The 57,671-nt window shown below is 44.1% G+C and carries 53 protein-coding genes (2 of these 53 cut by a window edge); 27 read left to right on the forward strand and 26 right to left on the reverse strand.

What is annotated here, in order from left to right; all coding sequences use genetic code 11:
- The 3 genes in view from mobC to GN157_RS12965 are tightly spaced (at most 32 nt apart) and all read left to right on the forward strand, a layout consistent with a single transcriptional unit that may run on beyond the window.
- A protein-coding gene (gene mobC / locus GN157_RS12955) for a conjugal transfer protein MobC (RefSeq protein ID WP_157483909.1) crosses the window boundary here: on the forward strand, positions 1-760 show its end. The gene continues 1,223 nt to the left of window position 1, outside the view; only the last 760 of its 1,983 coding nucleotides appear in the window; the start codon falls outside the window, past its left edge; it ends in the stop codon at positions 758-760.
- A 32-nt stretch (positions 761-792) separates the two neighbouring features.
- Positions 793-1,377: a helix-turn-helix transcriptional regulator gene (locus tag GN157_RS12960; protein WP_231749134.1), complete on the forward strand. Its 585-nt coding sequence runs from the start codon at positions 793-795 to the stop codon at positions 1,375-1,377.
- Positions 1,359-2,021, forward strand: a complete 663-nt coding sequence (locus tag GN157_RS12965) for a nucleotidyl transferase AbiEii/AbiGii toxin family protein (RefSeq protein WP_231749135.1) — start codon at positions 1,359-1,361, stop codon at positions 2,019-2,021. Before GN157_RS12960 ends, GN157_RS12965 begins: the two co-directional genes overlap by 19 nt.
- Before the next feature lie 15 nt (positions 2,022-2,036).
- Here the strand turns inward: GN157_RS12965 and GN157_RS12970 are convergent, their stop codons facing one another.
- Positions 2,037-2,282: a hypothetical protein gene (locus GN157_RS12970; protein WP_157483910.1), complete on the reverse strand. Its 246-nt coding sequence runs from the start codon at positions 2,280-2,282 to the stop codon at positions 2,037-2,039.
- A 104-nt stretch (positions 2,283-2,386) separates the two neighbouring features.
- Positions 2,387-3,154 carry an XRE family transcriptional regulator gene (locus GN157_RS12975; RefSeq protein WP_157483912.1) on the reverse strand — a complete coding sequence of 256 codons (768 nt, stop codon included), beginning with the start codon at positions 3,152-3,154 and terminating at the stop codon, positions 2,387-2,389.
- A gap of 87 nt (positions 3,155-3,241) precedes the next feature.
- Here GN157_RS12975 and dinB point away from each other — a divergent pair, with 87 nt between their 5' ends.
- Genes dinB through GN157_RS12995 form a run of 4 tightly spaced genes read left to right on the forward strand, consistent with a single transcriptional unit; the run spans position 3,242 to position 9,565 of the window.
- The gene (gene dinB, locus GN157_RS12980) at positions 3,242-4,399 is read left to right on the forward strand and encodes a DNA polymerase IV (protein ID WP_157483914.1); all 1,158 of its coding nucleotides are present in this window, start codon (positions 3,242-3,244) and stop codon (positions 4,397-4,399) included.
- 19 nt (positions 4,400-4,418) lie between these two features.
- The gene (locus GN157_RS12985) at positions 4,419-7,499 is read left to right on the forward strand and encodes a DNA polymerase III subunit alpha (RefSeq protein ID WP_157483916.1); all 3,081 of its coding nucleotides are present in this window, start codon (positions 4,419-4,421) and stop codon (positions 7,497-7,499) included.
- A gap of 5 nt (positions 7,500-7,504) precedes the next feature.
- Positions 7,505-8,887, forward strand: coding sequence for an exonuclease domain-containing protein (locus GN157_RS12990; protein ID WP_157483918.1), 1,383 nt, complete (start codon positions 7,505-7,507; stop codon positions 8,885-8,887).
- Between the two features lie 51 nt (positions 8,888-8,938).
- The gene (locus GN157_RS12995; RefSeq protein WP_157483919.1) at positions 8,939-9,565 is read left to right on the forward strand and encodes an alpha-ketoglutarate-dependent dioxygenase AlkB family protein; all 627 of its coding nucleotides are present in this window, start codon (positions 8,939-8,941) and stop codon (positions 9,563-9,565) included.
- 96 nt (positions 9,566-9,661) lie between these two features.
- Here the strand turns inward: GN157_RS12995 and GN157_RS13000 are convergent, their stop codons facing one another.
- The gene (locus GN157_RS13000; protein WP_157483921.1) at positions 9,662-12,961 is read right to left on the reverse strand and encodes an esterase/lipase family protein; all 3,300 of its coding nucleotides are present in this window, start codon (positions 12,959-12,961) and stop codon (positions 9,662-9,664) included.
- A gap of 21 nt (positions 12,962-12,982) precedes the next feature.
- Complete coding sequence (locus tag GN157_RS13005) at positions 12,983-13,618, reverse strand: DUF6252 family protein (protein ID WP_157483922.1); 636 nt, start codon at positions 13,616-13,618, stop codon at positions 12,983-12,985.
- A 410-nt stretch (positions 13,619-14,028) separates the two neighbouring features.
- On the opposite strand from GN157_RS13005, the gene GN157_RS13010 reads away from it, so the two are divergent.
- From GN157_RS13010 to GN157_RS13045, 8 genes are all read left to right on the forward strand, one after another.
- Entirely contained in the window at positions 14,029-14,448 is a 420-nt protein-coding gene (locus GN157_RS13010) for a single-stranded DNA-binding protein (RefSeq protein ID WP_157483924.1), read from the forward strand.
- A 28-nt stretch (positions 14,449-14,476) separates the two neighbouring features.
- Positions 14,477-15,520: a DUF932 domain-containing protein gene (locus GN157_RS13015; RefSeq protein WP_157483926.1), complete on the forward strand. Its 1,044-nt coding sequence runs from the start codon at positions 14,477-14,479 to the stop codon at positions 15,518-15,520.
- Between the two features lie 47 nt (positions 15,521-15,567).
- The gene (locus tag GN157_RS13020) at positions 15,568-15,756 is read left to right on the forward strand and encodes a hypothetical protein (RefSeq protein WP_157483928.1); all 189 of its coding nucleotides are present in this window, start codon (positions 15,568-15,570) and stop codon (positions 15,754-15,756) included.
- A 5-nt stretch (positions 15,757-15,761) separates the two neighbouring features.
- Entirely contained in the window at positions 15,762-16,409 is a 648-nt protein-coding gene (locus GN157_RS13025; protein WP_231749136.1) for a prtrc system protein e, read from the forward strand.
- Positions 16,354-16,572, forward strand: coding sequence for a PRTRC system protein C (locus GN157_RS13030; protein WP_157483929.1), 219 nt, complete (start codon positions 16,354-16,356; stop codon positions 16,570-16,572). The genes GN157_RS13025 and GN157_RS13030 overlap by 56 nt, the downstream gene beginning before the upstream one ends.
- A 209-nt stretch (positions 16,573-16,781) precedes the next feature.
- A complete protein-coding gene (locus tag GN157_RS13035) occupies positions 16,782-17,777 on the forward strand; it encodes a hypothetical protein (RefSeq protein ID WP_157483932.1) in 996 nt (331 codons plus the stop codon).
- Positions 17,778-17,787: 10 nt separating this feature from the next.
- A complete protein-coding gene (locus tag GN157_RS13040) occupies positions 17,788-18,447 on the forward strand; it encodes a PRTRC system protein B (protein ID WP_317163543.1) in 660 nt (219 codons plus the stop codon).
- Positions 18,447-19,226 (forward strand): PRTRC system ThiF family protein, encoded by a 780-nt coding sequence (locus GN157_RS13045; RefSeq protein WP_157483936.1) that lies wholly within the window; start codon positions 18,447-18,449, stop codon positions 19,224-19,226. Before GN157_RS13040 ends, GN157_RS13045 begins: the two co-directional genes overlap by 1 nt.
- A 248-nt stretch (positions 19,227-19,474) precedes the next feature.
- On the opposite strand, the gene GN157_RS13050 is transcribed toward GN157_RS13045, so the two are convergent.
- The 10 genes from GN157_RS13050 to GN157_RS13095 form a co-directional block, all read right to left on the reverse strand.
- On the reverse strand, positions 19,475-19,969 hold the full coding sequence (locus tag GN157_RS13050; protein ID WP_157483937.1) for a hypothetical protein: 495 nt from the start codon (positions 19,967-19,969) through the stop codon (positions 19,475-19,477).
- A 296-nt stretch (positions 19,970-20,265) separates the two neighbouring features.
- Positions 20,266-21,078, reverse strand: a complete 813-nt coding sequence (locus tag GN157_RS13055; protein WP_197429454.1) for a helix-turn-helix domain-containing protein — start codon at positions 21,076-21,078, stop codon at positions 20,266-20,268.
- Entirely contained in the window at positions 21,047-21,772 is a 726-nt protein-coding gene (locus GN157_RS13060) for an SDR family oxidoreductase (protein WP_157483941.1), read from the reverse strand. Before GN157_RS13060 ends, GN157_RS13055 begins: the two co-directional genes overlap by 32 nt.
- A gap of 291 nt (positions 21,773-22,063) precedes the next feature.
- Entirely contained in the window at positions 22,064-22,882 is an 819-nt protein-coding gene (locus GN157_RS13065; RefSeq protein ID WP_157483942.1) for an SDR family NAD(P)-dependent oxidoreductase, read from the reverse strand.
- Between the two features lie 165 nt (positions 22,883-23,047).
- Complete coding sequence (locus tag GN157_RS13070) at positions 23,048-23,941, reverse strand: helix-turn-helix domain-containing protein (RefSeq protein ID WP_157483943.1); 894 nt, start codon at positions 23,939-23,941, stop codon at positions 23,048-23,050.
- A gap of 27 nt (positions 23,942-23,968) precedes the next feature.
- Positions 23,969-24,967: a bestrophin family protein gene (locus GN157_RS13075; protein WP_157483945.1), complete on the reverse strand. Its 999-nt coding sequence runs from the start codon at positions 24,965-24,967 to the stop codon at positions 23,969-23,971.
- 34 nt (positions 24,968-25,001) lie between these two features.
- Positions 25,002-25,841 (reverse strand): alpha/beta fold hydrolase, encoded by an 840-nt coding sequence (locus tag GN157_RS13080; protein WP_157483947.1) that lies wholly within the window; start codon positions 25,839-25,841, stop codon positions 25,002-25,004.
- Between the two features lie 36 nt (positions 25,842-25,877).
- Positions 25,878-26,609, reverse strand: coding sequence for a hypothetical protein (locus tag GN157_RS13085; RefSeq protein WP_157483949.1), 732 nt, complete (start codon positions 26,607-26,609; stop codon positions 25,878-25,880).
- Between the two features lie 47 nt (positions 26,610-26,656).
- Positions 26,657-27,481: an oxidoreductase gene (locus GN157_RS13090; protein ID WP_157483951.1), complete on the reverse strand. Its 825-nt coding sequence runs from the start codon at positions 27,479-27,481 to the stop codon at positions 26,657-26,659.
- Positions 27,482-27,585: 104 nt separating this feature from the next.
- Positions 27,586-28,782: an MFS transporter gene (locus GN157_RS13095; RefSeq protein WP_157483953.1), complete on the reverse strand. Its 1,197-nt coding sequence runs from the start codon at positions 28,780-28,782 to the stop codon at positions 27,586-27,588.
- A gap of 328 nt (positions 28,783-29,110) precedes the next feature.
- Here GN157_RS13095 and GN157_RS13100 point away from each other — a divergent pair, with 328 nt between their 5' ends.
- Positions 29,111-29,941 (forward strand): helix-turn-helix domain-containing protein, encoded by an 831-nt coding sequence (locus tag GN157_RS13100; RefSeq protein WP_231749137.1) that lies wholly within the window; start codon positions 29,111-29,113, stop codon positions 29,939-29,941.
- A gap of 97 nt (positions 29,942-30,038) precedes the next feature.
- On the opposite strand, the gene GN157_RS13105 is transcribed toward GN157_RS13100, so the two are convergent.
- The 3 genes from GN157_RS13105 to GN157_RS13115 all read right to left on the reverse strand — a co-directional run bounded on the left by GN157_RS13105 (position 30,039) and on the right by GN157_RS13115 (position 32,222).
- Positions 30,039-30,578: a carboxymuconolactone decarboxylase family protein gene (locus GN157_RS13105; RefSeq protein ID WP_157483957.1), complete on the reverse strand. Its 540-nt coding sequence runs from the start codon at positions 30,576-30,578 to the stop codon at positions 30,039-30,041.
- A gap of 148 nt (positions 30,579-30,726) precedes the next feature.
- Positions 30,727-31,293 carry a DUF417 family protein gene (locus GN157_RS13110; protein ID WP_157483958.1) on the reverse strand — a complete coding sequence of 189 codons (567 nt, stop codon included), beginning with the start codon at positions 31,291-31,293 and terminating at the stop codon, positions 30,727-30,729.
- 71 nt (positions 31,294-31,364) lie between these two features.
- A complete protein-coding gene (locus GN157_RS13115) occupies positions 31,365-32,222 on the reverse strand; it encodes a helix-turn-helix domain-containing protein (RefSeq protein ID WP_157483960.1) in 858 nt (285 codons plus the stop codon).
- Between the two features lie 188 nt (positions 32,223-32,410).
- On the opposite strand from GN157_RS13115, the gene GN157_RS13120 reads away from it, so the two are divergent.
- The 9 genes from GN157_RS13120 (at position 32,411) to GN157_RS13160 (ending at position 42,108) form a co-directional block, all read left to right on the forward strand.
- Positions 32,411-33,220, forward strand: coding sequence for a helix-turn-helix domain-containing protein (locus GN157_RS13120; RefSeq protein ID WP_157483962.1), 810 nt, complete (start codon positions 32,411-32,413; stop codon positions 33,218-33,220).
- Between the two features lie 98 nt (positions 33,221-33,318).
- Complete coding sequence (locus GN157_RS13125; RefSeq protein WP_157483964.1) at positions 33,319-34,173, forward strand: MBL fold metallo-hydrolase; 855 nt, start codon at positions 33,319-33,321, stop codon at positions 34,171-34,173.
- A gap of 210 nt (positions 34,174-34,383) precedes the next feature.
- Complete coding sequence (locus GN157_RS13130) at positions 34,384-34,953, forward strand: YbhB/YbcL family Raf kinase inhibitor-like protein (protein WP_231749138.1); 570 nt, start codon at positions 34,384-34,386, stop codon at positions 34,951-34,953.
- Positions 34,954-35,095: 142 nt separating this feature from the next.
- Complete coding sequence (locus GN157_RS13135) at positions 35,096-36,238, forward strand: L-dopachrome tautomerase-related protein (protein WP_197429456.1); 1,143 nt, start codon at positions 35,096-35,098, stop codon at positions 36,236-36,238.
- 4 nt (positions 36,239-36,242) lie between these two features.
- Positions 36,243-37,745 carry an L-dopachrome tautomerase-related protein gene (locus GN157_RS13140; protein WP_157483966.1) on the forward strand — a complete coding sequence of 501 codons (1,503 nt, stop codon included), beginning with the start codon at positions 36,243-36,245 and terminating at the stop codon, positions 37,743-37,745.
- Between the two features lie 35 nt (positions 37,746-37,780).
- Entirely contained in the window at positions 37,781-38,719 is a 939-nt protein-coding gene (locus GN157_RS13145; RefSeq protein WP_157483968.1) for an NADP-dependent oxidoreductase, read from the forward strand.
- Positions 38,720-38,803: 84 nt separating this feature from the next.
- Entirely contained in the window at positions 38,804-39,724 is a 921-nt protein-coding gene (locus GN157_RS13150; RefSeq protein ID WP_197429457.1) for an AraC family transcriptional regulator, read from the forward strand.
- Between the two features lie 116 nt (positions 39,725-39,840).
- Complete coding sequence (locus GN157_RS13155; RefSeq protein ID WP_157483970.1) at positions 39,841-41,256, forward strand: aldehyde dehydrogenase family protein; 1,416 nt, start codon at positions 39,841-39,843, stop codon at positions 41,254-41,256.
- Positions 41,257-41,313: 57 nt separating this feature from the next.
- Positions 41,314-42,108 (forward strand): helix-turn-helix domain-containing protein, encoded by a 795-nt coding sequence (locus GN157_RS13160; RefSeq protein WP_157483971.1) that lies wholly within the window; start codon positions 41,314-41,316, stop codon positions 42,106-42,108.
- A 98-nt stretch (positions 42,109-42,206) separates the two neighbouring features.
- On the opposite strand, the gene GN157_RS13165 is transcribed toward GN157_RS13160, so the two are convergent.
- Complete coding sequence (locus GN157_RS13165; protein ID WP_157483973.1) at positions 42,207-43,157, reverse strand: polysaccharide deacetylase family protein; 951 nt, start codon at positions 43,155-43,157, stop codon at positions 42,207-42,209.
- Between the two features lie 3 nt (positions 43,158-43,160).
- On the reverse strand, positions 43,161-43,559 hold the full coding sequence (locus GN157_RS13170; protein WP_157483974.1) for a DoxX family protein: 399 nt from the start codon (positions 43,557-43,559) through the stop codon (positions 43,161-43,163).
- Between the two features lie 101 nt (positions 43,560-43,660).
- Between GN157_RS13170 and GN157_RS13175 the strand changes: the two genes are divergently transcribed.
- Entirely contained in the window at positions 43,661-44,488 is an 828-nt protein-coding gene (locus tag GN157_RS13175; RefSeq protein ID WP_157483976.1) for a helix-turn-helix domain-containing protein, read from the forward strand.
- Between the two features lie 146 nt (positions 44,489-44,634).
- On the opposite strand, the gene GN157_RS13180 is transcribed toward GN157_RS13175, so the two are convergent.
- From GN157_RS13180 to GN157_RS13195, 4 genes are all read right to left on the reverse strand, one after another.
- Positions 44,635-45,693: an alpha/beta hydrolase gene (locus GN157_RS13180; RefSeq protein WP_157483978.1), complete on the reverse strand. Its 1,059-nt coding sequence runs from the start codon at positions 45,691-45,693 to the stop codon at positions 44,635-44,637.
- A gap of 25 nt (positions 45,694-45,718) precedes the next feature.
- The gene (locus tag GN157_RS13185; protein WP_157483980.1) at positions 45,719-46,132 is read right to left on the reverse strand and encodes an OsmC family peroxiredoxin; all 414 of its coding nucleotides are present in this window, start codon (positions 46,130-46,132) and stop codon (positions 45,719-45,721) included.
- Positions 46,133-46,215: 83 nt separating this feature from the next.
- A complete protein-coding gene (locus tag GN157_RS13190; RefSeq protein WP_157483982.1) occupies positions 46,216-47,085 on the reverse strand; it encodes a helix-turn-helix domain-containing protein in 870 nt (289 codons plus the stop codon).
- Positions 47,086-47,333: 248 nt separating this feature from the next.
- Positions 47,334-47,996: a hypothetical protein gene (locus tag GN157_RS13195; RefSeq protein ID WP_157483984.1), complete on the reverse strand. Its 663-nt coding sequence runs from the start codon at positions 47,994-47,996 to the stop codon at positions 47,334-47,336.
- A gap of 181 nt (positions 47,997-48,177) precedes the next feature.
- Between GN157_RS13195 and GN157_RS13200 the strand changes: the two genes are divergently transcribed.
- Complete coding sequence (locus tag GN157_RS13200) at positions 48,178-49,194, forward strand: IS3 family transposase (protein WP_157483986.1); 1,017 nt, start codon at positions 48,178-48,180, stop codon at positions 49,192-49,194.
- A gap of 168 nt (positions 49,195-49,362) precedes the next feature.
- On the opposite strand, the gene GN157_RS13205 is transcribed toward GN157_RS13200, so the two are convergent.
- The 3 genes in view from GN157_RS13205 to GN157_RS13215 are tightly spaced (at most 10 nt apart) and all read right to left on the reverse strand, a layout consistent with a single transcriptional unit that may run on beyond the window.
- The gene (locus GN157_RS13205) at positions 49,363-50,223 is read right to left on the reverse strand and encodes an outer membrane beta-barrel protein (protein ID WP_157483988.1); all 861 of its coding nucleotides are present in this window, start codon (positions 50,221-50,223) and stop codon (positions 49,363-49,365) included.
- Between the two features lie 9 nt (positions 50,224-50,232).
- Positions 50,233-56,391 (reverse strand): T9SS type A sorting domain-containing protein, encoded by a 6,159-nt coding sequence (locus GN157_RS13210; protein ID WP_157483990.1) that lies wholly within the window; start codon positions 56,389-56,391, stop codon positions 50,233-50,235.
- A gap of 10 nt (positions 56,392-56,401) precedes the next feature.
- Positions 56,402-57,671 carry the 3' portion of a phosphatidylinositol-specific phospholipase C domain-containing protein gene (locus tag GN157_RS13215; RefSeq protein ID WP_157483992.1) on the reverse strand. The gene runs 95 nt beyond the window's last position, so the window shows 1,270 of its 1,365 coding nt (coding positions 96-1,365); its start codon lies off the right edge, out of view; it ends in the stop codon at positions 56,402-56,404.

Raw genomic sequence — 57,671 nt, forward strand, 5'->3', positions numbered from 1 at the left:
TAATGATTTTTCACTGGATATCAATAATCCGGACGAGCCGAAGATTGTCTGTATGGGCAATAACCCGCAGAAGATACAAACCTATGGAGCTGTACTTTCCCTATATGTCTCACGACTGGTAAAACAGGTCAATCAGAAGGGAAGGCAGAAAAGCAGCCTGATTTTCGATGAGTTTCCTACCCTCTATCTTAACAATATGGACAGTCTTATCGCTACGGCACGCAGCAACAGGGTCGCCACCTGTCTGGGGATACAGGATTACAGTCAGTTGCGTAAGGATTACGGGCGGGAACAGGCCGAGGTGATTATGAATATTACCGGGAATATTATCTCCGGGCAGGTTACCGGGGATACTGCCAAACAACTCTCCGAACGTTTTGGGAAGATCCTGCAGGACAGGCAAAGCCTGTCTGTTAACCGTAATGATACCTCCGTCAGTCGTTCTCGCCAGCTGGAGCAGGCCATACCCGCCTCAAAGATTGCGGCACTCAGCTCCGGGGAATTTGTAGGAATGGTAGCCGATGATCCCGAATGCAGGATCGGATTAAAAGCGTTTCATGGGGAAATCATCAACGATCATAAGGCCCTACGCCGGGAAGAGGAAACGTACAGGGAAATTGCTCCGGTACGCCGGATTGACAGCAGTACGGTACAACGGAACTACGATCAGGTCAGGCAGGACATACAGCAGATTATTTCCTCAGAAATGCAACGCCTCTCGGAAGATCCTGCCCTTAGGCATCTCATTATCCGTAAATAAGAGTGAACAGATGTTAAACTTATTTTATAATCATGACAACCAATACTTTAACAATTAACACTACTGCAAGTATAAGCATTTTTGCTTATATTTGTAATATGGAAAAGCGCTTTGAGAAATATCGGGGTATCCATCCGGGTATCATTCTGGCCAGGGAACTTAAAAAAAGGGATCTGGCACAGCGCCCTATTGCCCTATCGGCCGACCTTGCCCCACAATCCTTTAATCAGATCATTAAGGGAAAAAGAAGCCTGCCCTTGCCGGCCGCACTCAAAATTGACCGGGAACTCGGACTTGAGGAAGGGACACTGGCCCTGTTGCAGACCTATTATGATATCGAAAAGGAGAAAAGGAAAACTGCTACCGGTAACCATCCTGATATGCAGTTGCTGCGTAAGAGTCTTTTCTGGGATACCAACATTGATAATATTGACTGGCCTGCGCAATACAGGGCGGTTATCCTTCGCGTATTTGAAAGGGGAAACCTCTCCGAGAAAAAGGAAATACTGCGTTTTTACGGCAGTGCCAAAGCCAGGGAAGTACTAAGGGATAAGTCAGCAGTTACGGCTGTAAATGGAACAGCTACTCACCCTATCAAATGGAACAGGACAGGATGATGTATTGGAATACGGTAAATGAGATACTTCGTGAGTCCTTACAGGTACTTATGGAAGCGGATGTGTTAAAAGAATTTCGTCTGGTGGGTGGTACTGCCCTGAGCCTGCAACTGGGACACCGCGTATCGGTGGATATTGACCTGTTTACCGATGCGGAGTACGGTACGGTTGATTTTGAGACTATTGAGACTTTTCTGGAATCGGCCTTTCCCTATCTGGATAAAGGTTTTGGTACGGGACTTCCCGTGGGTATGGGAAAATCCTATCTTATCGGAACAGACCGGGATAATACCGTGAAACTGGATCTCTATTATACCGACCCTTTTATAACACCGGCTCTGGAAGAGCAGGGTGTACGTATGGCCGGCCCGCAGGAGATCATAGCCATGAAAATGGATATCATTCAGCGTGGCGGGCGTAAGAAGGATTTTTGGGACCTGCACGAGCTGATGGAGCATTTCAGTATCAAAGAGATGATTTCCCTGCATAAGCAGCGCTATCCCTACAGCCATGACGAAGCATTACTCCGGAACAATTTTACTGAATTTTCACTGGCCGATATGGATTTTGAACCCATATCATTACGGGGCTACTATTGGGAACTCATCAAAGAGGATATTACAGAAGCGATGCGCAACCTATAATACTATTGTCCTGAATTACAACAGGTATACCACTTCTTCCAGACTGTTGCTTAGACTGTAGCTGGTTATATATTCACAGGCACGATCCCTGTCGTTTGGGGTTGTGGTAAAATAATGCACGTAATAATCGGGTTCTTCCGTATCAAAATAAATGATATCGGTAAAGGCTTGAGCAATAAGGCCTCCCTTAAGCTTACGTATACTTCTTTCTGTAGTGGGGTCAAGTTCCTTTCTGACCCTGAAACGGATTATGGGTTCCATGGGGTTGGGGTTAACAGTAGCTAAATTAATGTTATTTATTAATAGTAAATCGTTGCTGTTCCTGTAATAGTATATTTTTTTATACTATAGTGTTGCTTCTTTGTTTAGTGCTTTACTCCCTTAAGGGCTTTTACTTCTTCACGGATACCGTAGAGCAGCTCACGGATACTCTGCGGGTCGAGATTCTCGGGTTCCGCCTCTTTGGTGGCAATGCTACAGGCATATTCCCAGATCTCCAGTATATCGGAAGCTTTTATAGTATAAGGCTGGTAAAAGCTGTTGTCCGATACCAGCATCAGGCTGTTCCTGCCATTTTTGTTCAGGCGTTTGTAGACGATACCGTCCTCTTTGGTCAGCAGGATATAGGTCTTACCGTCCCGTACTTCACCCAGGTTCTCGATGTACCTTCCTACAATAAAGGACCCGTCCCTGTGGGGCGGCATGGAATCCCCCGATACGGGAAAGGCCCTGAACTTGCCATTGGTCAGGAACGGCAGGGAGACCTGCTGCAGGCCTTCAATGAATTCCGGGTCGCTGTAACCGTTCAGGTAACCGGCCCTGGCCTTATGGGGAATGATCTCTATGGTATTCTCCCCTTCCCTGTCTACCGTTATTGGTAAAAGGATACGATTATCCTCGAGCTGCATCAGCCCGTCAATATCTATTTTTCGAATATCTGCAGTTAACAAAAGATCGATACTCACATGATAATAATGTGAAATTCCAATCAGGACTTCAAAGGGTGGCTGGGATTTACCCCCCTCATATTTGGCCATACGATCCCGTGTGATAGCAAGGCTTTCAGCTACAATTTCCTGAGAAACTCCTTTTCGGGTTCGCAGGTACCGGATATTATCTGAAAATAGTGACATCGTCTTTTGTGATTATTTATCCCGACAAATATAAATATTTTTGGGAATATAAATCCTAATTTTGTTCAGTACAAATATGAATAATTTATGGAGCGATCGATTGTACATATGGATCTGGATACTTTTTTTGTGTCCTGCGTGAGGCTGCAGAACAGTGATTTGGAGGGTATTCCACTAATTGTGGGTGGTGGTGACCGCGGTGTGGTAGCTTCCTGCTCCTATGAGGCCCGCCGCTTCGGCGTGCACTCGGCCATGCCCATTAAAATGGCGCTCCGTCTCTGCCCCGAGGCGCGTATTGTCAAGGGGGATATGGAACTCTTCTCGCGGTATTCCCATACCGTTTCCCAGATCATCGAAGAGAAAGCCCCTGTGATGGAAAAAGCCTCCATCGATGAATTCTATCTGGACATTACCGGTATGGACCGTTTCCACGGTTCCTACAAATGGACCCATGAACTCTCCTCACTGGTGACCCGTGAGACCGGGCTGCCCATCAGTTTTGCCCTGTCGGTCAACAAGACGGTCTCCAAAATCGGTACCGGGGAAGGCAAGCCCAAGGGCAACCTGGAAATACCACAGGCCATGGTACAGCCGTTCCTGAACCCCTTATCCATCCGAAAGATTCCCATGGTGGGCAATGCCACCTTTACCCTGCTCTCCCGTATCGGTATCCGAAGCATTGGTACCCTGGCCGAAATGCCGGCAAAGGTGCTGCAGGAGATGATCGGACTTAACGGGCTGGAGCTTTGGAAAAAGGCCAATGGTATCGACCATACCCCGGTGGAACCCTACCGGGAGCGCAAGTCCCTTTCCACCGAGGATACCTTTCATCAGGATACCACCGATATGGTGTTCCTGCGCGCAGTACTCTCGGGTATGGTGGAAAAACTGGCCTACCAGCTGCGCAGTGAAGGCTGGCTGACCTCCAATGTAACGGTAAAGATCCGCTATTCCAATTTCGATACCGAAACCCGTCAGGTGACCCTCGCCTATACCTCAGCCGACCATACCCTGACCCGTGCCGTACTGGAGGCTTTCGAAAAGCTCTACCAACGCCGCATGAGCCTGCGCCTTGTGGGGGTGCGTTTCGGCAGGCTGGTACGGGGTTCCTACCAGATCAACCTCTTTGAGGATACCCAGGAAATGATGTCCCTGTATCAGGCCATGGATAAGATCAAGAACCGCTTCGGGGCCAACGCCGTGATGCGCTGCAGCGGGGCGTTTGTTAAACCTAAGATGAATTAATTTATTTGTTAGCAATAGTATGTACCTGAACTGTCATTCCTTTCACTCGTTGCGTTACGGTACCGTCCCGGTAACCGAACTGGTCGCCCTGGGTAAAAGCCTTGGGGTAACGGCTATGACTTTGACCGATATAAACACGGTAACGGGTATCTATGAGTTTTACAGGCTTTGCAGGGAAGTGGATATCAAGCCTCTGGTCGGGATGGAATTCCGTGAAGGGAATCAGTTATTGTATATCGCACTGGCTAAAAACCGTGCGGGTATAGCGGAGATCAACCGCCACCGTACCTATCATAATCTTGAGCAGATTCCTGTACCTGCTCAGGCACCGGATTTTAAGGAGGTAGTGGTCATCTATCCGATGGATAAGGCGCCGGATACCCTGCGGGCATTTGAATACATCGGGGTGCGCAGCGGTGAGTTATCGTTACTGATACAATCGCGTTGGAGGGACAGGACGGACAGGATGGTCGTGTTGCAGCCCGTTACTTTCCGCGACAAGACCGAGTACAACCTCCACCGTATCCTGCGGGCCATTGACCTGAATACCCTGGGCAGCAAGCTCACCCCTTCGGATTATTGCAGAGCGGATGAGCATATGCTGCCACCGGAAGAGATCATGGTACGCTTTAGCTCCTACCCCAAATTGCTGGAGAATACCTTTGCCCTAATCGCGCAATGTGATTTCCAGTATGAGTTTGGCATGCCCCGCAACAAAAAACACTATACCGGAACTCGGGAAGCCGACCGGAAACTACTCACCAGTTTGGCACAGCAGGGATTGGTACGAAGATATGGGAGTAATAATGAGGCTGCCCGCCTGCGCGTGGAAAAGGAACTGAAGGTGATTGATGAGCTGGGGTTCAGCGGATATTTCCTGATTACCTGGGATATTGTCCGCTACAGCAATTCGATGGGCTTTCTGCATATCGGGCGCGGCAGCGGTGCCAACAGCATCATTGCCTACTGCCTGGGTATTACCGATATCTGCCCGCTCGAACTGGATTTGTATTTTGAGCGGTTTTTGAACCTCAACCGTAAAAGCCCGCCGGATTTTGACATCGACTGGTCCTGGAAGGAGCGCGATGTGATACTGGAATATATCTTCCGTCGTTATGGCGCGGATCATGTGGCCTTCTGCGGTACCAATGTGGAATTCAAATACAGATCCATATTCCGGGAGGTGGGTAAGGTATTCGGCCTTCCGAAAGAGGAACTGGATGCCCTCTCGGGTACTTCGATGGACCGGCACGATACCAATGAGGTAATACGATTGGTACACCGTTACGGGATGCTGCTGGAGAAATACCCCAACCAGCGCTCGATGCATTCCTGCGGGATACTGATATCGGAAGACCCCATTACCGATTTTACGGCACTGGAGCTACCGCCCAAGGGCTTTCCTATTGTGCAGTTTGATATGCATGTGGCCGAGGAGATCGGTTTTGACAAGTTCGATATCCTCTCCCAACGGGGCATCGGGCACATTGACGAATCGGTACGGCTCATTAAAAAGAACCGCGGGATTACCGTGGACATACGCGATACCTCACTTTCCAAGGATGAAACGATCTGTAATACGTATTTGGGACAGGGAAAGACCATCGGCTGCTTTTATATCGAAAGCCCTGCCATGCGGGGCCTTTTGCGTAGGCTGAAGTGTGATAACTATAAAACGCTGGTCGCAGCCTCTTCCATCATACGACCGGGGGTGGCCCAAAGCGGTATGATGAAGGAATACATTTTCCGCCACAACCATCCCGATAGGTTCGAGTACTTCCATCCGGTATTTGAAGAGCAGCTGGGAGAAACCTATGGCATTATGGTCTACCAGGAGGATGTGATCAAGATTGCCCTGCATTACGGGGGGCTGGCCGCTGCCGACGGGGACATACTGCGCCGTGCCATGAGCGGCAAGGGACGTTCCAAAGCGGCTCTGCAACGTGTAAAGGATAATTTTTTTGCTTCTTGTGCCGCCAAAGGGCATCCTGAGGAATTGAGCGCAGAGATTTACCGTCAGATCGAGTCCTTTGCCGGATATTCTTTCTGCAAGGCGCATTCGGCCTCCTATGCCGTGGAAAGCTACCAGAGCCTGTACCTGAAGGTGCACTACCCCATAGAGTTTATGGTAGCGGTCATCAACAACCAGGGTGGGTTCTACCGTACCGAGGTGTATGTGCATGAAGCGAGGATGTCCGGGGCGGTTATCCATACCCCCTGTATCAACAAAAGCGAAGTGGAGACGACCCTGTACGGAAAAGACGTTTATCTGGGTTTTATGCACCTGCAGGGGCTGCAGGGAGAAATTGCCCGTTGTATTGTATCCGAACGTAGTGACAATGGAGAGTATAGTTCGCTGGAGGATTTCATCAACAGGGTGCCTATAGGGATTGAAGGGCTGCAGCTTTTGATCTATATCGGGGCGTTTCGCTGCACTGGGAAGAACAAGAACGAACTCTTGGTTACTGCCCGACGTATCATGATGCATTTTAAGCCGGTGCAACGCCAGCCGCAACTACTTCCTGAACCGGTGCAACAGTACAGGCTCCCCGAACTGAAACGCTCCCCTTTCGAGGATGCCTTTGACGAGATTGAGCTGCTGGGTTTTCCGGTATCGGTTACCCCGTTCAACCTTTTGAAAACCGGCTACCGTGGGGATGTCATGGCACGGGATTTGGTGCAGTACCATAAAAAGCAGGTGAAGATGCTGGCCTATCTGGTCTCGCGCAAGCATGTACCCACCAAGATGGGGGCCATGTATTTCGGGACGTGGATTGATGCCAACGGGGAATTCTTTGATACCGCCCATTTTACCGGCAGCCTGAAACAATACCCTTTTAAGGGCGGTGGCTGTTACCTGCTCTTGGGTACGGTGGAGGTGGACTACCACTTCCCTACCATTACCATATCCAAAATGGAGAAGCTGCCTTTTATTGCCGATCCGCGCTACAGGGAAACCGAAGAGGAAAGTACCTGTACGGCGCAGCGATTACGGGAGGATGTTTCAATGACCCATCGTGCCCCTTACCCGCAGGAGCAGGAAATCGGCCTGCCAAGGCATAAGATGAATACAGCAACTAATCAGAAAAAGACAGGATAAGCAGGATGAGAAAGAACGAGTATGCCATAGTAGATATCGAGACCACGGGCGGTAATGCCTCGGGAAGCCGCATTACGGAAATATGTATCATTATCCATGACGGGATACAAGTACTGGACCGCTGGGAAACCCTGGTGAATCCGCAAAAGGAAATACCGCTGCCCATTTTTGCCCTCACCGGGATCAATAATGAGATGGTGGCCGGAGCGCCCATCTTTGATGACATAGCGGAAAAGGTATTGGAGCTGCTGGAAGGCCGGATATTTGTGGCGCATAACGTGAATTTCGATCATTCCTTTGTAAAGCATGAACTGGAGCATGCCGGGCTGAAATGGACCACCCGCAAGCTCTGCACAGTGCGGGCTGCCCGTAAGGTACGGCCGGGATTGCCCTCCTACAGCCTGGGCAACCTGTGCCGCACACTGGATATACCCCTTACACGTGCCCACCGTGCCGGTGGTGATGCGGATGCCACGGCCATCCTGCTCTCCCGATTACTGTTATGGGATGAGGCCGGGGAGATTCCCAAGATGATCAAACGCAACTCGCACGACCAGAACCTCCCTCCCCACCTGCCCCAGTCCGAATTCGAGCAGTTGCCCGAAAAGCCAGGGGTGTACTATTTCTATAATCAGGTGGGGAAAGTGGTCTATGTCGGGAAAGCCAAAAACATCAAGAAACGGGTAGCACAGCATTTCTCAGGGCATAAGATCACACCCCAGCGTCAGAACTTTATGCGTGATATTCACTCCATCTCCCACGAGGTCTGCGGGACTGAGTTTATGGCACTGCTATTGGAATGCTGTGAGATCAGAAAGCTATGGCCCCTGCACAACAAAGCACTGAAAAAGTTCGAGCCGAAGTTCGGGCTGTATTATTACGAGGCGCGTAGCGGATATAAGTACCTTGGCATCGGGAAACTGTCCAAAGGACAGGTTTGTGTGGAACACTTCTTTTCCCTGCACCAGGGGGTGAACCTTCTGCTTTCCGTGGCCGGGGAATTCAGTATTGACCATCGGTTCTGCCACTACGGGGTTCAGGGCGAAGGCGATTTTATCGTAAAAAAAGACAATGAGGGATTTCCCGATATAAAGCTGCACAACAGCAAAGTTGAACAGGCTCTGGAGCATCTTGCTGATAGCAGGCTGAGTTTCGGAATTGTGGACAAGGGGCGCTCCGGTGAGGAACGCAGCTGCATCTGGGTGGAAAACGGGCATTTCTACGGTATGGGTTATATGCCGTCAGATGTTGGGATTACAGAAGCTATCGAACTAAAGGATTATGTAACACCTTACCACAGCAACCGCTATATTATGCAGCTCATTACGGGTTACGCGGAGAAATACCCCGGAAAGGTCCTGCGGGCTGAAATGCCTGTCGAAGAATAAAAATGTGGAAAGAAAAGCAAGAATAATTGCGAAAGCAGAAAGGATGAAATTATGACAACACTATTTGATGATACGGAATTGTTTACCACAGGGAATTCACCAAAACGCTATTATGACCTACCGGATATGGAACTGATGCAGTATGATGGTTTTGTTCCGAAAGCGGAAGCGGATGTTTTTTATGAAAAATTACTCCATGAAACACCATGGCGGGAATACCAAATGCCGATGTACGATAAGATTGTTACAGCACCGAGGATGATTGCCTGGTATGGCCAGCCCGAAGAGGCCGGTGAGGGTGCCTTGCCCTGGACCCCGGAGCTGCTTACCCTGCGTGAGAAAGTGGAAAGAGAAACCGGACTTCCCTTTAATGCGGTACTGCTGAACCTGTATCGTAACGGCAGTGACAGTGTAGCCTGGCATTCGGATAAGGAGCACCGCATCGGCAGCAATCCCAATATTGCCTCGGTCACTTTTGGACAGACAAGGCCATTTAGGTTCAGGCATAAAATCGACAAATCGGTACCACAGGTTGAGATACCTCTGCATCACGGTACGCTGCTTGTAATGTCAGGGACTACCAATACCTATTGGGAGCATCATATACCTAAGTCAGTAAAAGATATGTTGCCGAGGATTAACTTGACCTTCAGACAGGTATTTTTCTTTAACCGGTAAGATCATCATCTGTAAATGTTTAAAAAAACCAGTCAGTATTCCTGACTGGTTAGTAATTTTTAGGGAATCTTATATTTCCCATACGGTAGCTTTTTTTTAATTGATTACAATCGTATGAGATTCTATCTGCCCCTGATATTCTATTACCATAACGTAACTCCCTTGCGGCAGAGAAGCTACATTAACCTGGGCAGGTATACCTATGGTGGTAGTTTGAAGTACAAGTACAGCAGCATTATTATAAAAAGAAACATTCAGGTTAAGTGCAGGATGAGTATAAGGCCCTGTTGATACCGAACCTCCATTTTCTGGGTCAGTATACGGGTTTCCGCCTACGGGGATTAGGGTTGTTGAAGGAGGAAAACTCCACGTGTGATTGTTTCTTATACCTATATTGAGTTCGGTTACAGCTGGTACAGGTGAGATATAAAAATTATCTGTCGCTATACCGTTTGAGGAGCCACAGTTATCTGTACAAGCGGTAATATCATGAGTAAACTCCTGCCAATGAGACCATCCGCCACAATCACTTTTTGTTCTTATCCTAAAAGTAAATAATTTGTTACATGTAGGATAAAGGTATACATAGCGTCCACTGTGATCGACAATATCTCTGGACCAACTTATATCAGAGGTAACCTTTTCCCATTCAATATCCGTGATCTCATTAATACCGGGAGTGTAGTTCATCTCTAAATAGACCTCACACCCGTCATTAACAAGAGTTGGGTTCATCGGAAGTACAGGCCCATTATCCGGTAATTCGGAATCACCATCGCCAGAACCCGGTCCGCCTGCGTTACCACCTCCACTGGAAGTATTTATATAGGTTATAGACTGTACAGTCGGTGCACCGACATATACGCTTTTGGTAATTATCCAATCATCAATATCGCAATCCTCACTATTAATCCTGACACCTATCTGTACCCAACCGCTTTTTGATCCATTACGTTCAACTGTGAGCACGCTTTCGTTGAGTGGGCTGGTTACCGTGACTATATCACCACCAATTACATTCCAAAGATAACTATCCGCTCCCTCAGATACGGAAAATGTACCTCCTAAATCGCAGATTCTCTCCGGTCCAGCAATTTCGTTTACACAACGAATCCTACAGTCATTGACCTCATCATTCCCGGGGATGGCATCAATTTCATTTGCAATCCAATTACCGGTCCTGGACTGAAAACTGATATGTTCTCCATTATAGGGGGCATTAACACGGTCTTCTACCAAAAAGTTATCAAATGGACTACTCAGGCTTGTCTCAGGCATCGTATTAAAACCATATACCTTTAAATAATCAACCGGAGCCGGAGCCGCATCGTTACGCTTTACGTCAAGAGCACTGACTGTAGGTATGAACCCATAGGTAGCGTAATTAAAATTAAAATCAGGAAAGATATTGGGTATATCCTCTCCATAGGCACTAATATCAAAATTTCCTCCCGGATAGGAATCAAAGGGTAAGGTATAGTTAGGGGCAGCTTTACTGCGCTCAGTAAGTGTATGCCATATACCAATGATCCAAAGAAATTTTTTCTTATATCTGATTTTACCATTATAAATATTTCTTTGAGATGCCCCTATATCAGGAAGTGCCTTAAGTTCAAAATCAAAATAAAATCGGCTGGAACCGGGTAAGATTCCTAACAGGGTCAATTCGATATCATTGGTAAGTATGCCTATAAGGGGTACCGCTAATCCCCATAAGACTCTTCTGAAAAAAGCCTTATTCCCCTCTTTATGCATATCGGCAAGTACAGCACCAGGAATAAATCCCTGATCTCCACCGCATTCATTTCCATTACTCACAGCAATATTATAGCTCTGCTGCGGATATCCCATGTTTTCCAGTTCAGCCTGCCATTGTTCATGTAGACTTGTATCAACTTCCTCAGATGGGGTGAACCAGTAATAGTTCATTTGTACTGCGGCAGGAGTATCCTGCAGGGTTAAAAGATCTTCAGGGCTTACATACTGCTGCACCGAAAGGTTACTTCCAGTATAATTATTCAGCAGACTGGCCATTGAATCAAGTAATGTGTAGATAACTGGTAAAACATCCTCTCCTAGTTGGTATAACGGTGTGTCCAGGTATTCGTTGTACATGTGTCTTACAAACATCTGACCGCTTAAAAGCGTATTACTCCCCTGGTGGGGAGCGTCATGACTAATGAAGGTTCTTACGCCATGATTCCGAGGATCATTGTCATTCTCCATTCGTGCCAATGTATAACGTGAAATTACACCTCCCATACTTTGGCCTAAAATAACAATTTCCTCATTACCAATCTTATTCTCATTTACCCAGTTAATAATGTTCTCAAGCACCACGCTATTATCTCTTAGGTCTGCAGTCCCTCTTTCCCAGTCCACATAAATCACATCGTATTCTTGTGTCCCATTACTATAGAGCAGGCTACGCAGTTTATTGGAATAAAAGATATCACTATAAAAATCAGAAAGAGACCTGTCCCCTCCTTCAGTTTCCGGTTGACTGATATGTCCGGTATCAAAACCTTCTACTACTATAAAAGGCCTACGCAGCTGCCCGTTATTTCCCGGTACGTAATCTATATTAAGTGTTGCCCCTTCAATATCAGTTACTGTTGCGTCAGAAGATAAAGCTCCTTTGACAGAGAAGAAATTATAACTATATAAAACACTACGGTCAGAAAGTGTAATCCTGTACATCCATTTATAAACGCCATCATCCATATACTGAAGAGTAACCGGTTGATCATACCTAAGTTCGTGGTAACCGGTGCCATCCTGACCGTCAAACTCAATTTTATCTATTTCCGACAGACTGTTACTTAACATCAGGGTTTGGGGCAGAACTACATCAAAAGTCCGTTTATTAAAGCTACTTATAGGAGGACTGAAAGCTATTGCATTTAATGTTTCGAAAGGATCCTGCCATACTCCGTTTACATACTTATATTCGTAATAACTTTCATTGACAACACTAATCTTATTTTCCTGTAGTGCCAACGGACTAATACGAGAATATTTGTAATACAATCCGGAAAGTGTTACAGTATTATGTTGTGCTGCAGTTTTAAGACGCTCGTTGACCCAGTTCGCTGCGATCTGATCAAGTTTAGGGAAACTGGGATTATTTTGAACTGTATTTCCCATATACAACGTACTGTAAATATCACTAAATACATCGACATTAATGGCGGTACTGTCTGTTAGTGTCCCGTTATATGCCGTAACGTCGGTAAATTCAAAGGCATAATCTAACAGAACATTATTAGGAACACGGCCGAGCTCAATATGGGAAAATACAGAATTGACCTCATTCCTCCATTGTGTGTTAACATGACGCTGACCTAAGGCAAAAGCACTCCAGGCCAGACTTAAAAGTAAGGCGATTTTTTTCATAAATATAATTGGTTAATTGGTTTACTCGAGATACATAGTATCAAAACGCCCGTCAGTGATATGAACAGTCTCGCTCGTTAAAGGGTGAACTACATCAAACCAAAAGGTACCTGACAGGATATGCGGGTCATTACCGGTTCCCAGCCGCGTTATGGTGAGCTCACCGGTATATTCCAAATCGGTTTGCTGCAGATAATTTTCATTAGGAGAATAGGAAAAAAATGCCATGCCCACTACATTTCCACTATTTTCAGTTAATAGCTGATATGTCTGCCCTTGCTCTAATTCCACGTTTTCAGATAATAGGTACAAAGACCAGGGTCTATTACTATCCTTATAATCTTCATCCTCTCCGCCAATCCCAAAATGATAAATCCCGTCTATATATTGGTAGAAACAGTTAAAGGTACTACCGGGATCTATAAAGCTCTTACCATCTACACGACAGGCAAAAGTTCCAGCTCCTGTAGTAGTAGCTTCAGGCAAACTATCGTCATTGTTGTCATCTGTATCGCACGCAAACAGTAAGAATAATAAAGAAAAAAGACAGATTAATTTTGTCACAAAATATTGAGTAAGACTTTGTCCTAAAATACGGAAGTTTTGATTAGAAGGTAAGGAGATGGTACTGAATGGTAGGTGTAAAACCTGTTTCATAAAATTGAAATTTATAGTAAATTTAGTAGCTACCTGACCAAAAATAACAAAACTATAAAACAAGCACAATCAAAGGTAAGGCACTGATTAACAACACATTCAAATATATCAAAATATAAAGACCTGTAATATTTGTTAACATATCTTTAACAAAATGTTACAGGTTTTTATATACTTAAATCCAATGCGAAAACGGCCAAAAAGGGCAGCTAAGCTAGCAGGCGGCGGTTGCTCTGTGCGCATAATGGCTCCGGCTGCCGCGCGGGCCACCCTCCGGGACTTATAGCACGCCGCGCCCTTACCGCCCGCTTTGGGCTGGCTTTCTTTTTTTCCGTTTTTTCTTTTGGAAAATGTATGCGGGATTGGGGAAAGCAGATTAAACATTTTGTCAAACTTAACATCTTTTAATTATGGAAATTACAGGACGACTGACAGCGGATGCGCAGGTGCGTACGCTGTCCGACAACAGGCAGGTGGTGAACTTCTCAGTGGCGGTCAGTGACAGCTATAAGGCAAAAAGCGGGGAACGTATCACACAGACTGAATTCTTTGACTGTTCCTACTGGATAGCCACAGGCATAGCACAGTACCTCACCAAAGGAACTATTGTAGAACTCGCAGGGCGTGTGAGTGCCCGCGCGTGGGTGGATGCTGAGGGGCAGCCCAAAGCGGGGCTGAACTTCCACACCTCCAAAATTACCCTGCACGGTGGTGGGGCAGCCACAGATAAAGCGCAGCCTGTAAACCAGACCGCAGCAGGCGCAGCACCCGTGCACGAAGCCGAAGTAGTACCCAATGGTACAGCCCCTGACGATGACCTACCGTTTTAAAACTGTTTAACCTTTAAATTGTAACATCATGGCACATAATATAAATTTCAATGAAGCAACACGGCAGCACGCCTTTATGAGCGTAAAGCAGCCAGCATGGCATGGGCTTGGGCAGATAGTAGAAAACTACCCGACAAGCCGTGAAGCGATAGCTTTTGCAGGCTTGGACTATGAAGTAACCAAAGCACCGATTTTCGCAAGGGGTACAGGATTATTTGATACCTATCCCATACCCGACCAATACGCCACCATGCGCACCGACACCAAAGCCGTGTTTGGCGTGGTGGGTAAAGACTACCAAATTGTACAAAACAGTGATGCGTTTGCTTTTTTTGATGCCATTGTAGGCGGTAGCGAGGGCATACTTTACGAAACCGCAGGCGCACTCGGCAACGGGGAACGCATCTTTATTACTGCCAAGCTGCCCGGCTATATCCGTGTGGGCAATGGGGATGACGTGACCGAAAAGTACATTTTCCTAACCACCTCCCACGATGGTAGCGGGTCAATAACCGCAGCCTTTACGCCCGTGCGCATCGTCTGCCAAAACACCCTTAATGCAGCCCTGAAAACCGCAAATAACGTGGTGCGTATACGCCATACCGCAGGGGCTAAAGAACGTTTGGAGCAGGCGCACAAAGTGGTGGGCGTTGCCGATAACCTGTCGTTGCAGTTAGAGGGCATTTTTAACGAGTGGGCTAACGTGCGCATTGCCGATAAACAGGTAAAACAGTTGATACAGTTGGCACTTTGCCCCAACAAAGAAACCTACAACCTTTTAAAGAAAGGGGCTCATGAGGAACTTTCAACCATGTACAAAAACGCCTGTGATGCAGCATTTGAATACGCTATGGCAGACGATACGCAAAGCCTTGTTACCACCAAAGGCACTTTGTTTGGTGCCTACAATGCCGTTACGGGCTACTACCAAAATGTACGCAGCTTTAAAACGGATGAGGATAAACTAAAATCCATTTGTTTGGGCGGGACGGCACAGGCACGGGGGCAAAAAGCCTTTGACCTGTGCGGAGGCTTTGCCAAAGATGGGGCGGTTGCCCTGCAATGCAACTGATAGTTAACCGCAGCCCTGCTTTGCGGGGCTGCTTAAAATTTAATGTTATGAGCATATTAGCACAAACCACAGAACGCAAGGCAGTAACCACACTAAAAAAAGTACTGCCCTATTTTGAAAGGCTTGACCACGTGGCAATGACCGCAGCCGATGCCTTAGATACCACAACCGCCCTGAACCTGATAAGGCTTGTAATAGAAAGCAACCCCGAACCGAAACGTAAACCCAAAAAATAAATGCCATGCCCGTTACAAATTTTTTCGCCCATATCGCAGCGATTCCCTTTGAGGGCTGCCTGAACATTACCGTCAGAAAGGACGGGGAACAACTGACCACCTCTGTACTGCTGCAAAATGACGGCTGCGGGGATGCAGCAAAGAACCATATACCGCCACTTATTTTAAAAGGCAGCGCAAAGGAATTGTGTGAGGGCTTTTTTGATGCCATTGCCACACCCGTAGCCGAAACCTCCAAACTGCTTGTGAATATGGAACAGTTTCTTAAAGGACAGGAAGCTGCCAAGAAAAACGCAGCTATGGAAAAGAAGAAAACCGAAAAGGCAGACAAAGCCGATAAATCGGACAAGCCTACCACGCCCGAGGAAATCAAAGCAATGAAATACAAGGGCATTATGGCGGAAGTCGATAAACTCGAAGCAGCAGGTAAATACAGGGAAGCTTGGATAAAAGTTCCCAAAACTTCCGAGTTCCCCGATAAAGCCGAGGAAATCCAAAAACGCAGGTCGAGCCTGTCGGCTCAATTCAGCCCCGACCTTTTTGGGGCAGGGCAGCCTGCCTCAGCTATTACGAATGTTGAACCTAAAACCAAAAAAGATGCTACAGACCACACTACTGCCGAGGGTATTCCTCATGAAGGACAAGGGCAATGAGTTTGCCCTTGCCGACCCCGACCCGAAATGGAGCGTAGAAGCCGTGATGCATTTCTATGCGAATACCTACCCGACACTAACGACTGCCAAGGCAGTCGGACCTGAAATTATCAACGATACCGTACAGTACCGTTTTGAAACCACTATGGGGACAAAAGGATAATTGTAAAACCTAATGTTATGGACTATGCAAAAGATACTAACGGGGCAGTTACGGCTACCCCAAAACAAAAGGCAAAAACTGCTCCACAAAAACGCAACCGAGTTCCTCATGGGCTTGCAGCGCAGGAAAGACACCGCCGAGGTACTTTCCGACCGCCCGAGGTCAGCCCCTGTGGGGCTGCTGCCTATGGTTTTCTGAAAACCCGTTTTTTGCCACATTATGCAGGGCAGGCAATCGCAGGCAGCAGCGAAAAAGAGGACTTTTACCGGAGTTTTAAACTGCTGTGTGAACATTATAATGTGAACCCTGTGGACACTACAGGTTTTGCCTATCCTTATGGCAGGGAGGTTGCACTTTACGAAACGGGCAGGCTGCTCAACCAAACCTACCCGCAGCATATTGGTTTGGAACTCGTAGAGCATAATGGCAGTTTTGTAGTGGAAGCAACAGAAACCTGTTACACAGGCAACACCCTTTTTTACATCCCTGTGCTGCCCTTGCATTATATGATGCAGTACAAAAAGCACTGTAAAGGCGCACAACTCTTGCTCTGTGTGTTCAGCTACCTGTTCCATACCGTACATATTCCGTATTACACCGAGGACAGCTTTTTGTACTGGCAGTACGAGATGGTATCGGAATGGGTAACCAATGACCCCGATGATTGGGAGCAAAAAGACTATTACGACTATGTAAGCCAGTTACGGGCTGCACAGCATTACGGGGAAACCATGCTGCGCAGGATATGGAACACGGTACATTTCGACCATTTCGGGGAATGGCTCGACAGGTTTACGCCCTGTGATGATTTGGACAGACAATGCCAAAGTATCGCCCAAAAGTTTTACAGCCTGTGGCAGGACTACCCTGAAACCTCCATCTACAAACACGCCGATACAAGCTGCCTGCCTGATTTTGAAAACGATGATTATGATGATTACGAATGCATCACGATGGAAAAATACATCGGCTTTGTCGCCTGTAATGACGGGTGGCTGTATGAAAACGTACAACAGTCGGTTAACGCCAACTTTAACGAAAGTGTGTCAAAACAAGAGCCTGTCCTGAAACGTTTCTTTGACGGGCAACCGCAGGACAACGATACCCTCGATTTTGAATGCCGACTGTTCCCACTTTTAAATGAATTGTGTTACCTCTTAAACAACTACGATTATGACACCAAACGTACAACTCTACCAGCCTAAAGCAGCCCTCGTGGTCTTTACCACAAGTGGTTTTGCTGCCCCGTACATCGAATATTACGATATGGACGAAACGGGCAGCCCAGTAAATCCGCACCCGCTTACGGTCAGGGAAGCCCAAAGCCTTGCCAAAGCCCTCGATACCCGTGAGCAGGCAGGTAAGGCGTTCCTGCGCCCCGAGGGCATACTACCTGCGAGTGTGCTGCACCTTGACCCGTCCGACAATGGCAGCGTGGTATGGTACACCAAACCCCAACGCCAAAAGCTGTACTTTGCCGAAAGCCTGGGATTAAATAATGGTAGGGTTGCCCTGCCTGCACTCGTTTGGAAAGCCACTAAAAAGGAACTGCAACTTTTTGCGCTCAAAAGCAAGACCAAGCCCAAAGTGGAAACACCGCTATACCATGCCCCATTCTTTAACCTCTACCAAAAAGGCAATGTGTGTATGGGTAATGTAAACGTTGCCATTAAATCCGCTGCCACCTTAGAGGAATTCATTACGGCATGGCAGGGGTATTTTTTTGAAAGCTATTTTTCCCACCACATCAATGACCACAACCCCGTAGGTGTTAACCTGTTTAACCTCTACAAAGAACTGATGGCAGACCCTGAAAAGCCATTCCCGACCGACACCCTAAGACCTACACCGTTAAACCTTAAAAACCTATTGTAATGGAAACGAAAAAAGCCCACTTTATAGCCCCCGAACTATTGAACCCGACCAACCCGATAAGCGTTTGCCTTATTGGCGCAGGCGGTACAGGCTCGCAGGTGCTGACAGGCTTGGCACGGATGTCACACAGCCTGCAACAGTTGGGACACGCAGGCTTTCAGGTCAGCCTGTGGGATGATGATGTAATTACTGATGCCAATCGTGGCAGGCAATTATTTGCAGAGTGTGAAGTCGGCTTATCCAAAGCAACCGCCCTCATTACCCGTACCAACCGTTTTTTTGGAACGGCATGGAAAGCCATTGAAAAACCGTTTACCACTGATACTGCTACAGGCAGGAATGCGATTTATATTTCCTGCGTGGACAGTACAGCAGCACGATTCGGGATTTCCCAAGTGTTGGACGATTTGGATTTGAGTACGCACCGTACCGATACGCCCCGCTATTGGATGGACTTCGGCAACAGTAAGGACATAGGGCAGGTTATCCTTTCCTCTATAGGAAAAATCAAGCAACCGAAATCGGAGAAGTTTGATACTGTGGAAAGCATGCCGTTTGTAACCGAGGAATTTGCGGAGTTGCTTCACAGGTCGGACAATGATGATACGCCAAGCTGCTCCCTTGCAGAGGCACTTGAAAAACAGGATTTGTTTGTGAATTCTGTACTGGCGCAGATGGGCTGCTCTCTGTTGTGGCAGTTGTTCCGAAAGGGGTATACCGAGCAGCGGGGTGTGTTTGTCAATTTAGGGAATTTCAGGACCGTTCCTTTAATCTTGTAGTTTATACATTGCATAAGTATGGCTGCAGGAATGCGGCTTTTTTTTATGTATGTCGCGGATGAGTCCTTAATGAGCAAAGGAGAATTGACCTTTGAAAACCAAGACCAACGCTTCACAGGGCAACTCCATTCCTAAAGTACGTAAAACAAAAAATACCCAATGAGTGACAGCAACTCCGTCGAAGCATTCAATGCCCGTCTAACGAGGTATGTAACATCTTTGTTATAAATCACAAACCAAAAAAGCTGTCAGTTGCTGAGACGGATCACCAAGGTACCTTCAGCACTAAGCCCCCCTTCCACTCCGTAATAAATAATTTGACTCGTTGCAGATACAGTAAGAGTTTGTAGATGGTTCCCCATAAGATGTTCCATACCTGTAAATGTAAAGTACTGCCTTAGGGCAATAGCCCCAGCGATATGGTATCCTATGATCGTACGGAGTAAAGAATCCAGTTGGCGAAAAAACTCGAGCTGATACACGGAAAGTTCTACCCGCAGCGTTAGCCAGGACAGAAAATCATCAGCTACCCGTTTGGATTCTTTATGCAATGATTTTGCGTCCAGTTTATGGATACCTGCCTGTAAGCTTTTTATACCCTCTGCTGTAAATTCATATTTTTTCATCGTTCCTTTTGGTAAAGGTAGCAAGCTAATGAAAGAACGTATTGTAAAAATAGTTCCTAAAATTGCAAAAAAGAGGCTATTTGCAAGGGTGCTCGAATGGATAACAAAGTATTTCAATTCTTTTTACATTTATACAACTTGTTTCATTGTGACAGGCTTACAACAGATTCTCTGTTTCAAGGATTGATGAGTAAATTAATTGCTTTGTCCCTATCCACCAGCTTTATTGACGCTATTAATTACTTGTATACCAACAGAAATAGTGGTCAATTTAAAATTGGCGTAAGGGCGCAATCAAGTTCGGCTTATCCCTATGAAGACGATTTATTAATAATAATCTTTCTTAAAACTGCGATATAGAGATTTTGAACTATACAGAAAAGCGTTGTCAGGATATAATGACGGTCCCTACCCTACTGCACCGAGCGATAGTCCTTAGGGGACAGCCCGGTCCGGTTCTTAAAGAACTTGCTGAAATGGGAAAGGTGTTCAAATCCCAGCAGAAACGCGATCTCGCCCACCGTACGGTCACTTCCGGCAAGTAACACCTTTGCTTTCTCGGTAAGTTGCAGATGAATGTGCTCCTGCGTGGTCTTACCGGTGAACCTGCTGAGTAAATCGGAAAGGTAATTGGGTGAAAGATGAAGCTGGGAGGCAAAGTATTTTACATCGGGAATGCCCGATTCGCGTAACGCTTCTCCCGAAAGATAGGAAAGCAGCAGTCCCTCAAAGCTTTTGACCACATCATTACTTGTCTTTTCTCTGGTATAAAACTGCCTTTTGTAATAACGCATGCAATAATTGAGCAAAAGTTGCAGGTTGTCGGCAATTAATGTGGCAGTGAGGTGGTCAATGTTCTGACTGCATTCCCTCTGTATCTTGGCCAGACAATCCAGCAGGATGGCATTCTCTTCCTCAGAAACATGTAGCGCCTCATTGCTGTCGTACTGAAAAAATGTATAATCATGGATACTGCTGCCAAGCGGTGTCCCGGCCAAAAGATCCGGATGAAAAAAAAGCCCCCACCCTTCGGTTACCTTCAGCTCGGGATCGGAAAGAACCACCTGACCCGGCGCAGTAAACATCAGTGACCCTTCTTCAAAATCATAATAGGAACGACCGTATTTAAGGGTTCCCTCAAACTGCTTGCACATGATTACATACAGATCCGAACGGTAAAATACCGCATGGGCATCACGGTTGGGCGTAACCGATGCCAGATCCACAACGGTTATCAGCGGATGTCTGCGCAACATCCGATGCAGTAGCATTGGTAAGCTCCTTAGTCGGTTCGGGATAGCGCTTAAAAAACGAGGCCATAACAGGGTCATATGAGGTAACAGGATTCGTGATAATTTCCAGTCCGTTGCGGAAATTGGTATGTACACCGCCCGGCTCAATAATTTTGACCCCTATATTGAAAGGCAGTAATTCATGGGAAAGCGCTTCTGAAAATCCTTCCACAGCGAATTTGGAACTGTTGTACAAACTGCCGAATGGCAACCCCACAATACCTCCAAAAGATGATACATTGACTATTGTCCCCTTTCCGCGCTCCCTGAAGTGAGGGAGAATTTCCTGCACAACACGCATCATACCAAATACATTGACCTCAAACTGGTGCTGAATCTGCTCGGCTGTTGCCGATTCAAAAACACCCATCAGGCCGTAACCTGCATTGTTTACCACGGCATCAATACTGCCGAATGCTTCGATACCGGCAGCTATAGCAGTATGTATTGATTCCCTGTCAAGGACATCTAGACGGGTCAGCAATATGTTATCCATTGCGTTAAGTTCCTGCTCCTTTTCCGGGGTACGCATGGTTGCCACAACGTTCCACCCCTTTGACTGAAACAATAGTGTAGCTGCCTTACCAAAACCCGATGAAGCACCGGTTATTAAAACTGTTCTTTCCATTTTATAAGACTTTTAATTAGACAGGACAAAGTTCCTCCAAATAAAGAGTGGGTATTTATACATTTCACGGCAATACTTATACATATCCCGAATCAGAAAAAACTAGCATCGCACTGCCGTAAAGTGCAGCAGAAGCCCCCTTAAACGAAAAAAAGGATGTACCCGGCGGGTACATCCTTACTTGCTATCTCTTGATAAAGCGTAAAGCCTGTACTTCTACTCAATCCTGAATATATAATTATATAATGATCAGAAACCACAGGCAATCCTACCTGCAAACTGATGTTTATTTTATCCGTGTGCTGCCACTGAAACTTCGTCCCATGCTCTCCAGGTCTGCAGTTTCTCAGCATAAATGCGTTCTGTTTTCTTCAGTCCGACCTTACCCAGAAACAAACGTAACGGCGGGTTTTTACTGTCAATCAGTTTTAGTATTGCCGCAACCGTAGCTTCAGGTTTTCCGTAGTCTTCAGGCAGCAGCCCCTCGGTTTGTCCCAGTCCGGCCTTTACCGTATCGTAGGCAGCAATGGCATCACTCTGTACGGCAGAACTTCCCCCAAAATCAGTAGCGTAACCGTTAGGCTCGACTAATGTGACATAGATGCCCAGGTCTGCCACTTCCGCATGCAGGGATTCCATAATTCCTTCCATGGCAAATTTGGTCGCATTGTAGATGCCTAATATTGGTAAGGCCCATACGCCCAAGACACTGGACAACTGTATAATATGTCCGGATCCCTGCTCACGAAGAATAGGCAACGCGGCCTGTGTTACCCATAATGAGCCGAAAACATTCGCCTCAAAAACATCTTTAGCAGCCTTCTCACTTACTTCCTCTATGGCACCAAATACACCATAGCCCGCGTTATTGATGACCACATCAAGGTTGCCAAAATGATTTTTAGCCTTATTTACAGCGGCTATTACAGCGGACCTGTCCGTAATGTCGAGTTCTATAGCCAGAAACTGACTCTTGTACTTATCTGTCAGGTCTTTTAAAGAATCAGCGGTTCTTGATGTAGCAGCTACGTTGTCGCCGCGTTGCAATAAGGCTTCAACCCAAAGTTTTCCAAATCCTCGTGAAGCTCCTGTAATAAAAATTGTTTTCATTATAATAGTATTGATTATTAGTTATTAATCTAAAAGTTATAGTAGCAAATTTATGTGGTTCCCATCCGGAAGAATGGTACATATGTAGGAATAAATAGTACGTTTTGACGAATTAGCGCAACCGGTCCTTGCTCAGGAAAACTAGGGCGGGCCGGCTACACGACTTTAAGCACGCCTCCCTTTTGGTGTCCTGAACATTTCAGGCGGATATCCTTCCATTTTGGTGAACAAAAGGGCAAACTTTTTGGTTTCCTTAAAACCCAAAGTATATGCAATTTCTTCGATGGATATAGGACTATCGCTCAAAAGTTCCTTGGCTTTTGCAATAAGGGCGATCAGTACAAGGTCCTCAACAGTATTGCCGGTCTTAAACTGCAACACATCGTTGAGATAATATGGCGAAAGCTGCTGCTGCTTTGCGAAATGGGCAGCGGCCGGAATGCCTTCGCGCTTCAGTAACCCTGATTTTATATAGGTCTCCAGATGGCTCTTAAAGCGTTCTGATACACTGTCGGTAATGGCCATCTGGTCCCTGAACTGTCTTTTATAAAACCGCTTTACATACATTAGCATCGCTTCATAATGGCTTAGAATGATGTCCCTGCTGTATTCGTCGGTATTGTTATAGTATTCCCGCTCCATTTTCGTCTTGAGGCTGGTGATCAACTGTGCCTCGCAGGGAGCAAAAAAAAGGGATTCACTGGGGAAGTACTGAAAGAAATGGTAGGTGTTAATGCTCTGCGCCAGTCTTTGTCCCCGGAAGAAATCCTTATGTGCCACAATGACGAACCCGTTACTGCCGACCGTGATTTCCCGTGCTGAGATGTCAGTGCCCGGATGTATAAAACGCATGGCACCGTTATCATGAGTGCCCTCCGGCAGAACAGCAGATGGCATCCCCTCGTTCCTGAGATCAAACCGAATTAGGTAGCAGTCGGTGCTGAAGCGTTCCTTGGGAAGCTGATCTGAAAATTGACTGACAATACTGAACATCGGATTTTCAGGAGGCGCCCAGCCCAGATGCCGGTGCAACTCGCTTACCGTTTTCAAATGTTTCATGCTTATAAAGATGAATTAGCTGTATACTTACATCAGGAAGCCGTTTACCGGCTGTGGTGGTTCCGGGACCCCTGAGTCATCAATCAGCTCCCGCAGGTCAATTTCAATACCTTTTGAAATTGAGGTGATAGGCACATCATTATAGGTGCCCTCAAAAGGATTTTCTGAGTAGTCCCCAATCATTTCCATAAGAAGGAACACCCATGAGATAAGGGCCGAAAAGGGAATGGTCAGCCAAACCGCCCCAAAGGATTCCTGACTGAAAATACTCAGCAGCCCAAAGGGAATTAATGCTGTGAAAAGCAGTGTGATCCAAATTGCAACCGAGGCATACTGACGGGGAAAAGGGAAGTTTTTGATACGTTCACTTCTGCCCTGCTCATCCATCAGAGCCAGTAGCAGGCGATGAAGCTCCATATGCCTGAAGTCCTCAAAATAGCCTTCATCCCTGAGTTCCTGCAATCGTTGGGCCTGTTTCCTGAGGATCTGTACCGCTGCGTTGGATGTTTTTTGAAAAGCTATCCATTCGTTATCCCCTAAAAACGGCAGAATATCCTGCTCAAGTCCCGATAGGGCGTGTTCCGCTATTCGGGGCATATCATGGTCTTTCATCCGGTTCTCGGTATGTTCCCATTCGCGGTCGGTCCTGAGTTGGTAACGCAGGGCGGTTAACCAGGCTATATACCTGTAAACCAACTCCTTTTTTATCGCCCCACTGTGTTCTCCCTGCACAAAACTGACCACTGAGGTTCCGAATCCACGGGAATTGTTGACTATACCACCCCATATCTTTCTCGCTTCCCAGGCTCTGTCATAACTGGCACTGTTTTTAAACCCGAGATAAAAAGCAACAGCTATACCCAAAACGGTAATGGGCTGCCAATTCAGCGAAATGTCAAAATCGAAAGCCCGAAATAGACTACGATAGACCAGTGTTATCAGTGTGGCATAAAGAATACTGTATAAAAAGGGTTTCTTACTCCATCGGAAAAGTTTCCAGAAACCATAGTGTCTGCGGGTATACATGATTTTTAAGTTTACGGCTTCTTACGTGCAGCGGTTAAAAATTGTTTAGAAAATCGTTGGCCTGATTTACGAACCGTTGCGGATACTGATAAAAAGATCCGTGCGCTGCATCAGGATAATAGGTCAGTACGGCATTGGATAACTGCTTAAAGAGTGCGTACGAATTATCCGAATCCATCATCTTGTCATCACTGCCCTGTACAATAAATACCGGATGGGGTATCATTTTAAGGTCCATCGTAACGGGGTCAGCCCCCCAGCGGGTAATGGCAGCCATTTGCGCCAAAACACTTTCCTGTGCTGTTTCCTTATCGCGGTCTTCGGTTCTCGTAAATAACCTTTTCAGGGTTTCCTTTCCCTTATTTCGGCTCGTAGTGGTGGCGGTAAAAAAAATATATAAAAAGCGTTCCTCCGGATCTTTTTGCATGGCATTGTAAATTAGTTCAGGAAAATGCTCCAAAACCTTTGCTCCCTGTGGCGCTGCGCCCACAATAACAAGCTTCCTTACCAGTTCCGGATACTTGACGGCCAAATATTGTGCAATGAAACCGCCAAGCGAAAAACCTAACACGTCAAATTTATATACCCCCAGTGCATTTAGAAAATCTACCGCATCATGAGCCATATCGGCAACGTTATCAGGCGTCTCACCTGTACTGTTTCCAACACCGGCATTGTCAAAAATTAGTACCTCCCGTTCCTGTGCCAGCCCCTCAAGAATTAAAGGATCCCAATTATCAAGGGTACCGGTAAAGTGCTGGAAACCTACAAGAGGAAATTCAGAGGGTTTACCAAATCTTCGGTAGGCGTAGTTAATGCCGTTAACATTTATATATTGTGTGGGTGCCGTAAGGGCAGTTCTTAAAGTGCTCATCTGTTTGTTGTTTTAGAATGTTACTAATGGTTTGAATTATTCGAAGCGTACATCAAGAATGTCTATGGATACCAGTACCGGGTTCGTCTGATAGCTGTTATCCGCATCGTTTAGGATGTAGATATTTCTCTTAGTGCCGGTTTTTACACCCTGAAATTCCTTGTAACCTTCAATTATCTGGGTTGCAGAGGAGCCTCCCAGTACTACCGGCCAATAGTCATGTCGTTTTAATAATCCGGCTTCATTAAAGTAAAATACCTGTCGTTTGCTGTGTGTGGTAAAACCCTCAGGATAAATCACCTCAAGCCTGCTAAGGGTTTCCCCCTTTTCATTCCAGGGTTCCAGCTCGTTGATTTCTACACCGGGAACAAGGAAATTAAAAGGCGCGGTAGCATAATTCCATGTAGCATAGCTCGAAAAGTACACCAGTTGCGCCCTTGTCCACGGAGTTTCTACAGTATGTCCTTCAAATGAATGAAGTGGGTTTGTAAGGGCTTCCAGTAATTTACCGTTTTCATCAAACAGCTCTACTTTACCGGGTTCGAATGTTGAGGTATACCCCGGCTGGAAAAGGTTTTTCCAGCTGCTTTTCTGCTCGGTTAGCGAACCGGTAAATGCTACATCGGCAAGGGCGCCGTCATGCCCTTTTATAGGCCACACCACACCACCTATATTGGTGTGTATTTTTACTGTTGTAAAAGGGGCTGCGTTGGCGCCTCCGTGGGCGGCAATAACTTTGTCTACTAATTGTTGGGTTGAAGTTGTCATGATTGAATATTTATTATTGTTGGATATGATTGTAAAATGGTAATCGATTAATGTCCGTGAGCGGCAATACTTACTTCTTTCCAGGCCTCAATACTGTTAAGCCTTTCAGTATATACCTGTTTTACCACGTTATAGGCTATGCGACCAAACAGAAGCCTTTGCGGTGGGTTAGCATGGTCTACAAGGTCAAGCACAATGCTTACCGTAGCTTCGGGCTTGCCCCAGGTGTCCGGATTTTCGCTGGTGGTGGCAAACGCTTCACGAACCGGATTATAATCTGAAATATCGTTAGTGGTTTGGTTTGCCGATGCCCCGGCCCAGTCCGTAGCATAGCCGTTAGGTTCTATAAGTGTAACATTGATACCCATGTGTGCTACTTCCCTGGCGATCGTTTCGCTAAGTCCTTCTACTGCAAATTTTGAAGCATTATAAAGGCCCAGCATGGGCAGCGTGGTAAGCCCTAAAAAGCTTGAAACCTGAATAATATGACCGCTTTTTTGGGCTCTCATAACCGGCATTACCGCCTGTGTAACCCAAAGCAGGCCAAAAAAGTTAGTTTCCATCTGTGCCTTGGCCTGTTCCTCGGTCGTCTCTTCTACCGTACCAAACAAGCCATAGCCGGCATTATTTATTAGTACATCAATCCTGCCAAAATGACCTGCGATTAGGGCTACGGCCTCGTTTACATTTTCGCGTTTGGTAACATCAAGTTGTACGGGTAAGATTTTATCACCATACATTTCCACCAGGTCGGCAAGGTCGGCCGTGTTGCGGGCAGTGGCGGCTACTTTGTCACCACGCTTTAAGAAGGCTTTGGCCCATAGTTTTCCGAATCCTCTCGAGGCTCCTGTTATAAAAATTGTTTTAGACATAATTGTATTTTATTACGGGTTATTGATTTTTGATAGAGCAAATTTAGCTTCAGTATACGCGACAGGGTAGTTCATATGTGGGAACTAATAGCACAAAACAACGTTTATACAGTCCGTGCCTTTACATAGTGTTTGAAAGCAACAAGCACTACTAATAAAAGCAGCACAATGCCAAGGTTTACAGACGATAAAAGGTGAACCGATTTAATGCTTAGGGAATTTATAAGCCCATAGCCAACCACAGAGCTGATGACATAAATACCACCACCGGTAAGGCCGCTGGCTGTACCTGCATTATGTGTAAAACGTTGTAGGCTGTAGGCATATACATTATTAAATATAAAGCCGGATGCAAGATGAAGGGCCGCCGTAAAAACAATCAAAACCCAAATCGTTACGGTTGAGACGGATATCAGCCACATCACGGCTGCGGCAATAAGCTGTAGTATGATGGCGGTATCCAGTTTTGTAAACAGTGCCCTTTTTAATAATAACTTGCTCATGATACCGCCACTCATCAGCGCAACACCCGATACCAGGGAACTGTACCCCGTAATTACCGGAGAATATCCATATACCTTTTCTATGATAAAGGGGCTTACCATACCATATACAACCAGAAGGGAATAACTCAGTCCTATAATCAGCAGTCCCAGGGTAAAATCAGTCGTTTTCAACATTTCCTTATACACCTTTACAATGGGCTGTATCCTGAAGGGCTGCCTTTGGGATAATGATTCACCCGAAAAACGTATTTCCATGATTAAGACAATAACTGCCAGGCTACCTAAAAAGTAAAAACTAGACTGCCACCCCAATACTTCCTGGAGATAACCTCCAAGAAACGGTGCCACTATTGGTGCTGTAGCCCATACAATGGAAAAAAGACTTGTATAATGCTTTAGTTGGGAACCACTATACATATCCACAAAAAATGCTCTCTTCCCAACGATGATAAGGGAAACGGTTATACCCTGTATAACTCGCATGGCATATATTACATAAATATTTGAGGTAAGGGCAATGGCAAAACTCGCTACGGCGAAGATTAATAATGCAAAACTGCTGATCCGGTAGCGTCCGAAACTGTCGAGAATACTTCCGATAAAGAGCTGGCTAAAGCCGGAACTAATCATAAAAAGAAGTAACGATAACTGTATTGCCCCCACCGACACGCCAAGATCGTGTGCCATGGCCGGAAGCGAAGGGATATAAATGTCTGTGGTAAGCCCTCCAAGCGGTATCAGTATAAAAGCTAAAATAGTGCTGATATGCAGGAACTCTGATTTTTGATTCTTCATAATAGATAGTGTTAAGGATCTTGTTTTTAAAAAGGTTACCCGGTATGAGGCCCAGGTCTCCGCAATCAAAAGTAGGGCTGCGGCTCCCCATTCAATAGTTCGTTTGTAAGGATAAATAGCACATATCTACGTACCCTTGCCTTTTGCAGCCGATCCGAAAAAAAACCGGAAATTTTCTCCACCCTTTTATTTTTTTACTACTTTTCACCTTCCAATTCTTGTTCATTAAATCCCTACGATCATTATGGAAAAAATATCACACTACAGGAGCATCACAGAACTGCATCAAAAAAGTGGCTTTGCCCCTCCAAACCATCCGTTGGTAAGCATGATGACGTGTAAGGAACTCATGACCTATTCAGTAGGTGAAGATCGCTTTACAGGCGACTTTTATATGATAGCGTTAAAGAAAATTATGGACGGTTATATGCTTTATGGAAAAACCAAATACGATAACGATAACGGTTCCATGGTTTTTGTTAAGCCCCGCCAGATTATTGAGGTCAGTAACGTGAAATTTGCCGAAAAGGGCTTTGTCCTGTTCTTTCACGAGGACTACCTTTCAGGGCATCATCTTCATGAGCTGATTAAAAAATACGGTTATTTCGAATATGAGATTAACGAAGCGCTGCACTTATCCCCGCAGGAGGAGACGATAATATGGGATCTTTACGATAAAACAAGAGCTGAATATGAAAATAAACCCGATGAGCTGAGCCGGGAGATCATTTTAAGCCATATTGATTCAATCCTCAAATATTCGGACCGCTTTTATAAAAGGCAGTTCATTAACCGCAGTACCAATATTTCAGGTACCACGCTAAAGAAGTTTCAGGACACGCTGGAAAAGTACTTCGAGACTTCCCAGCATATTAGCAATGGGCTCCCTACCGTTAATTATCTGGCTGAGAAGCTCAATATTTCACCAAGATACCTTAGTGATGTCTTAAAGCAGGAGACGGGAAAAACTGCGCTGGACCACATTCATATTTACCTGATCAAGGAGGCTAAGAATCTGCTTTTAAGCAGTGACAGTAATGTAGCGCAAATTGCTTATGAGTTGGGATTTGAGACCCCGTCCTATTTTACAAGGCTTTTCAAAAAAGTTGTAGGGCATACACCGGTTCAATACAAACAGCAACAAGGTGCTCAGGCATAAAACATACCCGTTTTAAACAAAAGAGGTAAGCCTTTCAGCTTACCTCTTTTGTTTTATGCTATGTCCCTTTGATAGGGGACGGTTTCTTGTCCTTTAATTAGTTAAGTGCCGGTGCGGCAGGAAAATCTACCGGAACCTGTGTCTGTGCGTACACGTAATTCGTAAAGGTACGCACTGTAACAATACCAATAAGTTCAATCAAGGCCGCTTCATTGTAACCCGCATTAAAAAAAGCCTCTTTAAGGGGTATAGTGGCTGTTCCTTTGTTTTGTGCAATTGACTGGGCAAGCTGTAATGCAGCCTCAAATTTGCCGTCAGCAGTTTGCCCCTTCCTTAAACCGATAATATCCTCCGGGGTATAACCTTTAAGTCCCGCAAGCATAGTATGGGCGGCAAGACAATAATCACAGTTGTTTACCTGTGAAACTACCAGGTTAATCCCCTCACGCTCCTTGGCGCTAAAGGCACTGTGACTGAATGCCTCCTCAAATTCCAGTATGCCTTTAAGTGCATTGGCAGAATATCCGATAGTAGCATAAAGGTTGGGTACTTTTCCCATTTTCTTTGTAATGGCTTCAAATATTTGTTGTGATGGTTCACTTACCTGATCTTTTGTAGGTACATTAATTGTTTTCATGATATAAAATTTAAGTATTTTGTTATTACGTATTTTGATAAAGCAAAGTTAGCTGCTGTGATTTTGCTGTAGTAGTGCATTTTTGCGGAAGAATAGCACAGATTTACGAAGAGATTAATCAGTACGTTCCGCCGTATCTCCCGAACCTTTACTTGCCTTTGTGTTGCAGGTACAATCGGGCGGACTGACTCATGGTAACCAGGGCACCGCCAAGAATTACGACATCCTTGATTACCAGCCTCCCACGACCTGAAAGAAAAGGAAAGCCATAGTCCGTATCGCCCAGATTACCCACCCAGGCCTCGGGGGTGGTGACAAGAAAGGAAAGGGTTCCCAGTGTCATCAGGAAAATGAGTATACTGCCCCACATACTCCATAAAGGAGCCACGCGATGCAAGGCCACAAGCAGGCCCAGACTCATTAAGAAAATACCCAACCCTTTTGAAAAGCCATAGGTATTGTTCTGAATATGCCATTGATGGTTTTCCACAATAAAGGCACCTTCCTTATTTAGGTGCGCGGCATATTCATCAGGATGGTTGTAGAAAAAGCGCATAAAGGGGCTGTTGGCGACAAATGGAACAATGCCGTCAGCTTCATAGGTAAAGAATTTCAATGCCCCTATCCAGATAAAAACTATAACTATCCCTGCACGAAGTATATTTGTAGCAAGGTTATCTAACCGGGCGATCTGTTGTATAAAGAATGATCTCATGATGTAATTTGTTTTTTGTTGAAACAAAGTTACATCGGGACTAAAGCCTACAACATGGACAAAAATGGATATTACCTGTACAAATCTGCCACGATGGATATACCTGTCTTATCCCTAAAGCTTTGAGGTGATTCATTGGTCTGCTTTTTAAAAACACGGCTGAAATAGAATTCGTCTTCAAAATTCAGAGCATAAGCAATCTCCTTAATGCTTTTTCGCGTCAGGTGTAATTCTTTTTTTGCTTCGAGTATCAGCCGTTCCGTAATAAGCTGCGAAGGTGTTTTTCTAAAATAACGTGTACAGCGCTTGGTAAAATTATTGGGTGTCATTCGCAATAGCCCGGCATAATCTGAAGGCTTACGAAGTTCTAAAAAACGGGCTTCAAGGAGCTCTTTGAAATGCTCCATTTCCGTATCCCGAATCACGGCGCTAGCCGTGGTCTCCATTTCCTTATTCTTAACCTGGCTTGAACGGGCCAAAAAAAGTTGTAACAATGATTTCAGTACAATATCCGAAGGCGAAGCCAGTGCCAGCTCCCCTGCTATCTGATCTGTGATCTGAATGAAACCGGATTTCTCAGAAGGGGTCAGGCTAACCGATGGTGCAATGTATATATTATTAAAAAGAAGTCCGTTACAGGCTACTTCCTCCCTGTGGTACTCTATACAATAAAAATCACTATGGAAATGCAGCACATCATAAGACAGCGGTATTTCGGTCTCAATGTAGATAAGCTGCATGGGAGTCGCAAAAAGCAGGACAGGACCTTTAAAGTCAAACCTTCCAAAATCAGCATAAAATGTGCCTTGGCCTTCACTTACAATAATTACAGTATACTCACTGAATTGTATAGGCTTCTTAAGTAATTCTGCTTCGGCTCGGAGCAGCCTTAGTAACAGGTTACCATCGGTTGAGGAAATTTGTGTCATATTATAAAACATTACAGTCTTAGGACCAAATCCTATTCTGTTTAAGTTTGTGGTCCAAAATTAGGAAAATATATTATACGTATTAAATGCTGTTTTGGCCGTTTCAACAAACTAAATTTTGGCCGTTTCAACAAACCAGGCAAATGGATTTAAACCGATATTTGTATCACCGTTAATCTTATAGCATAATGCAAAGTACTCTTGACCCCTATCCCCTTAGTTTTTCCTGTGAAGCGGCAGGATGGCGTGACGGTGAGCAATTTGTTTCACTGCACTGCCTGACCTACCTTGTGAAAGGAGAACTCCTGCTGGATGACGGTCATACCTGCACGCTGCTGAAAGAGGGCGATTTGTTTTTCTGTCGGAAGAATCAACTGCTGCGCTTCCGTAAGCCACAGGAAAAGGTAAAGGACTTCAAAACCGTTACGTTGTTCTTTGCAGAGCGCTTCCTGGGCGATTTTGCTAATGAATATCCCATAAGGCTAAGCGAAAATGTAGCGGTACCTTCCGTCCAGCGAATTGAAAATAACATAATCAAATCGTTCATGGACAGCCTTCAGGCCTATGAACCGTTCCTGGCAACACCTTCTGAAAATGCCTTGGTGCCATTGAAACTAAGGGAAGCGCTGCTACTTATGCTCCAGCATTTACCGCAGTACGGGAGTATACTGTTTGACTTTTCCAACCCGGTTAAAAAGGATTTAAGCACTTTTATGGAAAAAAATTTTCATTTTAATGTCCCTCTGGAGCGCTTCGCCCTGCTGACAGGACGAAGCCTCACTTCATTTAAGCGGGATTTCAAAGCAATTTACGGAGAATCGCCCGCACGTTGGATTATCAGGAAACGTTTGGAGAGCGCTTATGAAATGATTACGCAACAGGAAAAAACAGCTGTTGAAATATATCAGGACCTGGGCTTTCGTGATCTTTCCCATTTTTCATATGCTTTTAAAAAACAATACGGGCTAAATGCTTCACAGGTAAAAAAAAACAGGTAATTCCTACCCTATCCCTGCACAAACAGAGGCGCTCACCTGCGGTGGGGGCAGTCTCCCCTATTACCCGGTCGGATTTGAATTAATAGTAATATTTATATATGGACACACAAATGCAACTTTTACCTGCGCTGCTGCAATACAGCATAGGAAACAGGAAAATCACCATTATAAACGACAGTTTCTTTATCGCGGGTGAATCCTACTTTACCCACCTGCCCGAAAACGGAGTGGGCCAGATACTGAGGAAAAATTTCAGGCCTGATACACCAACCCTCACAACCAGCATCTTTATAATTGAGGGAGAAGGACAGCTCCCGATACTTATTGATACCGGCATGGGAGATCGATTTGCTCCGGATATGCAGGGCAGGTTGCTTGAAGCGTTGCCTCTTTTGGGGTTATCACCGGATCAGATTGGCACAATATTACTCACCCATTTACACGGTGACCACTTTTACGGCCTGGTCAGTCAAGGTGGTAGTAAAAATTTTCCAAATGCCAGAATATGGTTTTCAGATGCAGAATATGACTACTGGATTAATAATAAAGACCTTAGCCCTGCAGATCAGGATAATGCGGTCGCGATTAAGCAAGCCCTCGCACTATACGAGCGGTTACAGCCCGCTGCAAACGAGCTATTGCCCGGTATTACATCCGTAGCGTTACCAGGGCATACACCTGGGCACACGGGCTTTTTGCTGGAATCACAGGCCGAAAAAATTCTTTTCTGCGGAGATATACTTACAATTCCAGCCGTACAGGCCGCAATGCCTGAAATAGGGTTTGCCACCGATGTCAATTATTCCGAGGCTGTACGCACCAGAATCGATGTACTTAAAAAAGCTGCGCATGAACGGCTCTTGCTGGCGGGACCGCATTTCGAATTCCCCTGCTTAAGTTATGTAAAAATAGATGGAGACGGCTTTCAGTTGATCCCAAAACAGCAGATATAGCTAATATCAATCCTCTTCCGAGACTGCCTGAAAGTATCAGGCAGTCTTTTTTTTGACTGTTTATAGGCATCTCTTATAGTTTATACATCCTTGAATTTATACCTGACTTACCCGAAAACGTACAATCATTACCCAAAGCTTTCTCACCAATTTTGTACCGTAGGATACAGTACCTGCAATGCTAATTTTAACACTAATAATTTAAGTACCATGAAAAACATCTCGTTTACAAAAATGATGACACTTGGCATAGTTTTATTGAATGCCATAACCTTACACGCACAAAGTGCCGCTAAAACTTTTACCCTTAAGAGCAGCGGGCTTGGCGGCCAGCTTACCAAAGATTATTACTATAATGACTGGGGTGTAAATGGGGGAAATATCTCTCCTGACCTTGCTTGGGAAAATGTTCCCGAAGGGACACAGGCTTTTGCTGTTACAATGTACGATGCAGCGGCCCCGACAGGCAGTGGCTGGTGGCACTGGGTATTATTTAATGTTCCGGCCGGCACACGATCACTTAAAGCCGGTGCTGCAAGTACACATCCTGAGTTACTTCCCGCAGGGAGTATATCATCGCTTAACGACTTTAAGCAGTACGGATATGGCGGACCCGTTCCCATTCCGGGAAGCGGATTTCACCCCTATGTTATTACCGTATACGCTCTGAAAAACAAAATTAACCTGGATAAGGATGCTAACCCTGCCCTTGTAGGCTTTAACCTTGGTGCCAATACCATAGCAAAGGCGTCTATTATCGCCTATGTATACGTTCCTTAATAAAAGATGGCACTCTTTAAAGGGCGGCCATTTTTTTTGGGTCGCTGCAATTACGTGATTTTGTACTCAAAAAACCTAAATATGTACCAGCAGCTACCCAATCTACTAAACTAATTTTACACCATACTTTAATCGTAACAAAATGAAAAATAAATTATTGCTGGTATCAGCCATGCTGTTACTGGCCCTGACAGGATGTAATAAGAAGCCGGAGCTGGCAAAGGACAGCGTTGATGCCCCCGCCCAGTCTCCTCAAACAACAGTTAAAAACCCAGAACTTGAGGAGGTCTTTCGCGACAGTACCTATCAGCTTACAGGGGTGGCCGTATCTCCGAACGGTCGGGTATTTACAAACTATCCATACTGGCTGGATAACCATTCTTATTCAGTGGTGGAAATAAAAAACGGTAAACCGGTACCGTATCCTGACGCACGTTGGAATAGCTTTAAGAAAGGGGATGAAGGAGTAGATAAATTTGTTTGTGTACAGGCAGTAGTAGCTGATGAAAAAGGCTACTTGTGGATTGTAGATGCAGCCGGCATAGGGCTAGGCCCGGTATACAAGAAGGCAAATAAAGTTTTAAAAGTGAGACTCTCTGACAACACTGTTGAACGTATATATACCTTTCCGGAGACTACAGCCGGCAAAGACAGCTATATTAACGATATCAGGATTGATAACAGTAATGGGTTCGCCTACATGACCAGTTCTTCCAACGGAGGCATTGTTGTGCTTAATACCGCATCAGGGGAATCCCGTTTTGTACTGCATGACGCTCCAAGTGTGCAATCTGACCCTGCTTACCATTTTTCTTTCGACGGTAAGGAGTTTTCGAAGGCAGACGGAAGTATACCAAAGATCAACTCTGACGGCATTGCACTGTCACCAGATAAAGCCTGGCTGTATTACAAGCCACTGACCGACGACAAACTTTACCGCATTAACACCCGGTTCTTAAGAGACTTTACCACACCTTTAAAAACCATTACCAATAAAGTAGAGGATCTGGGACATTTCGTGACAACCGACGGAATGGAATTCGATAAAGAGGGTAATCTCTATTTCGGGGACCTCGAAAGGAGCAGTATCGTAAAAATAACTCCCGATTTGAAAATGCATACCCTGATAAGCGACCCCGAAAACCTAATATGGCCTGATAGTTACAGTGTTTCGAAAAATGGATACCTCTACATTTCAGTATCACAGATCCAGTTAATGCCATGGTTCAACAATAACATCAATAAAACAGAACACCCCTATAAAATACTACGACTAAAAATATAATATAATGGGAAAACATAAAGCAAAATTTACCTTGGCGGCTATTTCACTCATGACCTTACCGGTCTTCTCCCAGCAACCGGTTCCTTTTTCTTTCGGGAATCTTGAGGTAAAGCAGATGAATGCGTTACTCACCAGGAGTACCATTTCGGGAGAATCAGGAACCGTAGGTTATTTCACCTATAAAAAAGGGGCTGTAGTTCCTTTGCATCAGCATGTCAATGAGCAATATTCTATCATTACCCAAGGTAGCGTAAAAGTGTTGGCCGGCGGAAAAGAATATATTGTAAAAGCCGGTGGAGGTATCATAATCCCTCCTAATATACCGCACAGCTTTATTGCCCTTGAGGACAATACCATTGATATCGATTTTTTCACTCCGGCACGAATGGACTGGCTGGCAGGGACTGACAACTATTTTGTTAAAGAAACCGGTCAAAATAACTCCGAAACGCCATGGGACGGTAAAATCAGAAATGCGGAAATTTATGCAGAACTACCGCATTCGGTTGGTAATATTACCTATACGCCTCAGGGGGAACTGGTATACAGCCTGCATCCCTTTTTTAATCCGGAAATACGGGTAATGAAATACAATGCAAAGTCAAAAAAGAGTACCCCTTTTCCAAATGCCTATTGGAATACACCGCGTAGCACAGATGATCATTACCTCAGTAATGTTTTGGGAATGCGCAATGATGCCAACGGCATTGTCTGGATGCTGGATATGGGACAGCGAAACAATATCACCCCAAAGATTGTGGGATGGAATACCCGCACCGATAAACTGGAGCGCATCTACTACTTACCCGAATCAGCCCTGTCCGAAACCTCCCAACCCAATGATATGGTGGTCGACACCAAACACGGTGTGTTTATTATTGCCGATGAGGGGATCGGTAAAGGTGGCAACGGCACTACAGCCGCAATAATCGTTGTAGATATGAAAACGGGAGCAACCCAAAGACTATTAGAGGGTACCTCCTCCATGCTCCCTGAACAAAAACCGCTTGTCATCAATAATAAAACATTATCGGTAAACGGTAAACCATTACTGGTAGGTTGCGACGGAATTACGGCCGATACAGCATTTGATTGGCTGTATTACGCACCGCTCAACGGAACTAAAATTTACCGTGTCAAAATAGACGACCTACTCAATATCTCGTTAACCCAGGAGCAGTTGGAACAAAAGATCGAAACCTATTCCGCTAAACCTAACAATGGCGGACTCAGTATAGATAACGCCGGTAACCTTTACCTTACCGCCCTTGAGACTAACGGAGTTGATGTAGTACTGGCAAAAGACAGAAGCATACATAAATTAATAAGCGATGCACAACTGCTGTGGCCCGACGGGGTAAGTTATAATGGTGTGGACGGCTATATGTATGTAGCTGCCGCACAGGTTCACTTAGGCGCTAATTTTAACGATGGAACCAACAAGGCGAAAGCTCCTTTCCTTATCTATAGGTTTAAACCTATAGCTCCCGGTGTATCTTACCGATAAATGAAAGCAAAAAAACTACTAAATATAATACTAAAATGAAAGCAATACTTTTAAATGAACAAGGTACTACCAATCAACTTATTTACAGTGAAATCCCTGTACCCTCTATAAAAAACGACGAAGTTCTTATCGAGGTAAGAGCAATAGGTATTAATCCCGTTGATGTAAAAAGCCGCGCCGGAAAAGGGGTGTACGGCAGACTCAAAGATCAGCTGCCCATCGTATTAGGATGGGACATCAGTGGTATAGTTGTGGAAGCAGGAACTGATGCAGGTTTCAAAAAAGGTGATGAAGTTTTTGGGATGGTAAATTTTCCTGGACATGGCAAAGCCTACGCGGAATATGTTGCTGCTCCAGCAGCGCACCTGACACTAAAGCCCGCTACTATTTCACATGCCGAGGCTGCAGCAGCTACACTTGCCGCCCTAACTGCTTATCAGGCGCTGGTACACAAGGTGCAGGTGAAACCCGGAGATAATGTACTGATTCATGCTGCATCGGGTGGTGTTGGCCATTACGCTGTGCAAATGGCACGCCATCTTGGTGCGATTGTAACGGGGACGTCATCCGCCCGAAACAGGGATTTCGTACTGAGCCTTGGCGCACAGGAACATATCGACTATCATGGTTATGACTGGACGAATAGCCCTTTGGAATTCGACTTCGTTTTTGATACCGTAGGTGGCGATAATATTGACCATTCTATTGAGGTAGCAAAAGCAGGAAGTATGGTAATCAGTATTCCAACAGGCCTTAACGAAGCCGTTACTGAAAAAGCCGCTGCAAAAGGAGTAAATGGGTATTTTTTCCTTGTTTCTTCTAACGGAGCGGATATGAAAGTCATTGCAGACTGGTTAGGTAATGGCTATATCCGTTCCCACGTATCAGCACAGTTTGATTTTAGCGAAATGGCACAGGCACACCTTCATGTTGAAAGCGGTAGAACTGTAGGTAAAGTAGTCGTAACATTGTAATAAATTATCAGGCGCTGCACTGTGGCGCCTGTTTTTACTTATGCTGTTATCCTGTAGTGTTTTTCAACCCAATCGCAGTTTATTATGCAGTTACATTACGTCATAAAAGGGGGAAAAGTTTTATATTTGCTAGTTCCCTCTACCTTTCAAAAAAAAGAACCAATCATGCACATCGAGAACTCTTTACAGCCATTTGATATTGAAAAGGAAGTACTTACTGAATGGAGCCGCAGGCCGCACCAACATAATTTCTTTGAACTTGTTTTCATTGAGCGCGGGACAGGGAAGCAATGTATTAACAGTAACATACTCCCCTACAAGGATGAAAGTATTTTCCTTTTACCTCCCTATGATTGCCATTCCTTTGAAATTGAATCCGCGACCACTTTTGTTTTTATCCGCTTCAATGCATTGTTTTTTAAAGAAGATAAACGTACCATGATGGACTACAGCCAGTGGTTCAGTAACCTCCACTATATATTAAGCTCCTACAACCGCATACCGGGCGATATTATACATTCTGACTCCGACCGCGCAGTGTTGATTAGCCTTATTCGAAGCATGCAGCTTGAGAAAGAGCAAAGCAATTATTCCGAATCGATACTCCGGACAAACATGGTGGCCATGCTGAACATCCTGATCCGTAATTTTGAAAACCGTTTTCTAGAAAAACACCAGGATAAAGATATGCAAACACGCGATGTACTGCAATATATACAGTACAATCTCTTTGACAACAGTAAGCTGAAAACGAATGTTATTGCCAGCGAATTTAATCTTTCTCCAAACTACGTGGGTGAATATTTTAAAAAGAAAACAGGCGAAAGTTTAAAAGAATATATCCTCAAAGCCCGTGTAAACGTAGCACAAAGCCGTATTGAATATTCCGGACAGAGCCTCAAGGAAATCGCATACGATCTCGGATTTACAGATGCCAGCCATATGACCAAAGTGATTAAAAAATACTACGATGATGCGGGGACTTCATGCAGTACGTTCGCCTAACAATTTGAATTACACATTTTGCGTGGTTTGAACGTTTCACCAAAGCTACTTTGAACGTTTCACCAAAGTTATTCGTTTCATTTTAATGGAAATTTGCTGTAATAAAATACATTACAATGAAAATATTAGATCAAATTTATGTAAATGGTAACTTTGTCAAATCAACTGGCGCGGAGCGTTTTAACACTATCAATCCTGCCACGAACGAGAAATTAGCCGAGGTACATTTAGCAAACAGCAATGACCTTGACAATGCCGTCGCCGCAGCAAAAAAGGCATTCCAAACCTTCTCAAAATCTACACGCGAAGAACGCATAGACATACTGAAAAACATATCCGATGTGCTCTCGAGACGGAAAAAAGACTTTATTGAGACAATGGTAACGGAATATGGAGGCACGCTTCAGTTTTCGGAGGCGAGTTTCAGTAATGCACTGTCCACCTTTTCCAGTACCATTGAAATCCTTGAAAACTTTGATTTTGAACGTAGCATAGGGGTTTCAAAATTAAAGCTGCAACCCGTTGGGGTTGTAGGGATCATAACGCCCTGGAATGCCAGTAATAGCTTTATATGTTCTAAAATGGCTACTGCCATAGCTGCGGGATGTACCGCTGTGGTTAAACCCTCGGAGATGAGCGCATTACAATCACAGGTAATTATGGAGGTTTTCCACGATGCAGGTTTACCCCCTGGTGTTTTTAATCTTGTCAACGGATTTGGTAATACGGTAGGAACGGCACTAACCTCTCATAAAGACATCTCCAAAATCTCATTTACGGGTTCAACAGTTACAGGAAAATCAATCGCACGAATCGCTGTAGATACTATGAAACGTGTTACCCTGGAGCTTGGGGGAAAATCACCTAATATTATTCTTGCTGATGCCGACCTGGCAACTACAATTCCAATGGCCGTTTATGGGGCTTATATGAACAGCGGGCAGGCCTGTATCGCTCCAACCCGTCTACTTGTCCCTGCCGATAAACTTGAACAGGTAAACCATATCGCTAAGACGACTGCGGAAGGTATAAAAATAGGCAATCCATTGGAAAGGGATACCATCGTAGGCCCGATGGTGAGTGTTAAACAGTTTGAAAGAGTACAAAACTACATCAGGCTGGGAATAGAAGAAGGAGCTACCCTATTGACAGGAGGCACCGGAAAACCGCAAGGATTAGACAGCGGTAACTTTGTAAAGGCGACAGTTTTTACTAATGTATCCAATAGTATGCGGATTGCGCAGGAAGAGATTTTCGGTCCTGTGCTTTGCATTATACCCTATAAGGATGAAGATGAAGCGATTCAACTGGCTAACGACACAGCATATGGCCTCGCCGCCTATGTAAGTGCAGCGGATGATAAGGCTGCTGAGCGTGTTGCAGCACAAATAGACGCCGGAAGAGTATGTATAAATGGCTTTTCCCATGATCCGCTGGCCCCTTTTGGAGGATTTAAACAGTCTGGAATTGGGAGGGAATATGGTGTGTATGGCCTTGAAGAATATCTGGAAGTAAAAGCAATATTAAATTAAATTAAACTGATACTTAGGACGGGCGTGTGCCCGTCCTAAGTATATAATTTTGCAATAATGAAAGAGAAGGAAGTACTACATTTTTCTTGCCACTATACCCGATTTAGGGATGGGGAACACTTCACTCCTGATACGGTTTTAGGAATGGTTATTACCGGATCAATGGAATTATTTGATAGTAAAAAACGACTACATTTCAAGGCGGGGGATCTCTATCTGGCCCATCGTAACCAGCTGCTGAAATATGTAAAGTATCCGCCGGACCAGGGTGAGTTTCGATCAGTATCCCTGAGTTTTGAAGAAGACTGTATACGTGCTATTGCAAAAGAAATCAATTTTCAAGATCAAAACAGCTACGAGAAACAAGCATGTATTGAAATACCCAAGTATAAACCCTTACTCGCTTTCTTCCAGTCGTTAAATGAATATGAAGCTATCCTAAACACCAACACGCCCCTTTTAAAACTTAAACAAAAAGAGGCTCTTTTGCTGTTGCTGGAATGCCAGCCTTCACTCGAAAAACAGCTGTTTGACTTTAATGCGCCAAACCGGATTAGCCTGGAGGCTTTCATGGAGAAGAGTTTTCACTTTAATGTTAACCTGGAACGGCTTGCCTACCTATCGGGTCGCAGCCTGTCAACCTTTAAACGGGATTTTGAACAGATATACCACCAAACACCCAGCAGATGGCTCATGCAGCGCCGCCTTAATGAAGCGTACTACTTAATAAAGGAAAAAGGTGAAAGTGCCTCAACAGTATATCTGGAAGTCGGTTTTGAAAATCTCTCTCATTTTTCTTTTGCCTTCAAAAAATGTTTTGGAATAAACGCTTCGAGTATTAATCCTGAATAGGATATTTCTAAGCATTTTTTTTAAACACCTAAGAAGTAAAATAAAGTATGCCCGGAACTTAAAACGCTCCGGGCTATACTACAGATATTGTATTATTATTACTCCCTTATACTGTTGCGGTCTTCTAAAGTGAGCATTGCAATCTCATCTTTCCTTTTAAAACTAACTCCCTTGTGAGTCTGGATATAGCGTATCAGATCATAAGTTGTTTTCACCATTTGAGGGGTACCGCCGATACGGTCGTGGAAACTGATTGACATCTGTCTTTTCTGGTAGACACTCTCAGCATACAGCTGATCAAAATCGGCTTTTACCTGGTAAAAAAACTGATCCGTTGAGAAGTTTTTGCCTTCTATTAAAAGAATGTCATTGTTTCTTAAAGTATACGGAACAACAGCAAAATCCTTATTGTTAACTGATATGATGAAAGGTTCGTCCCGGCTCAAATCATCTATGTGGTAGGTGAAGCCCAGCTCCTGAAGTATCTTCAGCGTATTTTGTCCCCTTCGTAACCAATTGGCATTATAACCCACCGGAGTAAAACCCGTAGCCTTCTTTATGGCTGCTACCCCCTCGGCAATAAATTTCTTTTCCTCCTGATAGGACATATCGTACTGGTTGCTCCAATTCATTCCGTGTGCGGCCGCTTCATGCCCCCTATCTGTAATTTCTCTCGCCAGCTCAGGGTTTTTAATTACTGCCGAACCCACCATATGTGAGGTCACCTTTATCCCCAATTTATCCCAGTTATCGAGCATTCTGGGAATCCCCTCTTTGTAACCGTAGTCATACCATGTTGCAGCCGGCAGATCAGCAAAGCCCTTCTTCATATTTTGAGGAAATGGACTCTCTGCGTTCTCAGGCTGCCCTCCTGATTCAAACTGCATTGAAACCGATACCACGAGCTGCGTACCATCAGCCCAACGGCGCCCTCCCTCATTCATTACTGAAGATTCGCCGGCGATACCGGCGCTATAACCGGCAAACGGAAGCACACTTAAAGCTCCGAGTGCACCGGACTGTTTCAAAAAATCTCTTCTGCTTGTCATATTCTACTCTTTTATATGTAACAAATTATCAACTGCGTATGAATTGTTATTTATGTGTTGCAGTAGTATTCCAAAAAAAATAAGGTGGATCAGCTGTGAAGGGATTGCCTCCCAATTTTCAATCAGACAGGTGCCCAAAATCAATAACAGCATGACTACCCCTGCGGACAGTAAAGCTTTTCGGGTAAACAAACCTATGAGAAGTAAAGCTCCTATCGTAAATTCCGCTACGGGCAGCACATAACTGAATACGGCAATTAAAGGGTGCGGCAAAATGGAATCTTTGAATGCACCAGACATCCATGCGCTAAAGAGTTTTAATTTAGGCAGCCGGACCAGGCCATGCCCAAACATACTAACTCCTGCACCGAGCCGCAGCAATATGTAAACTGTTGGTTTCATAATTGTATTTATAACTTAAAAATTTAACTAATACAAATTTCATCAACTTCTTAGCAAATTTAAGGTATATTTACAGGTTTTAATTGTATATACAAAGGAACATGCAAGTAAAGAATATATATCAACCCTATGAGTGTGAAAATGTGATTGCAGACACATACTCTCCGCGCCAATATAAAAACACTTATTTTGAAATGGTTTTTGTTTTTGAGGGTACAGGTATTCAGCAAATAAACGCGCATCATTTACCTTATTCCCCGGATAAACTGTTCGTCATTTTCCCACAGGATACGCACAGTTTTGAAATACATGACACGACACATTTTTTTGTTTTACGGTTTAATGAGGACTATCTGAAATCGCAGGCTCAGTTGTGGCTGAAAAAATTAGAATACATTTTTTTTAACCATGATCATATGCCCGGCTGCATCTTAAAGAATACTGCCGATAAAACATTGATAAGAGCACTGGCTGAAGCTATTACAAGAGAATATGAGCTACAAATCCATTCAGGAACTGAGGTTATAAAACAACTTGTGAATACATTCATAACGGTCGCTGCAAGAAACATAAGCCTAAAACAATTACATGAAGGCATGCCTTCAGAGCAACCGGTTTCGCTACAGGGCTACATTCACCAGAATATATACAGTCCGGAAAAATTGCAGGTAGCGGCCTTTGCCAATGAATTTAACATCTCACCTAATTATCTGGGAGAACTTTTCAAAAAACAGACGGGAATGACCTTACAGCGATATATAGCTTCCTACCGACTGAAACTCATAGAGGCCAGGCTGCGGTATACCAATAACAGACTGAACGAAATTGCTGCGGAATTCGGTTTTTCCGACATGAGCCACCTGAACAAGTTTTTCACGCGGCACAATGGAATAAGCCCATCAGCCTATAGAAAAAAAGCCAAATTATAAGACAAGTTTACTAAATGTAATAATAATAACAGACATCTTTCTCATGTATATCTACGAAGATGCACGAAATTGAGCTATATAAAAAGGGACAATCCAGATCTGGATTATCCCTTCATGATTGGTCTATTGTACAAATAATTAGCGCATTATTTTACCAGAGCATCTTTAATTACTACAGCTTCCTGTAACAACGCTACTTTTACAGCCGGTTCATCAGCAATCGGATTTAACAATCCGTAATCGTGAATCAATCCGTTATAGGTGGTAATGGTAGTAGGCACTCCTGCTGCATCCAATTTTCTACCGTACGCTAAGCCTTCATCGTGTAAAATATCGTTCTCAGCCAATTGAATCAATGCCGGTGGCAAGCCTTGTAATTCTGCTAAACCAGCCTGTGCAGGTGAGGCATATATTTCTTTACGTTTTGCTTTATTTGGCAGGTAATTGTCCCACATCCATTGCATTAATGGGGTTGTTAAAAATCGTTCCTGTGCATATAGTGTATACGAAGGACGTGTGAAGTCGGCATCGGTTACAGGCCATAACAATACTTGTAATTTAATTTCAGGGCCTTTTTTATCTTTAGCCATTAGTGCTACAACCGCTGCCATATTACCACCTACACTGTTACCTACAACTGCCAGGTTTTTACCATCTACTCCTATTTCTTTACCATGAGTTGCTACCCAGCTTGTTGCGGCATAAGCCTGGTTTATAGCAACAGGGTATTGTGCTTCGGGTGAAGGGGTGTAATCCGGGAATACGGCTGCTACTCCGCTGGCCACCACTAAATCACGTACCAATCTTTTGTGGGTAGGGTAATCTCCCAGTATCCATCCACCACCGTGGAAAAACATAAAGACCGGTACATCTTTTTTAGCGCCTTTAGGTTTTACAATGTGTAGCGTAACGGTATAACCGTCCTGAGTAATTGTCTTTTCAGATTCTTCAATTCCTGAATAATCTACTGCAACCGATTTTTGTGCGCCTACCAACACCTGTCGCGCTGCTTCGGGGCTTAAGGTTTCTAAGGGCTTTCCGCCACTGGTATTTAATGCCTTCAAAAATTCACGGATTCCTTTACTAATTTGTGGATCTTCCTGCCCATGGTATGGGCGTGGTGCTACTTGTGCCATAACATTTGTTGTTAAAGTGAATACTACAGCTGCTAACAGCATTTTTAAAGTATGATTTATTGTTTTCATGATATTCTATTTTAAAGATTTTTTATTAGTTTTTTAATTGTGCATTAAGGGTAATCCCGAAGCTAAAAGCTCCGCTAACCGGACAGGTAGCTTCTGCGTTTTTGACTATTTGTTGAAAAGAAGCTTCATCAATTCCTGGCACGATGGCTTCTAAATCAAGTAAAGAATGGGTTATTTTTCCGTTGTCTAAAGTAATGGTGGAGCTGGTTTTCAGCTCAGTTACCTCGTACCCAGCCTCTGTTAAGTCCAAACTTAATTTCATGGTAAAACAGCCGGCATGCGCTGCAGCCAGTAATTCTTCGGGATTGGTACCGATGCCTTCAGCAAATCGACTGTTGAATGAATATTGGGTCTGGTTTAAAACGGTACTCCCTGTAGTTAAATGTCCGTTTCCTTCTTTAATACTGCCGTTCCAAACGGCTTGTGCTTTACGTTTCATATCTTATGACTTTTAATTAAACTATCAGTAATTTGATAGGTCAAAGATATAACCTCGCTAAACCGTTAAAAATGGATATACTACTATTCTAATTGTACATTTTTCCCTTCGAGGTATTTTTTACGGAAAACATTGGGGGCATCCCCTATTTTCTTGCTAAAAAGCCTGTTAAAATAGGCTGGATCGTCATATCCTAAATCATAGGCAATCTCTTTGGCACTTAAAGAGGTGTGAATCAATAATCGTTTTGCCTCAAGTAAAATGCGGTCTTTAAGTACCTCATTGGGAGCAGGCAGCTCAAATTTCTTAAACTTCTGCGTTAAGGTCTTGGCTGCTATGCCTAATAAATCCGCATAATCTGCTACCAAATGCTTGGATCTGTAATGGATTTCTACCAACCGACTAAACTCTCTAAAAAATTCTATTTCCTGATGAGGCTGATTTTCAAGTATTCCCAGCTGTTGTGCTTTCCATATCCGGGTGGCTCTAATAATAATTTGTTTTAGGTAAATGCGTAACATCTCTTCTTGTGTGGAAGCCTCCAATTCAAACTCTTCTTGCATTTGAACTAATATACTCTTTATAATACCATCTTCTTTTGTATTCAATACTGTTTTTGGCATTTGGTAGATGTTATTAAAAAGCAAGCCATCGCATGCTACTTCTGCATCGTGTATTTGTACACAATAAAAATCCCGGTTGTAATACATAAAATAGCCATCTGCGTCACCTAAGTCAAAAAATTGCACATATTGATTACTATTGATAAAAAAAAGCGTAGGCTGCTCTGTGTAATAGTCGTTAAAATCAACATTTAAACGTACTCCTTTAGGAGCATAAACTATTTTAATATATCCCTTATACTGGCTACTATTCAATAATTCTATGGAATCTGAATTGAAAGGAATAAAGCCTAAACGCTGATAATTGGACTGAAATATCTGCGTTGACATGATTGTATATATTTTGCGCTTCCTAATTCAAAGTAAGTAATTATTACCTGAATAACCACTTTGGTACTCTATAATCATCAGATGTGAATGTGATTTTACTGATAAAATAAATTTAGGAAAACCTGTCATTGCTGAACCTGTTAAGTATACTTTGTAACGGCCCTGTTAGAATTTTCTAACGTAATGGTAGCAAATTTGAAAACGCTACCGTTACAGTTTTTCCTAAGTGGTAAAAAATGATTCAAACTTTATAGTTTTAGATTCAAAAAAGAATCAATTTGAGACCTCTGTGGATAATTCGGAATATCAGATACATTGCTATTCAAAAAATCATCAATTACTTTTTTCACCCTCAGGTTGTTATTGTCGAGTCCATTCCACAAAACATGCCCTACTCCTTTTATATATTGCACTTTAGTAATGTTATCATTTATTCTTAAAAGATCCATCGGTGCATTTCGTTCTACGTAAGAGCTTTCACCTAACATCAAAAGGGAAGGGACTTTATATTTTTTATACGCCTTAGACAACTCTTTTGATGTTTTTGTAGCATCAAGTTTTACGGCACTGTTAACAGCAAAATTAATAACACTGATATCCACTTTGGGAATTCTCCCTTTATCTTTTTCCGGAAATGATTCAGTGAATAAATCCTGTATCAGCTGCTTATGATCCAAAAAATAATTTATGATCTCATTTTGGGATGTAAATTCCCCTTTTGGCGAGATCAAAATGGATATAAGAAGTCTTACCGGTAAATTAATATCACTTGATAAAGCATTTGGAAATCTTGAAAACGTTTTTTTGCCTTCGTCCGCTTCATCAGAGGATACACTTATTCCAGGCTCTGCATAAATTGCTTTGGCAATTCTTTTAGATAGATTTTCGTCCGCTGTAATGTGTGCTAACAAACTTCCTCCGTACGACTGTCCTATAACAATGTACTGTTTTGCATTGACGATATTTATAATTGCTTCAAAATCTTTAATGTTTCGATCGTGTGAATACTCTTTTTTAGGGAGTAGACCACTTGGTCTTCATACCAAAAAGTGGACACTAAATGAAGCAACTTTGAAGCGCAAAAAATGTTGAATGCAAAAGCAGAATATAAAGGTCAAAGGGAAAATTAAAATACAGGCAGAACTTAAGCAGCTAAGAAAAGAGTTAGCCAAAGTAAAACTTGAAAAAGCTATACTTGAAAAATGTGCCGAATGTCTTCAAGCCCGGACACAGGTTAAATTTGAATTTATCGACCAACATCTATCTTATTTTCCTGTAAAGGATATGTGCAGGGTTCTTGATGTCAGTACCATTGGCTATTACAAATGGAGAAGCAAAACATTATCCAAAAGAGACCAATATAATCTTGTATTACTTGAGCAGATAAAGAAAATACACTATAGAAACAAAAAAAGATATGGCAGCCCAAGAATTGCTAAAGAACTTAAAGCTTTGGGCTTTCACGCTTCGGAAAAACTTATTCGAAAGCTTATGAAAAGTGCATCTCTCGAGAGTGTTTTTAAAAGGAAGTTCAGGATAACAACCAATTCCTCCCATAAATACCCTATCGTTGAAAACAAACTTCAACGAAGCTTTCAGGCACATAGAGAAAATGAAGTTTGGGTATCGGATATTACTTATGTCTGGGCGGGAAAAAGATGGCTTTATTTCACTGTTATAATTGACCTCTACGATCGAAAAGTGGTAGGCTGGTCGTTGTCAACGACTCTAAAAACAAGATATACAACTGTAGAGGCTTTTAAAAAAGCTATTACAAACAGACCGATTAGAGAAAACTCATCATTGATTTTTCATTCCGACAGAGGCATACAGTATGCGTGCAAAGAGTTTGTGGAAGAACTCCGTCCATACAAATCGGTTTCCCGGAGCATGTCTCGTAAAGGCGACTGTTGGGACAATGCGGTTTCAGAAAGTTTTTTCAAAACCATTAAAACCGAGCTGGTTTATCAGAATAGTTATCAAAACAAACACCAAGCGGAAATATCGATTGCCTATTATATTGAAAACTTTTACAATGTTAAGAGACGGCACAGTTTCCTGGACAACAGGAATATTTTCGAAAACAATCAGCTTTTAAAACATACTTAATACATACTTAAGCAAAAACTTTTTAATAAGTAATGGCCTTATTGGGCACTACTTGCCAAATATCCTCTCGTTCAAGGCTATGGGCAAAACTACTGAAAGTACCCCTTATAAAAAAAGGACTGCCTGACAGTTGAGACAGCCCCTTCAATACAAAATAAATTTCCTGTATTAGAAATTAAAGATGGAGTACCGCAGCTTAATACCAAAGGCCATGGTTTTAAGCTGGTCCACGTACTCGGTATTCAGTACACTGTTGTATCCAAAGCTGGCACCGCTGTCGTTAACGGTATAGTCTACCGGCCTGCTCTTTTTATCCGCTATGTCATTTAGGCCATAGTCAAAGTAAAAACCTGCATACAAATTGCCCTTCCCTATGGGCTGCTTTACACCAAACTCAAACGAGGCTATGTAGGTAGGCTTAACGTCGATGTCGCCGTCGGCTTTCACATCGTCAAAATCCCCAAAGCCCATAAAGGCCGGGTCGAACAGCTCACCATCATACTGTGGGTAGTAGCCACTGGCAGACAGGTTAAAGTTCGATTTGAACTTACCCGATACCGGCAACCCAATCTTGGTGCCCGCCTTTATATAAAAGTCGTATTCCTGGTTTTGATACACCAGCATTAAAGGGATATTTACAAAATCCAGCTTTTGTTCTTCCTTAAAACGCCTCATGGTATACCTGAACTCAAAACTCTCGCCTTCAAAGTCAGTAGTTTCGTATGTCCCCGGGATATTCTGCGCTTTGGCGGTAGTATTAAACCTTTGATACTCTGCTCCAAGGGACAACCCGAAGTTATCCGAAAAAAAGAACGTATAGTCCAGGCCAAAATTAAGGCCTATCTGGTTGCTCACATCGCCACCGGTAACTTCATAATTTAAAGAGGTTGTCGGTCCACCTACACTAATTGTTACTTCAGAGAAAGATTTATCCTGTTCCTGTGCATTAATATTTCCAGTAAGCATTATCCATAACCCTATAAAGGAAATGGATGAGATGCTTTTTGAAATTAATTTATAATTTTTCATGTTGATTGGTTAATTGCTAACAATAATTTTAAATGATTTCTCGTGGTTTGCCGTAATACACCTTACTATGTACATACCTTCCTGAAGGGTTCCCGGAAGCTGTACCGGTGTAATCCTCTGGCTGGTATTGGAAGAGTGAATCAGCTTGCCATGAATGTCAAAAATATCGATACGCACATTATCCATTTCGGCTGAAGGGAAGTCTAAGGTAACGGTAACCTCGCCTGCTACCCTGGCAGGGTTAGGCATTACCGACATCCTGTAGCTGTGCTCCAGCGTTACAAGCCCTATACACGTTTGCAGTACATCGCCGTCAACTGTTGTTAACCTCAGGTAGTACTCTGCATCCGGGTCTAACAGGTCGTTGTTGGTCGGGCCTTCAGAATAGTACTGGTGCCTGCCTACCAACTGTCCGTTTTTATACCATTCGTAAGCTACAAATGAATATCCTCCGTTGGTTTGCGGATTGTTGTTCGCTAACAACAGGTTATCAAACTTCTGAACCGCGATATCAAAGAACGGGAACATTTTCTCTACCGTAATGGTATAGGTTTGTGTAGTCGTTCCGTCCTGGGAGGTAACCACAACTTCCTGGTGGTAGATGCCCGGCTGAGGGGTAGCTATGGTAAAGGTATGGCCCGGGGTGATGGCGGCCCCTACTTCGGTTTCAATGGTTACGGTTACTTCATCAGCAGTATCAACACACTGCATCAGGTAATACACTTCGCCGGTTGGGTTTACATATTCGGTATCGCCAATGGTTACCAAATGTAGGCTTGAGTCGCTGCTGGTAATTACCTGCTCCTGTGTTACCGGGACAGCTGGAAGGTAGTTGGAGTCACCATCCTGATGTGCTGTTATCTGCAGCACGCCCGAAGTAAGCATGTCTACCCATCCGTCGGCAGTAACGGTTGCAGGAGTGGTTGGCGCCGTATAGGTGTAGGTATAATACACCGGAAGCCCTGATGTAGCTGTAGCAGTGAGCTGGAAGTCCGGGTCAGCCTCAAGATTTTTAACCGGAAGCGCATCGAAGATTATCTGCTGCTGTGCCTGCTCTATGGTCAGGGTAGCCGTTAGGGTTATCGGGTCACAGTTGGGTGCATCCGGAGCCGGGGTCACCACTGCTGTTACCGTATAAACACCCGTATTAATGGCTGCATTGCCTAAACCGGTATCCGGAGATATAGTGTACGCTACGGTAGCGCCTGCCGGCAGGTTGTCTACCGTTATGGCCTGTGCCGCCGTGTTGTACACTACGGTCTGGCTGGTAAACGTTACTGCGTTAATAGCCGACTCGGTTACAATTACATCCTGCGTCTGGGTGGTAATGTTACCATTGCCGTCGTCATAACTCCAGGTAATAACGTAGTTACCTACTGTGGTGTACAGTAATGGGTCAGTTGTTGTAGCGGTAAGTGCACCGGCACAGTTGTCGGTAGCTGTTGGTACCGGTATATCGGTAGTAAGCACCTGGCACTGCATTGTAATGGCCAGAAGGTTCGTTACATCGCCCACAGGGGCTGTTGTATCGTCAATTACCACGTTTTGCGTCTGTGTAGCCGTGTTACCGTTCACATCTTCATACGTCCAGGTAATTACCGTAGTACCCTGAAGCGTGATTGGGAATGTTGCGTTATGCGTTACGGTTATGGTACCTATACAGTTGTCGGTAGCGGTTGGTACCGGAACATCGGCCTCGTTAACCACACACTGTGCCGTGATGTCGGCAAGGTTGGCAACGGTTGGCGTTGGGTTAACCGTATCGTTAAATCCTATGGTTAATGTAGCTGTAGCCGTACATCCGTTAGCATCGGTTACCGTTACCGTACGACTGCCTACCGAAAGGTTGGTTACCGCAGCAGTAGTGGCCGAGTTATCCCATGCATAGGTGTATGGTGTTGTACCACCGGCAGCGGTTACCGTAGCGCCACCATCCAGGTTCTCCACACAGGTGGCCGGGAAGTTTTGTACAGCATATGCCGTAAGTACTGCCGGCTGGGTAATGGTTACCGAAGCGGTGGCCGTACAGCCGTTAGCATCGGTTACTGTTACAGTATAGGTACCTGCGGCAAGGCCGGTAGCCGTAGCTGCCGTACCGCCTGATGGTGCCCATGAATAGGTGTAGTTTGTTGTACCGCCTGCAGCCGTTACAGTTGCTGATCCGTTAGAACCACCGTTACAGCTTACATTGGTATTTACTACCGCAGAAGCAGTAAGTAAAGTTGGCTCAGTAATAGTTACCGAAGCAGTAGCCGTACATCCGTTAGCATCGGTTACCGTTACTGTATAAGTTCCTGCTGCAAGGCCGGTAGCCGTGGCTGCAGTACCTCCTGATGGTGCCCATGAATAGGTGTAGTTTGTTGTACCACCCGCTGCTGTTACTGTAGCAGCACCGGTAGTGCCTCCATTACAGCCTACATTGGTTTGTGAACTAATGTTGGCAGTAAGTACGGTAGGTTCCGTTACCGTTACCGAAGCGGTAGCGGTACATCCAAGAGCATCGGTTACTGTTACATCATAGGTTCCGGCTGAAAGCCCTGTCAAATCTTCTGTTACAGCAGTGTTGCTCCATACGTAGGTGTAAGGTGCAGTACCTCCGGTTACAGTTAAATCAACCGTACCATTGCTGCCTCCGTTACAGCTTACATTAGTAGCCACACCACTGGCAGCAAGTACCGCAGGTTCCGTAATAGTTATAGAGGCAGTGGCAGTACATCCGTTAGCATCGGTTACGTTTACAGGATATGTTCCTGCAGCAAGGCCGGGAACGGTTAGTGTTGCATCCGGAACACCGCTGTAGGTTGTTCCGTTTATAGTATACTCAAATGGTGCTGTACCTCCTGTCAGGTTAATCGTCGCCGTACCTGTAGAACCTCCGTTACAGCTCACATTAGTATCAACTACTGTGCCGGCAACCAATAAAGCAGGCTCGGTTATTGTTACAGAAGTGGTAGCAGTACATCCATGAGCATCGGTTACCGTAACATCATACGTTCCTGCCATAAGGCCAGTCATGTCTTCGGTAGTAGCCGAGTTGCTCCACGCAAAGGTATAAGGAGCGGTACCACCATTAACTGTTAGGTCTACCGTACCGTTGCTTCCTCCGTTACAGCCTACATTCGTAACTACACCACTGGCCGTAAGGACTGAAGGCTGGGTTACGGTTGCGTTTACCGTTCCCGTACATCCGTTGGCATCGGTTATCATTACCGAATAATTTCCTACAGGAAGACCTGTCCTGTCTTCGGTAGTTATACCGTCACCCCAGTTAAAGGTATATGGCTCGGTACCACCCAACGGTGTAAGGTTAATGCTGCCATTAGAATCTCCATTACACAAAACATTAGTTACTACCGTATCCCCTGAGACTGTAGACGCCGGTTGTGTAATGGTAAAGTTTACCGATTTCGTACACCCGAACATATCCATTACAGTACAGGTCCATGTACCGGCTGTAAGGCCGGTTACAGTAGTTGTACCATCGCCTGTGGGGTTACCCGGCGTCCAGTTATAGGTATAACCGCCGGCACCTCCGGTAGCAGTGCTTACACTTGCTGAACCTGTAGCTGTGCCATGACAGGCAATATTGGTTTGTGATGCTGGCGTAAGACTTATTGCCGATGGCTGGTTAAGAGTAAAGTTTACCGATTTTGTACATCCGTTAGCATCGGTTACAGTACAGGTCCACGTACCGGCTGTAAGGCCGGTTACAGTTGTTGTACCATCACCTGTGGGGTTACCCGGCGTCCAGTTATAGGTATAACCGCCGGCACCTCCTGTAGCTGCCTTTACACTTGCCGAACCCGTAGCTGTACCATGACATAGAATGTTTACGGTTACCTGCTGGCTTAAGCTTAAAGCAGAAGGCTGGGTAATTGTGGCGGTTGCAGTGGCAGTACAGCCATTGGCATCGGTTATAATAACCGTATAGCTACCGGCTGCCAAATCATTCTGGGTATTGGTAGAAGACGGGCTGTTAAGCAATGATATACCGTTACTCCATGAATAGCTGAACGGAGCATCCCCACCGCTTTGTTGTACCGTAAGTGAACCTGTAGACTCACCGTTACACGTAACGTTAGTCTGTGAGGTTATGGAAGCCGACATGACACATACCGGCTCTGTAATTGTAACACCTGATGTGGCCGTACAGCCAATAGCATCGGTCACAATCACAGTATAAGTACCTGCGGCAATACTCGTTATTGATGCTGTAGTCGCCGAATTACTCCATAGATAAGTGTATGGCGCCAGTCCTCCGAAGGCACTTACCGTTGCCGAACCATCAGTGCCGCCGATTACCGAAACATTACTGACTACATTTGTCGAGGCAGTAAGTACTGAAGGTTGGCTTACTGTTGCATTTACCGTCCCCGTACATCCGTTGGCATCGGTTATAGTTACTGAATAATTTCCTGCGGCAAGGCCTGTTCTGTCTTCGGTAGTTATACCGCCACCCCAGTTAAAAGTATATGGGCCGGTACCTCCCGATGGTGTAAGATTAATGCTGCCATTTGAACTTCCATTACACAAGACATTAGCTACTATCGTAGTACCCGTTATTGAAGGAACTGTTAATATTGCATCAGTACTGGTTACTGTAGGAGTACAACTTCCTGTAGCGATTAATCGATATTTGTACCCATTCATTGATGATGTTACTCCTGTAATAGCTAAAGAGGTAGTCGTTGTTCCTGAGTAAGGTGCAGTATCTGACATATTGATAAAACCTGAACCTGGATCCACCTGCCATTGGTAATCAGTTGCATTGCTTACAGTAGCGGAAAAAGTGGTATTGCTGCCATTGCAAGTTGTTTGTGATATGGGTTGAACCGTAATCTTTGGTGAAGGGTTTACAGTAATTGTAAATGTTATTGGTGTTCCAAAACAGGAACTGCCACCGTTTATATATCTAGGTGTAACAGTAATTGTAGCTGTAACAGGTGCATTTGTTACGTTAGTTGCCACAAATGCCGGAATATTACCCGTACCCGAAGCAGCCAGCCCAATGGATGGCAAGTTATTTGTCCATAAGTACGTAATTGGTATACCATAGCTTAACTGCACTTTTAGATCTTTTGCCGTGCCTGTACATGGATCTCCAAAATTGGCGTTGGTAGCAGCAAGGCTGAAAGAGTTTTGGCCTACAGCTGCAGCCGATACCAAACTAACGCTATTAGTTGAATGACAAGAGCCTAAAGTAAAATTACCACAACTACCTGTAGCATTTCCATAACTGGCAAACTGTACATTGGTGAAAACAGAACCTGCAGGTGCACTAAGGCTTAATGTGCCCCCTTCGTTCACGCTTCCGCATAGCACTCCTGTAGTATTGCTGCTAAAGTTAATTGTATTTACCGAAGAACCGTTACAAAGCGTTTGATTGTTTACATTATTAACGACAGGAATCGGATTTACATAAACATTCCGTGTCTGAGAAGCCGTAACGGTTCCATTACTGGCCGTAACCGTATAAATACCGGCATTAGCCGCGGTAGCGTTACTTATAGTTGGATTTTGTTGAGAGGAAGTAAAACCATTCGGGCCTGTCCAACTGTAGGTTACCCCACTTGTAAGTCCTCCAAAATTTGACGTAAGATTTAATTCACTTCCGGCGCAAGGCGTATTAGTTGTAGTAAGTAGGGGCAATATTTCCACACTAAAACCCCAATAGCCATTTCCTGAGTTTTGTACCTTTAAAGAAGTAATGCCAGGCTGCGTAATCGTTAAAGTACCACAACCATTTATAAAGTTCCCTCCTGATATTGTGCCTTGCGTGGATCTGCTACCTGCACTACAAGAATTGCCGTAACTGTATGGAGACAGGTTAGCAGTTTGTAAATTGTAAGGATTGCCATTGATAGACACTGCTATATTTTGCGTAGCTGACGGATATTGATCCCAATCCACACCATAAATACGAACACCTGCAATAGGGACATCAAAATTAAAGGTAAAATATCCATTATTTTTTTCTGTCCAGTTTACTCCCCAGCAACCTCCTAACCCAGCAGTTCCTGAATAATTAAAACTAACGTTAACATCCCCTACAGGATAAGTTCCTGAAGCCCCCCATTGTGGGAGGGTATAATAAGGCTGAGCACATAATTGCCCCGTAAAAAGGGTAAAAAATAAAGTTATTAAAATATAAGAGTAGTGTTTTTTCATAGTACTAAATTTATTTAACAGGTAGTAAAGCCCATTGTTCTGCCCAATCGTTTTTGGATTTTTCGAAAATTTTTACAGGAGAACCGTCTTCTGTGTTTGCCTCAAATAAGTCAAGTAATGAGTTAGGGGCACTTTTAGGTTCTAAAATGAAATATCCATTTTCCAGTTTAGTTATTTTCCATTTTTGATTATTACCATTGTTTTGCCTTTGTATGATAACATTTGTTCCATTGGCCTGTATGTTTCCTGCTACATCCAGGACGGAATTGGTTGCAGTTTGAATTAGGGTATGTAAGTAGAAATATCCATCCCCTGCATCGGCTAATTTCCAACGTTGATTTAATTGATTATTAGATGTATGAATAATTACTTGTGTTCCATCTGCCTGAATATTTCCTTTCACATCCAGACATTTGTTTAAATCCAATCTTGGTCTAATTTCATATACATTCCCAGGCACTATCGACTCCATGGAAATAAAATTGAAAGGATTACAGGAATAAAGACGATTGATTAATGGAGATTCGGGGAAATCCATTGGGATAATACCAAAACGTGTTTTTTGTTTGTTGTAGAGATATTCAAAAAACAAAGGATTTACTATTTCTGCAATTTCTTTTGGATCCTCATAGAATATATTTCCGCTTGTTCCGCTTGTAAAATTTATAAAGAGTGTATTAGGTAAAGATGAAGATGCCTTTTCTAATGTTGGTTTTACAGCTTCTTTAAATTTATTTTCTATATCTTCTCTTCCTTTCCAATCGTCATATCTGTCCTGAACATAAAAATTTATACCGTCATTTTCGAAACCATTCATTCTATCTTTTGGCCATATGTTATCATCGTCTCCATATAAATTTACCCCAACAGGAAAAGATAAATCTCCAGGAGCCCAAAAACGTCTAAATAGTACTACTTTTCCTCTTACTTTATCTAAGGAAGGAATTTGACCATTTGTGTAAAAATGATACTCTTGTATGGTAGACCAAACAGCATTGTAAAAATATTTTTTATGATTATGATTCTTATACATTATGGAATCATCTTTTATACACATGATAATCGTTTCAGAAGGGTTTGAATTCAAAAACCTTTGAATAATTGGCATGACATCACCTGCAAAACTAAATCCTGATTCTACTAGCCCATGTGCAATATAAAGGGCATTATCATTATCTATTCCCGGTTTTAGTCTAATATCTAAAAATCGAACACCTTGATTCAATTGATCTTCAATACTTTTGTCCTGACATCTGGAAAGACCGCTAAAGTCTAAAAGA

Origin of the sequence: Flavobacterium rakeshii, from assembly GCF_009741375.1 — a bacterium.
GTDB lineage: Bacteria > Bacteroidota > Bacteroidia > Flavobacteriales > Flavobacteriaceae > Flavobacterium > Flavobacterium rakeshii.

Excerpts from the sequence above, each read along its gene's own strand:
- GN157_RS13205 (WP_157483988.1), bottom strand. The coding sequence starts at position 50,223 with ATGAAAAATTATAAATTAATTTCAAAAAGCATCTCATCCATTTCCTTT.
- GN157_RS13190 (WP_157483982.1), bottom strand. The coding sequence starts at position 47,085 with ATGTCAACGCAGATATTTCAGTCCAATTATCAGCGTTTAGGCTTTATT.
- GN157_RS13125 (WP_157483964.1), top strand. The coding sequence starts at position 33,319 with ATGGACACACAAATGCAACTTTTACCTGCGCTGCTGCAATACAGCATA.
- GN157_RS12995 (WP_157483919.1), top strand. The coding sequence starts at position 8,939 with ATGACAACACTATTTGATGATACGGAATTGTTTACCACAGGGAATTCA.
- GN157_RS13100 (WP_231749137.1), top strand. The coding sequence starts at position 29,111 with ATGATGACGTGTAAGGAACTCATGACCTATTCAGTAGGTGAAGATCGC.
- GN157_RS13065 (WP_157483942.1), bottom strand. The coding sequence starts at position 22,882 with ATGAAAACAATTTTTATTACAGGAGCTTCACGAGGATTTGGAAAACTT.
- GN157_RS13080 (WP_157483947.1), bottom strand. The coding sequence starts at position 25,841 with ATGAGCACTTTAAGAACTGCCCTTACGGCACCCACACAATATATAAAT.
- GN157_RS13165 (WP_157483973.1), bottom strand. The coding sequence starts at position 43,157 with ATGACAAGCAGAAGAGATTTTTTGAAACAGTCCGGTGCACTCGGAGCT.
- GN157_RS13210 (WP_157483990.1), bottom strand. The coding sequence starts at position 56,391 with ATGAAAAAACACTACTCTTATATTTTAATAACTTTATTTTTTACCCTT.
- GN157_RS13170 (WP_157483974.1), bottom strand. The coding sequence starts at position 43,559 with ATGAAACCAACAGTTTACATATTGCTGCGGCTCGGTGCAGGAGTTAGT.
- GN157_RS13075 (WP_157483945.1), bottom strand. The coding sequence starts at position 24,967 with ATGTATACCCGCAGACACTATGGTTTCTGGAAACTTTTCCGATGGAGT.
- GN157_RS12975 (WP_157483912.1), bottom strand. The coding sequence starts at position 3,154 with ATGTCACTATTTTCAGATAATATCCGGTACCTGCGAACCCGAAAAGGA.
- GN157_RS13160 (WP_157483971.1), top strand. The coding sequence starts at position 41,314 with ATGAAAGAGAAGGAAGTACTACATTTTTCTTGCCACTATACCCGATTT.
- GN157_RS13095 (WP_157483953.1), bottom strand. The coding sequence starts at position 28,782 with ATGAAGAATCAAAAATCAGAGTTCCTGCATATCAGCACTATTTTAGCT.
- GN157_RS13115 (WP_157483960.1), bottom strand. The coding sequence starts at position 32,222 with ATGACACAAATTTCCTCAACCGATGGTAACCTGTTACTAAGGCTGCTC.
- GN157_RS13005 (WP_157483922.1), bottom strand. The coding sequence starts at position 13,618 with ATGAAACAGGTTTTACACCTACCATTCAGTACCATCTCCTTACCTTCT.
- GN157_RS12990 (WP_157483918.1), top strand. The coding sequence starts at position 7,505 with ATGAGAAAGAACGAGTATGCCATAGTAGATATCGAGACCACGGGCGGT.
- GN157_RS13045 (WP_157483936.1), top strand. The coding sequence starts at position 18,447 with ATGGAAACGAAAAAAGCCCACTTTATAGCCCCCGAACTATTGAACCCG.
- dinB (WP_157483914.1), top strand. The coding sequence starts at position 3,242 with ATGGAGCGATCGATTGTACATATGGATCTGGATACTTTTTTTGTGTCC.
- GN157_RS12960 (WP_231749134.1), top strand. The coding sequence starts at position 793 with ATGACAACCAATACTTTAACAATTAACACTACTGCAAGTATAAGCATT.
- GN157_RS13060 (WP_157483941.1), bottom strand. The coding sequence starts at position 21,772 with ATGGAAAGAACAGTTTTAATAACCGGTGCTTCATCGGGTTTTGGTAAG.
- GN157_RS13000 (WP_157483921.1), bottom strand. The coding sequence starts at position 12,961 with ATGAAAAAAATCGCCTTACTTTTAAGTCTGGCCTGGAGTGCTTTTGCC.
- GN157_RS13135 (WP_197429456.1), top strand. The coding sequence starts at position 35,096 with ATGAAAAATAAATTATTGCTGGTATCAGCCATGCTGTTACTGGCCCTG.
- GN157_RS13015 (WP_157483926.1), top strand. The coding sequence starts at position 14,477 with ATGGCACATAATATAAATTTCAATGAAGCAACACGGCAGCACGCCTTT.
- GN157_RS13180 (WP_157483978.1), bottom strand. The coding sequence starts at position 45,693 with ATGAAAACAATAAATCATACTTTAAAAATGCTGTTAGCAGCTGTAGTA.
- GN157_RS13020 (WP_157483928.1), top strand. The coding sequence starts at position 15,568 with ATGAGCATATTAGCACAAACCACAGAACGCAAGGCAGTAACCACACTA.
- GN157_RS13105 (WP_157483957.1), bottom strand. The coding sequence starts at position 30,578 with ATGAAAACAATTAATGTACCTACAAAAGATCAGGTAAGTGAACCATCA.
- GN157_RS13155 (WP_157483970.1), top strand. The coding sequence starts at position 39,841 with ATGAAAATATTAGATCAAATTTATGTAAATGGTAACTTTGTCAAATCA.
- GN157_RS13175 (WP_157483976.1), top strand. The coding sequence starts at position 43,661 with ATGCAAGTAAAGAATATATATCAACCCTATGAGTGTGAAAATGTGATT.
- GN157_RS13120 (WP_157483962.1), top strand. The coding sequence starts at position 32,411 with ATGCAAAGTACTCTTGACCCCTATCCCCTTAGTTTTTCCTGTGAAGCG.
- GN157_RS13150 (WP_197429457.1), top strand. The coding sequence starts at position 38,804 with ATGCAGTTACATTACGTCATAAAAGGGGGAAAAGTTTTATATTTGCTA.
- GN157_RS13145 (WP_157483968.1), top strand. The coding sequence starts at position 37,781 with ATGAAAGCAATACTTTTAAATGAACAAGGTACTACCAATCAACTTATT.
- GN157_RS13085 (WP_157483949.1), bottom strand. The coding sequence starts at position 26,609 with ATGACAACTTCAACCCAACAATTAGTAGACAAAGTTATTGCCGCCCAC.
- GN157_RS13200 (WP_157483986.1), top strand. The coding sequence starts at position 48,178 with ATGCAAAAGCAGAATATAAAGGTCAAAGGGAAAATTAAAATACAGGCA.
- GN157_RS12965 (WP_231749135.1), top strand. The coding sequence starts at position 1,359 with ATGGAACAGGACAGGATGATGTATTGGAATACGGTAAATGAGATACTT.
- GN157_RS13010 (WP_157483924.1), top strand. The coding sequence starts at position 14,029 with ATGGAAATTACAGGACGACTGACAGCGGATGCGCAGGTGCGTACGCTG.
- GN157_RS13090 (WP_157483951.1), bottom strand. The coding sequence starts at position 27,481 with ATGTCTAAAACAATTTTTATAACAGGAGCCTCGAGAGGATTCGGAAAA.
- GN157_RS13140 (WP_157483966.1), top strand. The coding sequence starts at position 36,243 with ATGGGAAAACATAAAGCAAAATTTACCTTGGCGGCTATTTCACTCATG.
- GN157_RS12970 (WP_157483910.1), bottom strand. The coding sequence starts at position 2,282 with ATGGAACCCATAATCCGTTTCAGGGTCAGAAAGGAACTTGACCCCACT.
- GN157_RS12985 (WP_157483916.1), top strand. The coding sequence starts at position 4,419 with ATGTACCTGAACTGTCATTCCTTTCACTCGTTGCGTTACGGTACCGTC.
- GN157_RS13130 (WP_231749138.1), top strand. The coding sequence starts at position 34,384 with ATGAAAAACATCTCGTTTACAAAAATGATGACACTTGGCATAGTTTTA.
- GN157_RS13030 (WP_157483929.1), top strand. The coding sequence starts at position 16,354 with ATGCTACAGACCACACTACTGCCGAGGGTATTCCTCATGAAGGACAAG.
- GN157_RS13070 (WP_157483943.1), bottom strand. The coding sequence starts at position 23,941 with ATGAAACATTTGAAAACGGTAAGCGAGTTGCACCGGCATCTGGGCTGG.
- GN157_RS13110 (WP_157483958.1), bottom strand. The coding sequence starts at position 31,293 with ATGAGATCATTCTTTATACAACAGATCGCCCGGTTAGATAACCTTGCT.
- GN157_RS13185 (WP_157483980.1), bottom strand. The coding sequence starts at position 46,132 with ATGAAACGTAAAGCACAAGCCGTTTGGAACGGCAGTATTAAAGAAGGA.
- GN157_RS13025 (WP_231749136.1), top strand. The coding sequence starts at position 15,762 with ATGCCCGTTACAAATTTTTTCGCCCATATCGCAGCGATTCCCTTTGAG.